Origin of the sequence: Bacteroides sp. AM07-18 (assembly GCF_003602695.1) — a bacterium.
GTDB classification, from domain to species: domain Bacteria; phylum Bacteroidota; class Bacteroidia; order Bacteroidales; family Bacteroidaceae; genus Bacteroides; species Bacteroides uniformis.
Genome location: NZ_QTLM01000002.1, coordinates 477,250 through 532,981 on the forward strand (window position 1 = coordinate 477,250; position 55,732 = coordinate 532,981).

Below are 55,732 nucleotides of genomic sequence, written 5' to 3' on the forward strand. Positions count from 1 at the left end.
TCATCCGCAGTTAAGGATGATAGCGGAATATGACTCCAAGGACTTTGCCTTGGGAGCCACTTATCTGTTGTTCAAGCATCTGCATGTGCAGGTGGAAATGCAGAGGATGAAATATTTCAGTGGAGGGTTGACATACAAAATTCATTTGAAATAATTAGTGAAAAAATCAGAGGAGGGGATGTTTGATACTATCAGACATCCCTTTTTCTGTATTATATATGTAAGATTAACGGCGGAATTCAAATTTTAATCGTAATTTTGTAGCCCATTATGAGTAGAATAATAGCCATAGACTACGGTCGGAAACGCACGGGAATAGCCGTGAGTGATACATTGCAGATGATTGCGAATGGACTGACAACTGTGCCTACACACCAATTGTTGCAGTTTCTTCTTGATTATGTGGCTAAGGAGCCGGTAGAGCGTATCTTGGTAGGCTTTCCTAAGCAGATGAACAATGAGGCTTCGGAAAATATGAAGAATATCGAACCTTTTGTCCGTTCGCTGAAGAAGAAACTGCCTGACATGCCGGTTGAATATGTAGACGAGCGTTTTACTTCTGTTCTGGCTCATCGGACGATGCTTGAGGCCGGATTGAAAAAGAAGGACCGCCAAAACAAAGCGCTGGTGGATGAAATCAGTGCAACTATTATTCTGCAAACTTATTTAGAGAACAAACGTTTCTCTTTTTTATAATGTATAGAAAGTAATTTGTAATTAGTAATTTGTAGTAAAGGAAATGATTTTACCCATTTATGTGTACGGCCAGCCCGTATTGAGAAAGGTAGCAGAGGATATTGCCCCGGACTATCCGAATTTGAAAGAACTTATTGAGAATATGTTTGAAACGATGGACAATGCTGAAGGTGTGGGACTTGCTGCACCGCAAATAGGTTTGCCTATCCGCGTAGTAACCATTAATCTGGATGTCTTGTCTGATGATTTGCCAGAATATAAAGATTTCCGCAAGGCGTATATCAATGCCCATATTCTGGAAGTGTCCGGTGAGGAAGTTTCTATGGACGAGGGTTGCTTGAGCCTTCCAGGAATTCATGAATCAGTGAAGCGTGGCAACAAAATACGCGTGCAATACCTGGACGAGAACTTGGAACCGCACGATGAGATTATCGAAGGTTACCTGGCACGCGTGATGCAGCACGAGTTCGACCATCTGGAAGGAAAGATGTTCATCGACCATTTGTCTCCGTTACGCAAGCAGATGATTAAAGGAAAACTGAATGCCATGTTGAAAGGCAAGGCACACTGCACTTATAAGGTGAAAACCGTAAAGAAATAAGTTTAACCATATAATATGGTATAAAAGGCTCAAAAAATATAAAAAGTGTTCCGCTAATCCCGACAAGTAAACGAAAAACGTTACTTTTGTTTCGTTTACAAGCATTTATAAAACAAGATGATAAAAAAAATACTGACGGCTATTTTGCTGTTACCCACATTGTTGTATGCACAAATCAATACGGAACGGGTGATGACCATTGCTCGGAATGCATTGTATTTTGAGGATTACGTGCTTTCTATCCAATATTTTAATCAGGTAATCAACGCGAAACCTTATTTATATGAGCCTTATTTCTTCCGTGGACTGGCAAAAATCAATTTGGATGACTATCAGGGAGCGGAGAGTGATTGTGATGCTGCGATTCAGCGGAACCCTTTTGTGGTAGGTGCTTACCAAATCAGAGGATTGGCACGTATCCGTCAGAACAAGTTTGACGAGGCGATTGAAGATTATAAAACTGCCATCAAATACGACCCGGAGAATGTGGTGCTTTGGCATAATCTTTCCCTTTGCCATATTCAGAAAGAAGATTATGAGGCGGCTAAGGAAGATTTGGGTACGCTTCTGACAATTGCCCCCAGATATACACGTGCCTATCTGATGCGCGGGGAAGTCTCCCTGAAACAGAATGATACGATACAAGCTTTGCGTGATTTTGACAAAGCCATCGATATGGACCGTTATGACCCGGATGGATGGGGGGCAAGAGCCATTGTACGCCTCCAACAGGGGAAGTATAAAGAGGCTGAAGCTGATTTGGACCAGTCTATCCATCTGAGTGCAAAGAATGCCGGTAACTATATCAACCGTGCCTTGGCGCGTTTCCATCAGAATAATTTGAGAGGCGCCATGAGTGACTATGATTTGGCTTTGGATATTGATCCGAATAATTTTCTCGGGCACTACAACCGCGGTTTGCTGCGTGCCCAGGTGGGCGATGACAACCGGGCAATAGAGGATTTTGATTTTGTGTTGAAGATGGAACCGGATAACATGATGGCCACCTTCAATCGTGGTTTGTTACGTGCGCAGACGGGGGATTACCGGGGAGCTATCAGTGACTATTCCAAAGTGATTGCAGAATATCCTAACTTTATGGCCGGCTATTATCAGCGTGCCGAAGCCCGTAAAAAGATTGGCGACCATAAGGGAGCCGAGCAGGATGAGTTCAAAATCATGAAGATGCAGATAGACAAGCGTAACGGTGTTTCTTCTGGTGACAAAAAGGAAGGTGACGACAGTAAGGATGTTGCGGATAATTCCTCGGAAAACTCCAATGGAGATGGTGGGAAGACCCGTAAGAAATCCGACAAGAACATGGAAAATTATCGGAAAATTGTAATAGCGGACGATTCGGAAGCTGACCAGCGTTATAAGAGCGATTATCGCGGACGTGTACAAGACCGGAATGTGACCATCAAGCTCGAGCCGATGTATGCTTTGACTTATTATGAGAAACTGAGCGATGTGAAGCGTATCGTACATTATCATAAGTATATTGAGGAACTGAACCATTCGAAACTGTTCCCGAAGCCACTGCGCATCACCAATATGGAAGCTCCGTTGACGGAGGAACAAGTACGCTTCCACTTTGCTTTGATAGACGCTCATACGTCTGATGTGGTGGCTGACGAGAAGAACGCCAAGAAACGTTTCATGAGAGGTCTGGATTTCTATCTGGTTCAGGATTTTGCCAGTTCCATAGATGACTTTACAAAGAGTATCTTGTTGGACGACACTTTCTTCCCGGCATACTTTATGCGTGCTTTGGTGCGTTATAAGCAACTGGAATATAAAAAGGCCGAAGCCACAATGAGTGAAGGCGCCACTTCGGGTACAACGGAAATGAAGAAGCCAGAAGTGACGGCCATCGATTATGAAGTTGTGAAGAATGACCTGGACCACGTTATTCTATTGGCTCCTGATTTTGTCTATGGCTATTATAACCGTGGCAATGTGTCTTCGTTACTGAAGGATTACCGTGCCGCCTTGGCGGATTATGACAAGGCGATTGAGCTGAGTCCCGATTTTGCTGAAGCATACTTTAACCGTGGGTTGACGCACATCTTCCTGGGGAATAACAAACAAGGTATTGCCGATTTGAGTAAAGCCGGAGAGTTGGGCATTGTCTCGGCCTATAATATCATAAAGAGGTTTACAGATACACGGGAATAACATTTTTTTGCTAAAAAATAGAATATCAAAAAGAATTAGCTATTTTTGCGTTCTGAAAAATGAAATATACATATAAACTATGATAAAGATAACATTTCCAGACGGCTCTGTTCGTGAATATAACGAAGGAGTAACGGGACTGCAGATTGCAGAAAGCATCAGTTCGCGATTGGCACAAGACGTGCTGGCTTGTGGCGTGAACGGAGAAATTTATGATTTGGGGCGTCCTATCATGCAAGACGCTGAAGTGGTTCTTTATAAATGGGAGGATGAGCAGGGTAAGCATGCCTTTTGGCATACCAGTGCCCACTTGCTGGCCGAAGCTTTGCAGGAACTCTATCCGGGCATCCAGTTCGGTATAGGTCCTGCTATCGAAAACGGTTTCTACTATGATGTGGACCCGGGTGAAACGACTATCAAGGAAGCTGACCTGCCAGCCATTGAGAAAAAGATGGCTGAACTGGTGGCTAAGAAAGAAGCGGTTGTCAGACAAGACATTGCCAAGGCGGATGCTTTGAAGATGTTCGGTGACCGTGGAGAAACTTATAAATGCGAGCTGATTTCCGAATTGGAAGACGGCCACATCACAACTTATACGCAGGGTGCATTTACCGACTTGTGCCGTGGCCCTCACTTGATGACCACAGCGCCTATCAAAGCTATCAAGCTGACTTCCGTTGCCGGTGCTTATTGGCGTGGACAGGAGGACCGTAAGATGATGACCCGTATCTATGGTATCACCTTCCCGAAGAAGAAGATGCTGGATGAGTATCTTGTTCTGCTGGAAGAAGCCAAGAAGCGTGACCACCGCAAAATCGGTAAGGAGATGGACTTGTTCATGTTTTCTGACACCGTAGGTAAGGGGCTCCCGATGTGGCTACCCAAAGGTACTGCACTGCGTATCCGCTTGCAGGACTTCTTGCGCCGCATTCAGGCCCGTTACGATTATCAGGAAGTAATGTGTCCGCCCATCGGCAACAAATTGCTTTACATCACTTCCGGACACTATGCAAAATATGGTAAGGACTCCTTCCAGCCCATCCACACACCGGAAGAAGGAGAGGAATACTTCTTGAAACCGATGAACTGTCCTCACCACTGTATGATTTACAAGAACTCACCCCGTTCTTACAAAGACCTGCCTTTACGTTTGGCAGAGTTCGGTACGGTTTGCCGTTACGAGCAGAGTGGCGAGTTGCACGGTTTGACACGTGTACGTAGCTTTACGCAGGATGATGCGCATATCTTCTGCCGTCCGGACCAGGTGAAGGATGAGTTCCTCCGTGTAATGGACATTATCTCCATCGTGTTCGAATCTATGGACTTCGAGAACTTCGAGGCACAGATTTCCTTGCGCGACAAGGTGAACCGCGAAAAATATATCGGTAGCGACGAGAACTGGGAAAAAGCAGAACGAGCCATCATCGAAGCTTGTGAAGAAAAGGGTCTGAAGGCAAAAATAGAATATGGAGAAGCCGCTTTCTATGGTCCTAAATTGGACTTCATGGTGAAGGATGCCATCGGTCGCCGTTGGCAGCTGGGTACCATCCAGGTGGACTACAACCTGCCGGAACGTTTCCAGCTGGAATATACCGGTGCCGACAATCAGAAGCACCGTCCCGTAATGGTTCACCGTGCTCCGTTCGGCTCCATGGAACGCTTCGTGGCTGTGCTTATTGAGCATACGGCCGGTAAGTTCCCGTTGTGGCTGACTCCCGACCAGGTTGCCATCCTGCCTATCAGCGAGAAGTTCAACGACTATGCGCATGAAGTGAAACAATACTTGAAGCGATATGACATCCGTGCCATTGTGGATGAGCGCAATGAAAAGATTGGTCGTAAGATTCGTGACAATGAGATGAAGCGTATTCCGTACATGCTGGTTGTAGGTGAAAAGGAGGCTGAAAACAAGGAAGTTGCTGTCCGCAAGCAGGGAGAAGGTGATAAAGGAACCATGAAATTTGAAGAATTTGCCAAAAAAATGAACGAAGAAGTTCAGAATATGATAAATAAATGGTAACTTTGCGCCCAATTGTAGAAGCATAGCATATATTAGATGTTCTAAAGTTCGCTTTTACTTAACAAAAACATTAATTTGGGAATAGTAAATAAGAAACAAACTGGAAGTAAACGTTATTTAATGAAGAATGACAGCTTAAAAGGGCAACATCGGATTAACGAACAAATCCGGGCCAAAGAAGTCCGCATAGTGGGCGATGAAGTAGAACCAAAAGTGTATCCGATAGCGCAGGCTTTAAGACTTGCTGAAGAACATGAAGCGGATCTCGTGGAGATTTCTCCAAATGCACAACCCCCTGTTTGTCGTATTATTGATTATTCTAAATTTCTTTATCAGTTAAAGAAGCGTCAGAAAGAGCAAAAGGCAAAGCAGGTAAAAGTGAACGTGAAGGAAATACGTTTTGGACCTCAGACAGATGACCATGACTATAACTTCAAGTTGAAGCATGCTAAAGGCTTTTTGGAAGATGGTGACAAGGTGAAGGCCTACGTATTCTTTAAAGGACGTTCCATCTTGTTCAAAGAGCAAGGTGAAGTGTTGCTGCTCCGTTTTGCCAATGATTTGGAAGACTATGCGAAGGTAGACCAAATGCCGGTTTTGGAAGGAAAGAGAATGACAATCCAGCTCTCTCCGAAGAAAGTGGCGGCACCTAAGAAGAGCGCGGCTCCCAAGCCTGCAGAAGATGCGCCAAAGGCTGCGTCGGCTGAAACCGAAGAAGAATAAAGAAGTGAGTAACGCCATAGGTATAGTGCGTTGCCATATAATTTAATAATTAAAAAGTTTAAAAAAGATGCCAAAGATGAAGACTAACTCCGGTTCTAAAAAGAGATTTACTCTTACCGGAACAGGTAAAATCAAAAGAAAGCACGCTTTTCATAGTCACATCCTGACTAAGAAAACTAAGAAGCAGAAAAGAAACTTGTGCTACTCTACACTTGTTAGTACAACAGATGTAAGCCAGGTGAAAGAGCTCTTAGCAATGAAGTAATTGAAAAGCGTACAAAAGTATTAAAGTTATTAACCGAATGCATTAGCTTTAAGTCCGCTGCGTGAAGTAACGGCGCTAACATTCAAAAACAAGTAAAACTATGCCAAGATCAGTAAATCATGTTGCTTCTAAAGCAAGAAGAAAGAAAATTTTGAAATTGACCAGAGGTTACTTTGGTGCAAGAAAGAACGTTTGGACCGTTGCCAAGAATACTTGGGAAAAAGGTTTGACCTATGCGTTCCGTGACCGTAAGAACAAGAAAAGAAACTTCCGTGCTTTGTGGATTCAGCGTATCAACGCTGCTGCTCGTCTGGAAGGTATGTCTTACTCTAAGCTGATGGGCGCTTTGCATAAAGCTGGTATCGAAATCAACCGCAAAGTGTTGGCTGATTTAGCGATGAACCATCCGGAAGCTTTCAAGGCTATCGTTGCTAAAGCAAAGGCTGCATAAAAACAGTTAGCAGATAAATTACGAGGTGCTGATTACTCTTTTGGTAGTCAGCACTTTTTGTTTTCTGATACTCCGGGGAGGGGTTAAAACTTGAAAAGGACTTGAAACAATTTACTGCTTTTACTTGTTTCTTTCATAGAAACTCATTACCTTTGTTATAGAAAAAATAGCCGCATTGATTGGATCGGGAAACTCATCAATTTTTATGAAATACCGAGACAAGCTTCGCTTCTCAATGGCGGGCCACGCCCTTCGGGGTAACTCTTGAGTCGGTGGATTACAAAGAGGAGGAGCACTCAAATCATGTCATACGGAGTTTCATCACATCATCGGTGCGGCTTTCTATAAAAGAGGAACGGTAATCTGTTTGGATAACCGTTCCTCTTTCGTTTTATGCGGATGTGGGTGATTGTGAAACGATGATACGTGATGCTGAAACAGATGATGTGTCAAGGGAAGATAGATGATGTGTTTATACAAGACAGACCATCTGTATCGGGTGAACAGATGGTCTGTTTTGAAAAGAGTTTTTTTAAGTTTATTTGTTGTCCCGTAAGTCTTTTACCCTGACGGCTTTTCCTTCGCTCTGCGGCAAGGAACCTTTCTTTACCAACCGTAACTTCGGAGTTACCAGAATCTCGTCTTTCAGCTGGCGGGTAATGGCTTTGCTAATCTTTTGCAGCTCGATGTAATTGTCGGTAGAGAGGTCGCTAAGTTCAACTTCCACAATCATCTCATCCTGGTTATTGACCGTTTCGAGCGTGATGAGGTAATTGCTGCCCAATTCGGGGAATTGTACCAGCACCTTTTCCACCTGCATGGGGAAGATATTGACTCCCTTGATGATGAACATATCGTCGCTACGGCCTTTGATGCGGTCTATACGGATGTGGGTACGTCCGCAAGGGCACTTGCCGGGCAGGATGCGGGTAAGGTCGCGTGTACGGTAGCGGATGAGGGGCATCATCTCTCTGTCCAGCGTTGTCAGTACCAGTTCGCCGATTTCACCTTCCGGTACGGGTTCGCCGGTTTCCGGGTTAATGATTTCGACCAGGTAGCAATCTTCCCAGAAGTGCATGCCGTCTTGTTCGGTGCACTCGAAGGCTACGCCGGGACCGTTCATTTCAGTCATACCAAAGCTGTTGTAGGCTTTGACGCCAAGCATGCGTTCAATCTTTCTGCGTTGCTCGTCTGTGTGGGGTTCGGCACCGATAACAAGCGTTTTCAGACTTGTGCCGGCGGGGTCCATCCCTTCTTCCTGGAATACCTCTGCCAAGCGGATGGCATAGCTGGGAATGGCATGCAGGGCAGTGGTCTTGAAGTCGGTGATGAACTTTATCTGACGCTTGCTGTTTCCGGCAGCGGCAGGAACAGTCAGCGCACCCAGACGTTCGGCTCCATACTGAAAGCCCAGTCCTCCGGTGAACATGCCGTAACCGGAGCTGTTTTGGAAAACATCCGTCTTACGGATACCTACCATATAGAGGCAGCGTGCCACTAAGTTAGCCCAAGAGTCCAAATCGTGTTGGGAGTGTACGATGACCGTCGGCGTGCCCGTAGTACCACTGGAAGAATGGATACGTACTCCGTCCTCACGCATATCGCCTGCTACTAATCCAAAAGGATAATTGGCGCGCATATCGGCCTTGGTGGTAAACGGTATCTTACGTATGTCTTCTACAGACCGGATGCTGTCGGCAGTGATGCCATGCTCTTGGAATACCTTTTTATAATAAGGAGAGTTGGCGGCAATGCTGACAGTCTTTTTTAACCGTTGCAGTTGCAGTTCGCGCAACTGCTCACGGGGCATCGTTTCAATCTCTTCTTCCCAGTATTTGTTATTCATGGTATGTTGAAATTTAGAGTCAATTATAGTTTACATCAGTTTTTCAGCAATCTCTTTGCCGGCAGCCAACGCTTTGAGGTTCAGCTCTACAATGGCGTCGCCCTTGCGTTGGAAGATTTCGCGGATGCTGTCTTGCACCTTTGCGTAGTCGATGCCGAGGAAGGGGATGGTGGCGCCCAGCAGTACGATGTTCGCTACGCGGGGAGAGCCGACTTCTTTTGCCACTTCGTTTACGTTCAGCATGATTTTATGCGGCAGCTTGTTGATTTCGGCCTTGATGTCTTCTTCTGCCGGATAGTTGGGAATGTTGATGAAGGGGGCTTCATTGGTCACCAGCCAACCTTCGGGGCTGAGGTAGGGGAGGTAGCGCAGTGCTTCCATCGGTTCCAGGGAGATGATGAGGTCGCATTTTCCTGTGGGAATGAGGTCCGAAGCGATGGGTTGGTCGCTGATGCGCAGGTTGGACTGCACGTCGCCGCCTCGCTGGCTCATGCCGTGTACTTCTGCCTGCTTCATGTAGAGTCCGTCCTTGAGGGCTGCTTTGCCGATTACAGTGGCGATGGAGAGGATACCTTGTCCTCCTACGCCGGAAAGTATGATGTCTTTTTTCATGGCTTTACTTGTTTCTTTTTTTGCGTGCTAATGTTTGGATACATTCTCTGCGGGGGATGATGACGGATACGCCGTGGTGCTCGATTTCTTCCCGGATGATTTGCTTCATCTCTTCGTAGTTTTTCTTCAAGGGCACTACGACGCGGATGTGTTCGGGAGCTACACCGATGCCGGCGCAGATGGCTTCCAGACGTCCGGTGCCGGCAGAATCTTGTCCTCCGGTCATGGCGGTGGTTTCGTTGTCGGAGATGACGATGGTGACGTCGGCGTTTTCGTTGACGCAATCCAGCAGTCCCGTCATGCCCGAGTGGGTGAAGGTGGAGTCGCCGATGACGGCTACGGCAGGATGCAGGCCGGCATCCGAAGCACCCTTCGCCATGGTGATGGAGGCGCCCATATCCACGCAAGAGTTAATGGCGTTGAATGGGGCATTGGCTCCCAGCGTGTAGCAACCAATGTCGCTGAACACCTTATAAGTGGGATATTCTTCTTTCAATACTTGGGTCAGCACCGTGTACATGTCGCGATGGCCGCAACCCTCGCACAAAGCGGGCGGGCGCATCTCTACCAGAGAAGGAACGCTGAATTCAGCCTTGTTCTCCTTGCCTACGGCACGTGCCACGCTGTCCGGGTTCAGCTCTCCGTCTTGTGAAAGAGTGCCGTCCAAACGGCCTTTTACTTTGATGCCGATGCCCAGATAGCCTTTCAGCTGTTTTTCTACGAACGGTTGTCCGTCTTCCAGTACCAGAATCTCGTCACATGCTTCTACCAGCTGCATCAGCTGTTTCTTGGGCAACGGGTATTGTCCGATTTTCAGTACCGGATATTCGCAACCTTCGGGATAGTTCTCCATCAGGTAGTTGTAGCCGATGCCGCATGCCACGATACCCAGCTTTTTGTTGGGGCCGTCGGTATATTTGTTGTAAGCGGAGTTTTCAGAAGCTTTGATAAATTCGTCCTGGCGTTGCAGCAATGCTTTGTAACGTTTGCGTGCATTACCCGGCAGGAGGATGAACTGACGCGGGTCTTCGCTGAAGGAAATCTCATTCTGCGGTTGTTGCTCCTTGCGCTCTACGCCGGAACGGGAGTGTGCCAGGCGCGTAACCATGCGCATCAGGATGGGTTCGCCGGTCTGTTCGGAGAAGTTGAATCCGTTGTACACCATGTCGTATGCTTCCTGCTGGTTGCTTGGTTCGTACATCGGGATGAGAGAGAAGTCGCCATAGAAACGGCTGTCCTGCTCGTTCTGAGAGGAATGCATGCTGGGGTCGTCGGCAGCAATGATTATAAGACCACCTTTTACGCCGGTAATGGCAGAGTTGATGAAACAGTCGGCAGCCACGTTCATACCCACGTGCTTCATGCACACCAGTGAACGCTTGCCTGCAAAGGACATGCCCAGGGCAGCCTCCATTGCAGTTTTCTCGTTGGAGCACCAGCGGTTATGGATGTTCTTTTCGGCAGTAATCGGTGCCATCTGAATATATTCGGTGATTTCCGTAGAAGGAGTGCCGGGATAGGCATATACACCCGAAAGTCCGGCGTCTAATGCAGCTTGTGCAATGGCTTCATCGCCAAGTAAGAGTTGCTTGCTCATATCTGAATATTTAAGTGTTAGTCATGGATTAATATTTGACGCAAATATAGGATTTTGCTTTTATTTTATCAGCAGATTACTTGAAAATCTTTCTTTCGTTTAATGCATTCCAATATTTTCTTGCATTTTTCATGTGCTCGGCATAATTGGATGCAAAGTTATGGGTGCCCGAGAAGTCCTCTTTGGCACACATGTAGAGGTAGTTGTGTTTCGTATGGTTCAGCACAGCATCCAGCCCGATGGGTGAGGGGATGCGTATGGGACCGGGAGGTAGTCCGGTGTTGAGATAGGTATTGTAGGGGGATTCTACTGCCAGATGGGCATTCGTAATTCTCCGCAAGCCGAAGTCCTGCAAGGCAAATTTGATGGTAGGGTCGGCTTGCAGAGGCATGCCGGTGTGCAGGCGGTTGATGTAGAGCCCTGCCACCATTGGTTTTTCGGGATTGTTGTTTGTCTCTTCCTCGACGATGGAGGCGAGGGTGCAGACTTCCGTCGGGGTCATTCCGATGGCGGTGGCTTTGTCTAAGCGTTCCTGGTTCCAGAACTTCTGGTGCTCTTTTTGCATTCTTTCGAAGAACTCTTCTGCACTCATGTCCCAATAGACTTGGTAGGTTTCGGGGATGAAGAGGCAGGGCAGGGTCTCTTTGTTGTATCCCAGTTTTTGTTGGAATGCGGAGTCGTTCATCAATCCGGCTATTTCGGTGGAGTCTATCATGAGCTGTTTGCCTACGCTGCGTGCCAGCCGGTCCAGTGTGCGTACGCTGCCGACGGTGAGGTTCGTAGGTTCTTGATATCCGCGGTACAGACGGCTGAATACGTGATATACGTTTTCCCCCGGCCGGATGGCGTAGCGTCCGGTGTGTATATTTTCGGAATATTTCTTGTATTGGGCCATCCAGCGGAAGCCGGTGAAGCTTCGAGGATGGCCTTGTTGTTCCACCTTATTATATATGGAGTCGGCGGTGTCGTCGCGGTCTATATAGATATAGACTGTCTTTTTCGGATGGAATTGCGGGGCAAACAGATAGTAGTATACTGTTCCTGCACAAGCTGCTCCAATAAGAATCAGTGCGACGAATGTTCCGATAATGATTTTCTTCTTTTCCATTTTGTTTTACTGCATCTTTAGTCGGGCAAAGTTAGTAAAAAATGGAGTGAAAACCATCAAGTCATATCAGTTAATTCGATAGCTGACAAAGGCTATGCGTTTGCTGTCCGGTGCCCATGAGTTGACATTGATGGTGCCTTGTCCACCGAAAAGCTTTAACAATGTCTTGGGTTCTCCACCGTTTGCGGGCATTAGGCGCAGCTCTACGTTCTTGTTTGCCAGGTGCTCTCCCGGTTCCAGGTCACCTTTGTAGTAGGTGATGAATACAACGGATTTTCCGTCAGGGGAGATGTGGGGGAACCAGGAGTTACGGGTTTCGTCAAAGGTCATCTGGGTCTGTTCGGAGCCGTCTGCCTTCATGCGCCAGACTTGCATGAGTCCGGTGCGTACGGAATTGAACCAGATGTATTGTCCGCAGGGGGAATATTCCGGTCCGTCATCCAGACCTTCGGCAGTGGTCAGGCGGGTTTCTTCACCTCCTTCCGCTGGGATGGTATAGACGTCATAGTTGCCGTTTCGTTCGGCGCAATAGGCAAGCTCTTTGCCGTCGGGGCTCCAGCCGTGGAGGTAGCTGGGAGCCATAGGTGTTATTAAACGGGGAGTGCCGCCCGTGATGGGAAGTGTATAAATGCGCGATTTATAGTCTTCTTTCGTCCCGTGGCTGATGGCTATCTGCTGTCCGTCGGCCGAGAGGACGTGGTCGTTGTTGCAGTTTTGGGCAAATCCGGTGTTTATCAGTTCCGGTTCGGCAGGCGAGGTGGGGGAAAGGCGGTAAAGCTTTCCGTCGCTGTTGTATAGCAGCCATTGCCCGTCGGGCGTCCAATTGGGAGCTTCAATCCGGTAGGGAAATTCTTTTACGACAGTCCGGTTACCGTTGGTTACATCCAGTATTTCGAGGACGCTGGTAATCTCGTTTTTTTGTTGAGCGGTTGCGGTCAGTGCAACAGTTGCAAAGAAGGGGATTAGATAGGGTTTCATGTTCATATCGTATTTAATAAATCTCCGCAAGATACATTTTTTATTGGAAACTACATAGTCGGAGCATGCTTTTTTCAGAGAGAATCTGTAGTGATGGTCGAATGCGTAGTGCTTATCATATGAATAGTTTCCGGTATTGCGCTGAATACCTTTGAGGGCTACGATAGATTATGTTTTTCCTTGCAGAGAATTATTCGTCCGACGGTTGTTGCTTATTCGTCCGACATCTGTTGCATTATCGTCCGACAGCTGTCGGACGATAATGCAACAGATGTCGGACGAATAATTCTTAGTAAATGTGGAAATAAAGCGTAGTAAGGCTAGCTCAAAATCTCTCAAACATCCATTCATCTACCTTCAGCTCCTTGCCTTTAAACACGAAATAAAGGTCGTGAATGCCGTCTTTGTCTGTGTCTATCTTTGTAGAGACAGTCTGCAAAGAGTCTGAATTGAAGGAGGTGGAAGCAGCGGGTTGGCGTTTCCACTGAAGAATTGGGGTGATTTTACCGGACGCGTGTCTTTCTTTCTTGAATCGGAAAGCGCCCACACATCGTTTCCTGCGGATATAGCCGCCAGCAGCAAAGCCGCTGTAAATAATTTGATTCTTTTCATTTGTTTATAGTATGTTATAGAAACCTATGGTAGCCTTTTGATTTTGGCTTGTGTTCTTCAATCACCTCAATCCTTTATTTAAGATTGAAAAATCGGGTTATTGAAAAGTTGCCGCAAATATTGGGAATTACTATGTATAATATAAGGTGTATTATGTTTTTAATAATGTGCCTATATGTTTCAAGTTATCATTGTAATCAGATGGTGCTGTTTTAAACTTGCTTTACTTGCTTTGGGATAATTATGCGGCTATGGATTAAACTGTTTGGAAGGGCATTATGTTTTATGCAAATATATTGGTAGAAGAGCGTTTTTTTATTCTAACGATTCTTGAAAAGAAAAAGCACTGATTATTCCAGATAATCAGTGCTTGAATATCGAGCCGCTAGCCAGACTTGAACTGGCGACCTACGCGTTACGAATGCGTTGCTCTACCAACTGAGCTATAGCGGCAATAAGCTTTTGTTTACGGGGTGCAAAGGTACATCTTTATTTGAAAAGGCAAAAAGAATCTCTGTTTTTTTTAGAAATATTTTAGTGGGATAATTTTCTATTTGAATGTCTTGAACTTTATTGCCATAAAAATTGGATAATAAAACGAAAAGAAGCATCTTTGTCGTAGGTCCTATAGCAAATAAGTCTGATACTGATTATGAATTTAAGAATCTATTATAAATATCTTTCTTCACGCATAGCGTCCAAATGGACGGTGCTGTTGGTAGATGTAATTATCGTTGTGATTTCCATGCTTTCTGCATGTTTTTTGCAATATAGGCTTTCGTCCGTATCTTATGAAATTTCTTTATATGTATGGCTGACCATTTGGGCTGTCTTGTGTAATATCTGTTTCTTTCATATTCTCCGTACTTATGTGGGTGTTATCCGTTTTTCCTCTTTTGTAGATATTTATCGTGTGTTTTGGAGTCTTACGATAAGCTATGTTGTACTGTTTTTAGGGAATTGCTGTTGGTCTGTTTCGGGGCTTGGAGAAACTTTGCCGAACAGCATTCTGTTTATGGCATATATGTTCACCTTCTCTCTGATGGCTTGTATGCGCATTGCTGTGAAGATGCTTTATGAAGCTATTGCTTTTGATGCACGTCATTGCGTGAATGTTTTTATTTATGGATTCCATGGGACTGGAGTCAATGTTGCAAAATCCTTGAGAGTTAGTCGTAATAATCATTATCGCCTGCGTGGCTTTATTTCGGACGAACCTGATATGATAGGTAAACATACGATGGGATGCAGGGTATATCCCAATGATGAGCAGCTGTTTGACCGTCTAAAGAAAAAGAAAGTGGATACAATCATTATCTCTCCAAGCAAGGTGTCGGATTTGGAAAATTCCGGAATGCTGGATAAACTGTTCTCTCATGATATTCATGTAATGACCGTTCCTCCCTTAAGCGATTGTATGGACGATGGACTGATAAAGGACATTCAAATAGAAGATTGGCTCCGTAGAGAACCGGTGCAAGTTGACATGCGTAAAATTACGGCCCATATCGAGGGGCGTAGAGTAATGGTTACGGGAGCGGCGGGAGCTGTAGGAAGGGAAATCGTTCGCCAGTTGGCTACACTGAATCCTTATCAGTTGATTCTGGTAGATCAGGCAGAATCCCCATTGTATGATGTACAGTTGGAATTGTCTGATCATTGGAAGAATCTGGAGGTCCGTGTATTGGTTGCAGATGTTGCTAACCGTACGCGTATGGAGGCTATATTTGAAGAAACACGTCCTCAACTTGTTTTTCATTCTGCTGCGTATAAGCATGTACAACTGATGGATGATTTTGTATCGGAGGCAATTCAAACGAATATATCGGGGACAGTGAATATTGCGGACCTGGCGGCAAAGTATAGAGTGTCCCGTATGGTTATGATATCTGCTGCTAATGCACGTCATCCGGAGAATGCTATGGAATATAGTAAGCGTGTGGCGGAAATATATGTGCAATCATCTGATTGCAGGTTGAAACGCGACACAAGGGAAACTGATATGTTCATAGTACGTTTGGGTGAGGTGTATCCGACGAATACTCATTGTTTGATTACCTTGTCTGAAGCTTGTATGCTCACCCTGGAAGTGGGAGTCATGGGGGATGGGGGAGAAGTGTACATTGTGGGAGGGCCTGGGGATGGACTTTTGGATTCTGTAATCGGTGAAAAGATAAAGCGTGAAAAGGCATCTGTTGATGATTATGAACATGTGCGGGAAGAAGTGCTGGCCTTGGTGCAACATAGTTATACTGAAAAAAAGGCTATTTTGATTGGACTAATGAAAAAAATAGTGCCAATTTTTCCGCTTTCTTCTACCCGATGAAAAGACGTGAAAGTGACAGCTTTTTAATGCTTTTTCTGAAACTTAGAGGTGGAATAAATGTATATTATAAAAATAATATATTACCTTTGTGCCCGATTTATATTTATTACAAGAACTCAAAAGATTAATCAGAATATCTTATGCGTAGATTAATAACACTATTCTTTTTGGTATTTACTTTGTCAGGGGTAGCTTTTGCTCAGCAGATGTCAGATGATCAGGTTGTTCAGTATGTAAAAAGCGCTCAGCAGATGGGCAAAAATCAAAAGCAGATTACTACTGAATTAATGCGGCGGGGAGTGACAAAGGAACAAGTTGAAAGAATTCAGAAAAAGTATGAAAACTCTAAATCTGGAAGTCCGCAGAGCAATACCCAAGATGAGAAGCGTTCTCGTCAACGTGGTGAAATGAGTGGCGTAGTCAAAGGGCTGCGTACAACTTCGGAAACTTATTCTGCCAGACAAACGGATGTTGCAGGGGATTCTTTACAAATGATGGATAATCGTTCCTTGTCTCAAGAGAAGGAAACAGAGGATCCGACTTCGCAAATTTATGGTCATAATATTTTTACTAACGATAATTTGACTTTCGAACCCAATGTGAATGTTGCTACTCCCGAGAATTATCGTCTGGGACCTGGTGACGAGGTGATTATTGATGTGTGGGGAGCTTCTGAAACAACGATTCGACAAACAATCTCTCCGGAAGGAAGTATTCTTGTGAATAATTTAGGACCGGTTTATCTGAGTGGCAAAACTGTAAAGGAAGCCAATAATTATTTGAAACAAGAATTTGCCAGAATATATTCTGGAGTAACCGGAAATGTTCCGTCTACCCAAGTTAAACTGACATTAGGAGAAATACGTTCTATTCAAGTAAACGTTATGGGTGAAGTTGTGGTGCCCGGAACTTATACCCTCTCATCATTTGCTTCCGTATTTCATGCTTTATATCGTGCAGGTGGTGTGAATCCGATTGGTAGTTTGCGCAGTATTAAAGTGATTCGCAATGGAAATACAATAGCGGATTTGGATGTTTACGATTTACTTATGAAAGGAAAAATGAAGGATGACATCCGTCTGCAGGATGGTGATGTAATTCTTGTGGATCCTTACCAGTCACTGGTACAGATATTAGGTAAGGTAAAACGTCCGATGTTTTATGAAATGAAACCCACTGAAACCGTAGGTACATTATTGAAGTATTCAGGTGGTTTTACGGGTGATGCTTATAAGAAAGCATTACGTATAATCCGTAAAAGTGGACGTGAGCATCAAATTTATAATGTGGATGAGATGGATTATTCCGTATTCCGCGTAGATGACGGTGATAAGATAACGGTTGATTCCGTTTTACAGCGTTTTGAGAATCGTGTGGAAATCCGCGGTGCTGTATATCGTGAAGGTTTGTATCAGTTGGACGGTACGATGAATACAGTGAAGCAGCTGATTAAGAAAGCGGAAGGACTTCGCGGAGATGCATTCTTAAACCGTGCTATAATCGATCGTGAACTTGAAGACTTGTCGCATGAGGTTATACAAGTAGATGTGAAAGGTTTGCTGAACGGGACGGCTGCAGATATTCCTTTGCAGAAGAATGACATTTTATATATTCCAAGTATTCATGACTTGAAGGAAGAAGCTACACTTACCATTCATGGTGAAGTTGCCAATCCGGGTACATATCTTTATTCTGATAAAATGACAGTAGAGGATTTGGTGTTGCAGGCTGGTGGCTTGTTGGAGGCGGCGGCTACAACAAAGGTTGAAGTTGCACGGCGCATGAAAGATCCGAAGAGTACATCTTTCAGTACTACAGTAGGCCAGAATTTCTCTTTTGATTTGAAAGATGGCTTATTGGTGGGAGAAGGAAGCCAGGATTTCCATCTTGAGCCTTTTGATGAAATTTATGTTCGTAAGAGTCCGTCCTATTTTAAACAACAGAATGTTATGGTGGGCGGAGAAGTCCTTTTTAGCGGTAATTATGCACTATCGAAAAAGAATGAACGTTTGAGTGACTTGATAGCTAAGGCTGGTGGAGTAACTCCCGATGCTTATATAAAAGGAGCGCGTCTTATACGTAGGATGACCGAAGAAGAATTCCGCCGTAAGGAAGATGCTCTGCGTATGGCGCAAGCGGGAGGCGGAGATTCCATATCTGTAAAAAGATTGGATTTGTCCGATACCTATTCTGTAGGTATAAATCTGGGAGAGGCCTTGAAAAATCCTGGTTCAGATGCTGATATGGTGCTTCGCGAGGGAGATGTATTATTTGTTCCGGAGTACGTAAGTACAGTGAAAATCAACGGTGCTGTAATGTATCCGAATACAGTTTTATATAAAAAGGGTGAAAGCTTGAAATATTACATCAACCAGGCTGGTGGCTTTGGTAATGACGCCAAGAAACGCAAGGTCTATGTAATATACATGAATGGTACAGTTTCTCGTTTAAGAGCAGGAAACAAGAAAGCCATTGAACCAGGTTGTGAAATAATTGTTCCAAGTAAAGAACAGAAAAGGAAGATGACTACTACTGAAATTCTGGGAATGGGAAGTACGACAGCTTCTATTGCAGCGATGATTGCGACTATGGTTAATCTCTTTAAGTAATTTGAATTATGAGCGAAGAAAGAATACAAAACATAACTTCTCCACAACCAGAGGAACAAGAAATAGATTTGATAGAACTGGCCCAGAAAGTATGGGCTAGTCGCAAATTGGTTTTTAAGGCGTGTGGTATCGCTGCCCTTGTTGGACTGGTTGTTGCATTTAGTATTCCTAAGGAGTATTCTACAAGTGTGACGTTGGCTCCGGAGAGTGGTGGTAAATCTGGTGGCGGAAGTATGGGAGCCCTTGCAGCCATGGCGGGTATCAATTTGGGTACTTCTTCTGGTGAAGATGCTTTGTCACCCGAACTTTATCCTGATATTGTAAGTTCTACTCCTTTTCTGATTGAACTGTTCGATGTTAAAGTCAAGGATCAGAAAGCAAAAGTAGACACGACTTTATATGCTTATTTGAAAGAAGAACAGCGTTCTCCTTGGTGGAGTGCAATTTTCTCCGCTCCTTTTAAGGTGTTAGGATGGACATTGTCTTTGTTTAAGGATGAACCGGAAGAGGGGGATGCAAAGCTGGATCCTTTTCGTCTTACTAGAGATGAGTCTGCCATTGCAGATGCTTTAAGTAAACGTATCTCTGTTTCCGTAGACAAAAAGACAGGTGTGACAACCTTGTCTGTTACTATGCAGGATCCTTTGATATCTGCTTCGCTGACGGATACCGTGATGCATTGCCTGCAGAACTACATCACAGATTATCGAACTAATAAAGCTCGTCATGATTTGGCATTTACCGAAAAACTTTATGGAGAAGCAAAGGCCAGTTATGAGTCTGCCCAGAAGAAATACGCAAATTTTGTAGATGCAAACCAGAATATAATATTGCTGAGTTATCGCGCAGAGCAAGAGCGTTTACAGAATGAAATGAATTTAGCCTATCAAGTATATACACAAGTGTCTCAACAATTGCAGATGGCAAGAGCTAAGGTGCAGGAGATTACACCGGTATATACGGTTGTCCAGCCGGCTACGGTACCTTTGAAGCCTGCAAAGCCCAATAAATTGATGATTTTGATCGGCTTCATGTTCTTGGCAGGTGTCGGCAGTGTGGGATGGATATTATTTGTAAAAGATTTATTAAAGGGATGGAAAAAGCAAACAATATGATGACGGATAATGATATGATGTGCTGGCATGCATTGTACACAGCACCCAAGTCTGAACATAAGTTGATGCAGCGTTTGAATGCTGCGGGATATACTACATATTGCCCGATGCAGGCTGTGTTTGTAAAATGGAAAGGGCATATCCGGAAGGTGATTACTCCTCTTTTTTCCGGATGTTTGTTTGTTGCCGGTAATGTGTCGGAAGTTACCTCATTGGCTTCCTCGCAGAAGGCTGCTATATTAGTAGATAATGAAGGAAAAAGTTTATCTATTGAGGCGGGCAAAGCAGAACTTCCTGCCAAGTTTGCCCAATTGCTGAAGTTATGATGAAGCTGATAACAGAAGAGCTGCTGGATACCGTTACTTCACGAGCTAAGGAGAACTCCCGTTTACGTATGAATTATAATTTTCATGCGTCTATGGATGCTCCTATTCATCGGTTGCTGAATGCTTTGGAACCGGGAACTTATCTTCCTCCTCACCGTCATACAGATAAGGAAGAAACTTATCTGGTTTTGCGTGGAAGTCTGCTGGCATTTTTTTATGATGATGCCGGTAATGTAACAGATAAGGTATGCCTCAATCCTTCGGAAGGTAAATATGGTCTGGAGATTCCTTCTAATACATGGCATAGTATTATTGCCTTGGAGTCAGGTACTGTTATTTTTGAAATTAAAAAAGGCCCATATCAGCCTCTACCCTCAGAGGATTTGGCTTCGTGGGCTCCTCAGGCTTCTGATGTGGAGGGAATAAAGGCTTTTATGAAGCGGATGTTGGAGCTTTAACATTTTCCCCGATAAACCCATAAGAAAGCCTCCCGATATATTTTATTGTATACCGGGAGGCTTCTTTATGTACCATGTTATTAGTCAAACAGGCTCTTGAACTTTTTGAATATTTTCTCTTTAATCGAAGTGTTCGGCTTGAAGTTATCCGATTCTTCCATCTCCTCCAATGCTCTCTTCTCATCCTTGCTCAGCGTTTCGGGTACATATACGCTGACATTTACCAGCAAATCTCCCGTGCCGTACCCGTTCACGTTGGGTAAACCTTTGCCGCGCAGGCGGAGTACTTTTCCCGGTTGCGTACCTGAGTCAATTTTTACTTTCACCTTTCCATCAATCGTGGGAATTTCTACCGCACCACCCAAGGCTGCTGTCGGGAAGCTGAGGAGCAGGTTGTAAATCAAGTCATTTTCATCGCGTATCAGGTTCGGGTCTTGCTCTTCCTCTACAAGAATCAGCAGGTCTCCCGGCACGCCGTTGTGCTTGCCTGCGTTTCCTTTTCCTCCCATAGAGAGTTGCATACCTTCTGCAACGCCTTTCGGAATTTTTACGGTTACTACTTCTTCACCGTATACAATGCCTTCACCGGCACACTCCTTACACTTGTTCTTGATGATTTTGCCCTCACCGCCACATGTCGGGCAGGTGGTTCTTGTCTGCATGGTGCCGAGTATGGTTTGCTGGTTACGGATTACCGTGCCGCTGCCGTTACAAGTCGGGCAGGTCTCTGAACCACCGTCACCTTCGGCTCCCGTACCATGACAGTGGGTACAAGGCACGTATTTCTTCAGTTTGAATTTCTTTTCCACGCCGGTAGAGATTTCCTTGAGGTTCAGTTTCACCTTGACACGCAGGTCCGAACCACGGTAACGGCGTTGTTGTTGTGCTCCACCGCCTCCGCCGAAACCTCCAAAACCGCCGAAACCTCCTCCACTGTGTCCGCCAAAGATGTCACCGAACATGGAGAAGATGTCGTCCATGGACATGCCTCCACTGAAGCCGCCGAACGGACCACCATTACCGGCGGCACCACCCAGTCCGGCATGACCGAACTGATCGTAGCGGGCACGCTTGTCCGGATTGCTTAGTACGTCGTATGCCTCTGCCGCTTCCTTGAATTTCTCTTCGGCTGTTTTGTCGCCCGGATTCTTGTCCGGATGATATTGGATGGCTTTCTTGCGATAGGCTTTCTTTATTTCTTCTACCGTTGCTGTCTTTTCGACTTCCAATACTTCGTAGTAATCTCTTTTTTCCATACAGTTTTATGTTATTCTCCGACTACCACTTTGGCATGACGGATCACTTTGTCGTTTAGGATGTAACCGGTTTGTACACAGTCCAGAATTTTGCCTTTCAATGCTTCATTGGGTGCCGGAATCACGGCGATGGCTTCGTGATAGTCTGTATCGAGCGGTTGTTCCTTTGTCTCTATTACCTTAACGCCGTTTTGTCCCAATACAGACATGAATTTGTTGTAGATAAGTTCAACGCCTTCTTTTACGGCAGCTACGTCGGTGGCTGTCTCCATGTTTTTGAGGGCGCGTTCAAAGTCATCCACAATGGGTAGGATACTGCTGATACTCTTTTCACCACCGTTCAGGATGAGTTCTGCTTTCTCCTTCATGGTACGTTTGCGGTAATTGTCAAACTCGGCAGACAAGCGCAGGTATTTGTCCTTCTGCTCTTCAATCTGTTCATTGGCCTTTTCCAGTTCCTGGGCGAGCTTTTCTTCTTCTGTCAGGGGAGCTTCGTTTTCTTGTGAAGTTTCTTGTCCGACAGTTTCTTCGTCACATTCGTTAGGAGTAGCTTGAGTTTTCAGCTCCTCTTCCTGGTTGTTTTCTTTTTCTTTCGGATTCATATTGTTATGCTTATTATTCTTGTAAAATGATTTAGCTTTCATTGCTGTTAAGGGTTTAAGTTAATACGATATTAGTGCTCCAGCAAAAACTTTGCCAAAACGGATATTTTTGCCGAAAACGCTGCAAAGGTAATACTTTTATGTCAGATTGACAGCGCTTCTCTGTGTCTATTCATGGAAAAATAACTATCTTTGCACTCGCAATTCGCAGACTAATAGGTATTAAATAGTAAATTGTAAATAAATAAATCGTAAATATAAAGATGATTACAGTCTCTAATGTCTCAGTACAGTTTGGTAAAAGAGTGTTGTTCAATGACGTAAACCTGAAGTTTACAAGTGGTAACTGTTATGGTATCATCGGTGCCAACGGCGCCGGAAAATCTACTTTCCTGAAAACGATTTCCGGGGAGCTGGACCCTACGACGGGCTCCATCATGCTGGCTCCGGGAGAGCGTCTTTCCGTTTTGAGCCAGGACCACTTTAAGTGGGATGCTTTTACGGTGATGGACACGGTGATGATGGGACACACGGTGTTGTGGGATATCATGAAGCAGCGTGAAGTGCTGTATGCCAAAGAGGATTTCACAGACGAGGATGGGCTGAAGGTTTCCGAATTGGAAGAGAAATTTGCCGAGTTGGACGGCTGGAATGCCGAAAGCGATGCTGCCGCCTTGTTGAGTGGTTTGGGTATCAAGGAAGACAAGCATTATCTGTTGATGGGTGAGTTGAACAACAAAGAAAAGGTGCGTGTCATGCTGGCGCAAGCTCTCTATGGAAATCCTGATAACTTGCTGCTGGACGAGCCTACCAATGACTTGGATATGGAGACCGTGACTTGGCTGGAAGAGTACCTCTCCAACTTTGAGCATACGGTGCTGGTGGTAAGCCACGACCGTCACTTCCTCGACTCCGTTTGTACGCATACGGTGGACATCGACTACGGAAAGATTAACCTCTTTGCCGGTAACTATAGCTTCTGGTACGAGTCCAGCCAGCTGGCGCTCCGTCAGCAGCAGAACCAGAAGGCAAAGGCCGAGGAGAAGAAGAAAGAGCTGGAAGAGTTTATCCGCCGATTCAGTGCCAATGTGGCAAAGAGCAAGCAGACTACCAGCCGCAAGAAGATGTTGGAGAAACTGAATGTAGAAGAAATCAAGCCGTCATCACGTAAGTATCCGGGCATCATCTTTACGCCCGAACGCGAACCGGGTAATCAGATTCTGGAAGTTTCCGGTTTGACGAAAACGCTGGAAGATGGTACGGTGCTGTTCCGCGACGTCAACTTCAACGTAGAGAAGGGAGACAAGATTGTATTCCTTTCGCACGACCCGCGTGCCATGACCGCCCTGTTCGAGATTATCAACGAGAATATGAAACCGGATGCAGGTACTTTCAACTGGGGTGTGACTATCACCACCGCTTACCTGCCGCTGGACAATACTGCATTCTTTAATACAGACCTGAATCTGGTGGACTGGTTGAGCCAGTTCGGTGAAGGCAATGAAGTCTATATGAAGAGCTTCCTGGGACGTATGCTGTTCTCCGGCGAGGAGGTGCTGAAGAAAGCAAGCGTATTGTCGGGAGGTGAGAAGATGCGTTGCATGATTGCACGTATGCAGCTGCGCAATGCCAATTGCTTGATTCTGGATACACCTACCAATCACCTCGACTTGGAGTCTATCCAGGCATTCAACAATAATCTAAAGACCTATAAAGGCAATATCCTTTTCTCATCCCACGACCACGAGTTCATTCAGACGGTTGCCAACCGTATCATCGAATTGACTCCGAACGGTATTATCGACAAGATGATGGAGTATGACGAATACATCACTTCAGACCACATCAAGGAGTTGCGTGCACGTATGTACGCAACAAAGTGATAACGGAAGCTAAGGACTAAATAAGCATATTTTAAATTGTTCCATCATGATGGAACGATTCTTCTTTCATATCTTTTTGGTTTAATAAAGGCTTGTGCGATATTGAAAAAAAGAAGAAGGTGTGTCAGAATGATTTTTAGCTATCATTCTGACACACCTTCTTTTGCTATTAAAAGAGTCTCTTTGTTCTTATTAAGGCGGGGAATAGTCTGAGTTATTGTTTCTCCTTATATATAATTTTGCCTTGGCTTTCTCCGAAAAGGTTGTCGCCCAGCGTGGTAATCTTATTCCCCGTGGCAAGCACATAGCGCAGGTTGTCGCATCCCATAAATGCTCCGTACTCAATGGCGGTTACACTGGCAGGAAGCACCAGCGTGCCGCACAAACGGCCGCAGCCACTGAATGCACGCTGTCCAATGCTTCTAAGCTCTTGCGGGAGCCGTACGTTCAGCAGATACTTCTTTTGGGTGAAAGTATAGTCGGGAATTGCAGTGGCATTACTGTTGGTCATGTCGATGGAAACCAGATTGGGCATATAGTCGCGTATCAATGTGAAGTCGGCTTCGTCCATTTTTCCTTCAACGGTCAGAAAGTTAACGTCTTTGGGCTGAAATCCGGCTCTTAACAGTTCGCTGGCAAGGCTGCCCATTTTACCAATCTGCACATTTACTGTCAGTGGTTCTCCTTCAATGAATGCAAAGGTTTCCCATTTCTTTTTGGTACGATAGGAGTCACTGCATCCCAATGGAACAAATATGGCTGTAACGCTATCGGCCAATGCTTCGGACAACAGATTGGGAGCCGTTTTCTTCCGTATCTGGCATATCTTGAGATTTTTGCATCCCTTAAAGGCAGCATCTTCGATGTTCTTGGTCTTGTCGGAAAGGATAATCCTGGTCAGCGTCTCCTTACCTACAAATGTACTGTCGTCCATTTGCTTGCAGAAGGCATATGCCGGAATGCAATTGGCAGGATATACATAAAAACGGTTTGGATAAGTCCCGTTCTTGCCTGCATACATGCTGATGGAGGCATTGGAAATGTCCAGCAGTTGCAGGTTTTTGAATTCATCCCGTAGATGCCTGAAATCTACGGCATTCAGCTTGCCCTGCAGGGTCAGTTGGGTGATTTCATTGGCTTCCGCTTCTGTCATCAGTTCCACCAGGGTACCAGGTTTGGCCACGTAGTATCTTTTGGATTTTTGTGCCGAGGCATTCAGCATTAACGCCAGTCCGGCAACGGCTAAAAGTATTTTTCTTAGTTTCATGTTTGTCGATTCCAGATTGATTTTTCAAATATAAGAAGAAACCGGCAGGAATACATGAAGTTTTTTCTTTTTATTATTATTTTTGTCGGATATTAATCAAAATGAGATACAAATGGAGACGGAAGAAACGGTGAAGGAAGAGTGTGTTGCTATGAGTAAAACAAAACGTATTTGGCTGGCATTCGTTGATATAGTACTGTTTACTGTACTTTTTATGATTTTTCTGTTTTTGTTTGCCATACCTTTTGCGATTGCTTTCCCTGAGTTGAAGACACAAGCTGGTGGGATGAGCGTCTATTTAATGATGTTGAATGAAGTCTTGATGTTGGCCAGTGGGCTTATTGCCGCTTGTATGGTGCTGGGTTTCAGGAAGCTTCCTTTTTCGGGCTTGGGCTTGTCTTTGAAGGGATGGGGCAGAAGCCTGCTGAACGGAGCTTTGTTTGTCGTGTTCTTGTATGTAGTTGGTTTTGGCTTGTCTTTATTGTTGGGGGCTGTGGAAGTGGCAGGGGTCTTGTTTTCTCCCATTTCGTTGTTGTCGAGTCTTTTGCTTTATTTTTTAGTGGCAGTTACGGAAGAAGTTATTGGACGCGGTTTCATTTTAGGGCGTATGCTGGATGGAGGCGTCAATAAGTTTGTGGCATTGCTTATCTCTGCGGTGTTATTTTCGTTGATGCATCTTTTCAATCCCAGCTTTGCCTTCGTCCCGTTTTTGAATATCATGCTGGCGGGTTGTTTCTTGGGAGCTTCCTATATATACACGCGCAACCTCTGTTTCCCCATTGCCTTGCATTGGTTCTGGAACTGGATTCAAGGTTCTGTTTTGGGATATAAAGTCAGTGGAAATGAATTTAGCAATGAGAATCTGCTGATTCTTCACTTTCCGGAAGAAAATCTGATAAATGGAGGAACTTTCGGGTTCGAAGGCTCTATTCTGTGTTCACTACTTTTAGTGCTTGGTACAGTAATTATCTTAAGACACTATTATAAGGGATTAGTGATTAGGGATTAATGATTAATACGGAAACCATTAACCACTAACCATTAATCACTAATCCCTAATCACTAATTCTGTTCCACTCCTTTCATTGTCAGCTGTATGCGTTTCCGGTCCATATCTATGCTGAGTACCTTTACGCGTATATGCTGGTGAATGGACACTACTTCATTAGGGTCTGATATGAATCTGTCGGCGAGTTGGGAGAGGTGTACCAGTCCGTTTTCCTTGATGCCTATGTCGACAAATGCGCCGAAGTTGGTGATGTTTCCTACGATGCCGGGCAATTCCATGCCTTCGCGCAGGTCGCTGATGGTGCGCACGTTCTTGTCAAATTCAAATATCTTTATCGGTCCGCGTGGGTCACGTCCGGGCTTGTCCAGCTCTTGCAGGATGTCTTTCAGTGTCGGCATGCCCACGGTGGGGGAGAGGTAGCGTTCGGGATTAATCTTCAGACGCAGCTCCCGGCTGGCTATCAGCTCGGCTACGCTGCAACCCAAGTCCTTTGCCATTTGTTCTACGATACAATAGCTTTCCGGGTGTACGGCAGTATTGTCCAGCGGATTCTTTGCCTGCGGAATGCGTAGGAAGCCGGCACATTGCTCAAACGCCTTGGCACCCATACGAGGTACTTTCATCAGTTCCTTGCGCGAGGTGAAGGCACCGTTTTCGGCACGATAGTTCACAATGTTCTGTGCCAGTTGCGGCCCCAATCCCGAGATGTAGGTCAGCAGATGGCTGCTTGCGGTGTTCAGGTTGACACCTACCAAGTTTACACAGTTTTCTACGGTCTGGTCCAATGATTTTTTCAGCTTGGTTTGGTCCACATCATGCTGGTATTGCCCCACACCAATAGATTTCGGGTCAATCTTTACCAACTCTGCCAGCGGGTCCATCAGTCGTCTGCCTATGGACACAGCACCGCGTACGGTGACGTCGTAGTCGGGAAACTCGTCCCGTGCAATTTTAGAGGCCGAATAGATGGAAGCTCCCTGCTCGCTGACGATGAATATCTGTATGTCGCGGTTGAAGCGCTGATGTTTCAAGAACTCCTCCGTTTCGCGGCTGGCAGTTCCGTTACCTATGGCTACGGCATCTATCTTATAAGACTCTATCATCATTTGCAGCTTGGCAAATGCCTCTTTCTGCTTGCTGACCGGAGGGTGGGGGTAGATGTTCTCATTGTGGAGCAGATTTCCTTGTGCATCGAGGCACACGACTTTACAACCCGTACGAAATCCGGGGTCTATACCCATCACACGCTTTTGCCCCAGTGGTGAAGCCAGCAACAACTGACGGAGGTTTTCGGCAAATACCTTGATGGCTTCCTCATCAGCACGCTCTTTGCTTTGCGTGGCAAATTCCGTCTCTATGGATGGCTTCAATAGGCGTTTGTAGGAATCCTGCACGGCTTCCGCCACTTGCTGTCCGCAGGGGTTGTTGCTCCGCACGAATTGGCGTTCCAGCCGTTCCACGCACTCCTCATCGTCTGGGCTGATGCTGACTTTCAGCAGGCCTTCCGCTTCGGCACGCCGGATGGCGAGCAGGCGGTGGGAGCTGCATCGCTTCAACGATTCGGAGCAATCGAAGTAGTCGCGGTATTTGGTCGCTTCCTCTTCTTTGCCTTTCACCACCTTGGCGGTCAGTGTGCCTTGGCGGGCAAATGCGTTGCGCACGCTGTTTCGGGCACGTTCGTCTTCGCTAACATGCTCGGCTATGATGTCACGGGCACCTTTCAGTGCATCTTCCACGTTCTTCACGTCTCCTTTCACGTAATTGGCGGCGCGTTCCTCCGGATGAGGCTCACGTTGCAGCATCAGCAGGGTGGCGAGGGGTTCCAGTCCTTTTTGACGGGCTGCTTCGGCACGTGTTTTCCGTTTGGGCTTGTAGGGGAGGTAGATGTCCTCCAGTAGGGTATTGTCCCAAGTCTCCTCGATACGTTTCTGAAGTTCGGTGGTCAGTTTACCTTGTTCCTGTATGGTGTTCAGGATGGTTTCTTTACGTTTGGCGATTTCGTTCAGCTTTTCGTAGTGGGTCTTTATGGATTCAATCTGCACTTCGTCCAGTCCTCCCGTCACTTCCTTTCGGTAGCGGCTGATGAAGGGGATGGTGGCACCATCGTTCAGCAATCCGAGGGTCTGTACTATTTGTTTCTCTGATATGCCGAGGGCGGCAGATATCATGCGGTGGAAATGTTGTATCATCGGTTCTCTCTTTTTATAATGGATGCCAAAAGTACGAAAAACAATCGTCGTACGAAAATAAACCCCATATTCTTGGAAAAATCATTTATTATTGCGAAGTTTGTCAACTATAACGAACTAATAAACAATAATATGGAAGAAGCTAAAGGTCAATCGATTTTAGATAAAATGCTCACTACATTTATCAATACGTTAGTGAAAGCAGCCGAAAATGAGGCTCAAACACATTTCGGCAAAAACCTTGAGGAGGTATTGAAGCATTTCATGGCAAAAGTGAATAGCGATTTTGAAAAACAATGCCTGCTTTGGTATTTTACAAAAAAAGGTCAAACTATGACCGTGTCGTCAGAAGTCTTTGAGCGGATTGCGAAAGCGGCTGTTGCCTCGCGTGCGGCAAGCGAGAAGCTGTTTCATGGCCCACAGAAGGTAATCATTAAAGGAAAGGTCTATTATTCCCAAACCATTTCTTTCTATGAGAATGATGAATTTGATTATGCCTTGGGCTGTGCGACAATCTTCTTTGATGAGGAGGGCGTTCCCGTAGGCCTGAAGGATATTTATGACTTTAACGAAGCAAAACATCGTGATACCAATGCCGAGAGTGACACCACATTTATGGCTAAATTTGAAAAAGCAAATTTAGCAAAGTCCTACGCCATACTTTATGGCATTAACGACTACAAATTTAATGACTGATGTGTCTCGTGCCATATCGTCATGTATCATAGCATTATTCTGCTGTCTGTTACCGGTGTTCTCTATCACAGGAGAACATCCGGTACTGATTATCAGCTCCTATAATCCGGATGCCGGCCGTACTTCCGGCAACATCTCAGACTTTATGGAGGAGTTCCAACGCCTGGGCGGGACAAACACCATCGCATTGGAAAACATGAACTGCAAAAGCTTCTCCGAATCTCCCCTTTGGGAACGGAGGATGGTGGAGCTATTGTCCAAATACCAGGGCGATAACAGTCCGGCGCTGACCGTCCTTATTGGGCAGGAGGCTTGGGCTGCCTATCTTTCTCTGCCCGACTCTATACGCGGCAATACTCCGGTCGTAAGTGCATTGTCCAGCCGTAACGCCATATTGTTGCCGGGCGATACGGTCGACTTAAAGACCTGGATGCCCGAATCCGTCGACTTCTTCACGGATTTCCCCAGTTCGCCTATCAAGGCTGGCTTCGTTTATGAGTATGATGTGGAGGCCAACATCAATATGATAAAGCAGATGTATCCCGGCACCAAGAATATCGCTTTTGTCTCAGACAACAGTTATGGCGGCGTTGCCATGCAAGCCTATGTAGTGAAGGAGATGCAGAAGTTTCCGGAACTCAACCTGATTCTGCTGGACGGACGCGTCCATACCATATATACCATTTGTGACAGATTGCATGAGTTACCGGAAAATACAGCTATATTGATGGGGACATGGCGTGTGGACATGAACGATGGTTACTTCATGCGGAATGCAACCTACGCCATGATGGAAGCAGCTCCCACTTTGCCCACTTTCTCGCTCAGTTCCGTAGGCTTGGGATATTGGGCTGTGGCAGGTGTTGTTCCTGCCTACCGTGCTTTGGGCAAGGAGATGGCAAGACAGTCCTACCGCCTGCTGACCACCCCTCAGGATAGTGAGACCCATATGGAAATCATTCCGAATGAGACCATACTGGACGGCAAGCTCGTGAAGGAAAAGAAACTGAATATCGCCGGCCTTCCGCAGCCGGTAAAGATGCTGAACGTAACCCCTTCTTTCTACGAACAGTACAAGTATCATATCTGGTCTGTCGGTGCTGTTCTGTTGGTGCTGTTGGGCGGTTTGTTCGTTTCCCTTTACTTTTATTATCATACAAAGAAGTTGAAGGATGAACTGGAGGTATCCGAGGGGGCCTTGCGTGAAGCAAAGGACCGTGCCGAAGAATCCAGCCGCCTGAAGAGTGCTTTCCTTGCCAATATGAGCCACGAAATCCGTACTCCATTGAATGCGATTGTGGGCTTCTCGGACGTGCTGTCTGCCGGAGGAGCCTCGGAAGAAGAACAGCGTGGCTATTTCGAGATTATTAGGACCAACTCTGATTTGCTGCTTCGGTTGATTAATGACATATTGGATGTGTCCCGTTTGGAGGCCGACCGCGTCATCCTTTCTTTGGAGAGCTGCAATGTAGTGCAGATATGCCAGCAGGTAGTAGCTTCCGTGGCCCAGGCACGTAGGTCGACCAATCAATTCTTATTTGAGTGTGAACGTGAGGTAGTGGAGATGCGGACGGATGTGCAGCGTTTACAGCAGGTTGTGATAAATCTGCTTTCCAATGCGGACAAGTTTACAAAGGAAGGTACGATAACCTTGAAGCTGGAGCCGGATACGGCGAGGAATGTTGCAGTATTCTCGGTGACTGACTCTGGTTGCGGCATTCCATTGGACAAACAGAAACGGGTGTTCGAACGTTTCGAGAAGCTGAACGAATATGTGCAGGGAACCGGCTTGGGCTTGTCCATCTGTAAGCTGACCGTTGAGAAGTGGGGCGGCGAGATTTGGATAGATCCTGCCTATACGAATGGAGCGCGGTTTATGTTTACTCATCCTATGAACTTATAAGAACCGACAAGAAATAAGGAAATATAATGAAAAGATTTAGTTGTTTTTTTATCTGGATTTTTGTCCTGACAAGCATACTGCCTGCGCAGGAAAGAGAGGTGAAACTGAAAGTCGTACAGACCAGTGATATACACGGAAACTACTATCCCTACGACTTTATACGCCGCCGGGAGGCAACCGGCAGTCTGGCACGTGTGCATGCTTTGGTGCAAAAAGAACGTGAGGCTTATGGCAAAAATCTGATTCTCTTGGACAATGGTGACATTCTGCAGGGACAGCCCACAGCCTATTATTATAATTACATAGATACCGTTGCCCCTCATCTGGCAGCGGAGATGATGAATTTCATGGGGTATAATGCCGGTAATATGGGTAACCATGACGTAGAGACCGGCCGTACCGTTTTCGACCGTTGGGCAGGTGACTGCCGTTTTCCGATATTGGGTGCCAATATTGTGGATACTGCTACCGGAGAAACCCATTTCAAACCCTATGAGGTGCTGGAACGTGACGGAGTGAAAATTGTGGTTCTCGGTATGATAACTCCTGCCATCCCCGTGTGGCTTTCAGAGAATCTGTGGAAAGGGCTGCGTTTCGACGATATGGAGGAGACTGCCCGCAAATGGATGAAGATTATCCGTGAGCAGGAAAAGCCTGATTTGGTTATCGGTATGTTCCATGCCGGCCAGGATGCCCAGCTGATGGGAGGCAAGTATCGCGAAAACGCTTCGGTGGAAGTGGCGTGCAACGTGCCGGGATTCGATATTGTCCTGATGGGGCACGACCATGCGCGCGAATGCAAGAGGGTGTGCAACATAGCCGGTGACTCGGTACTGGTGATGGACCCTGCCAGCAACGGTGTCGTTGTGAGTAATGTGGATATAACCTTGAAACTGCGTGATGGTAAAGTTATAGACAAGAAGATAGACGGCATACTGTCCGATACGCAAGACTACGGCGTCAGCGAAGAGTTCATGCAACGCTTTGCCCCCGAAAATGAAGCTGTGCAGAATTTTGTTTCCAAGAAAATTGGTTCTTTTACCGAGACTATCTCCACACGTCCTGCTTATTTCGGTTCTTCCGCTTTTATAGACCTTATCCACGAATTGCAGTTGGCAATCAGCGGAGCGGATATTTCTTTTGCGGCTCCTTTGTCCTATGATACGGAAATCCGTAAAGGAGACATTTTTGTGAACGATATGTTCAATCTGTATAAGTACGAAAATATGCTTTACACCATGCGTCTGACGGGGAAGGAGATACGCGATGCCTTGGAGATGTCGTATGATTTGTGGACCAATCGGATGAAGTCTCCGGACGACCATATCCTTCTCTTCCGTGAGAAGCGCCGCGAAGGTGTTACGGATAGGGCCTCATTCAAGAATTTCAGCTTCAACTTCGATTCTGCGGCGGGTATTATCTACACGGTGGATGTGACCAAGCCGGATGGCGAGAAGGTAACCATTCTCAGCATGGCAGACGGTACCCCGTTCGATATGGATAAAATGTATAAGGTAGCGGTGAATTCTTATCGTGGAAACGGTGGTGGCGAATTGCTGACAAAGGGTTCCGGCATCTCGCAGGATGAATTGAAGGAGCGCATCATCCACTCTACGGATAAGGACTTACGCTATTATCTGATGCAGTACATCGAGCGAAAGAAGGTGATTGAACCGCGTGCGCTGAATCAGTGGAAGTTCATTCCCGAAGAATGGGCGGCTCCGGCTTCCAAGCGTGATTATGAGTTCTTGTTTGGCAAAGTTAAAGAATAATTCACTATCTTTGCGGCTCAAAATCTATAGTATAAGTTTTTGGGCGTGAAGCAGAAGAAAAAAATTATAGGTGCATTGAGCTTGCTGGTACTGTTTATCATGTACCAGGCAAGTATCACTGCGTTCACTCACGTCCATTATGTGAATGGGGTGATGATAACGCACTCGCACCCTTTTCATGGCACACACTCTCACTCTCAGACTTCCCTTCTGGTTATCGGGCATCTGTCGGTATTCCACTCTTCCGGGGTGGATGTGTATGAGGTTCAGCACCCGATGCGTCCTTTGCTGTCCATGCTCAGAGCCAAACCGGCAACGCCTACTGTAAAGGGGGAAGTTATACGTACTCTTTCCCTTCGCGCTCCTCCCGCTCTTTTTTCATAGTCATTAGGTTTAAAAACGCCTGGATTTTTTGCATGTAGATACCAGGTGTTTTAGTCTCGAATGTCCGGTATTTCAGTGAAAGAAGTGCGGCATTGCGGATTATTATCTTTTTTCAGACTTGAATTATTTTTTTATTTAGAGCGCTAATTTGATGAAACAATACATTTTGGCGTTGGTACTTGCAGTGGTAAGTGCCAGCGTAGCTTTTGCCGTAAATCCTATAAAGGAAGGCAATATGATTTCCGGCCATGTGATAGTGAAAGGTACGGAGGAAAATATACCGTATGCTACGGTTTTGATTATCGGCAGCGGTCAGGGAACGGTTTCTAATGAAGAAGGACAATTTGAGTTCCGCAAGCTTCCGGCGGGAAAATACAAGCTCCGTGTGTCGGCAGTGGGCTACAAGACCCAAGAGAAGGAAGTGACGGTGAGCAAGGACTTTACTGCCGTCATACATTTCCCGATGGAAGAGGAGAGTTTCATGACCGATGAAGTGGTGGTATCTGCCAACCGCAACGAGGTAAGCCGCAAGGCAGCTCCGGTAGTTGTAAATGTGATGAGTACCAAATTGTTCGAGATGGTCAACTCCACCGACCTTGCCAAGACACTGAACTACCAGTCGGGCCTGCGCGTGGAGAACAACTGCCAGAACTGCGGCTTCCCCCAGGTGCGCATCAATGGCTTGGAAGGTCCGTATTCGCAGATATTGATAAACAGCCGTCCCATCATCAGTGCATTGAGCGGTGTGTACGGATTGGAGCAAATCCCCGTGAACATGATTGAACGGGTAGAAGTGGTGCGTGGCGGAGGCTCTGCCCTGTTTGGCGCCAATGCTGTGGGAGGAACTATCAATATTATAACCAAAGACCCCATCAACAATTCCTTCCAGGTATCGAGCATGTTCTCCAATATGGACGGCAAGTCCTGGGAGCAATATATGGGTGGCAATGTGTCGCTGGTTGCCAAAGATAACTCTTACGGCATTGCCTTTTATGAGAGTTACCGCAACCGTAACCCCTACGACCGCGATGGCGATGGCTTTTCCGAGCTGGGCAAGCTGAACATGAATACCTTCGGTTTCCGCGCCTATTACCGTCCTACGCATTTCAGCCGCATCAATCTGGAATACCATACCACTAACGAACTTCGTCGCGGAGGCAACAAATTCGATTTGCAGCCGCACGAGACGGACATCACCGAGCAGACCAAGCATATCATCAATAGCGGAGGCGTGAGCTATGATTTGTTCTGGAAAGAGTACAAGCATAAGATTTCGGCTTACACCTCCATCCAGCACACCGACCGCAACAGCTACTATGGTGCCCAAAAGAACATGAATGCCTACGGCAAGACGAAAGACCTGACCTGGGTTGCCGGCGGCATGTACGTGGGCAATATGGACAACTGCTTCTTTGCCCCCGCCACCTTCACCGGCGGACTGGAATATCAGAACAACTCCCTGCACGACATCATGACCGGCTATCATCGTGACATGGAGCAGGATGTCCGCATTGCCAGCGCCTTCGTGCAGAATGAGTGGAAGATGAACGTACTGACCATGCTGGTCGGCGCCCGCCTGGACAAGCACAACCTGATAGACAAGCTTATTTTCAGCCCCCGCGTCAACCTCCTCTACAAGCCGACAGATGATTTTCAGGCACGCTTGACTTATTCTACCGGTTTCCGTGCTCCGCAGGCATACGATGAGGACTTGCACGTGACGGCAGTAGGCGGCAAGGGAGTCCAAATCAAACTCGCCGATAACCTGAGTGAAGAACGCTCCAACAGTTACAGCGGTTCGGTGGACTGGACTGCCCATCTGGGTCACTGGCAGGCAAACATCCTGGTGGAAGGTTTCTATACAGACCTGCGCCACGTCTTTGTGCTCGAAGATATCGGCAAGAACGAAGTAGGGGATGTCATCAAGGAGCGCCGCAACGGAAACGGTGCACGCGTATATGGTGCCAATCTGGATGTAAAGATTGCCCATGGCAAGGAGGCGCAGTTCCAGCTCGGATTTACGGCACAGCGCAGCCGCTATACCCATGAGGAAGCCTGGACGAAGGTGGACGGAGAAGACCTTACCACCAAGCGCATGCCCCGTACACCTGATTATTACGGGTACTTCACTTTCTCCTCCGCACCGGTAAAGAATTTTGATTTCTCTCTTTCCGGTACCTATACGGGAAAGATGATTGTTCCGCACTACGCACCGGAAGATGCTCCCGAGGGTGCCTTCTGTAATATCACTTCAGACCGCATGGAGCATACTCCCCAATTCCTGGACCTGAATGTGAAGCTGAACTACACCTTTGTGCTTCACGACCATATCAAACTCCAGTTGAACACGGGTGTACAGAACATCTTTAACAGTTTCCAGAAAGACCTGGATAAAGGGGAATTCCGCGATGCGGGTTATTTCTACGGACCGACGCAGCCGAGAACCTTCTTTATCGGTTTCAAGATAATGAACTAAAAGTTTCCATTTAAGAATTTTTAGAGCTAAATTCCGCAAAATAGTCCTACATTTGTCGCCAAAGCACAAAAACCATGGATACTAAGAGAATACGGAATGTAGACATTTCCCAGATACATCATTTGCCGATGATTGATTTCATCGGCAATGATTTTGCTATTTTTAATGACATCAAGGACATGCCTTTGAGCTCTTATCCCACCCGTTTGAATGCTGCTTGCCTGACTGTCTGCTTGAAAGGGTGGTGCAAACTGGAACTCAACCTGCAGCAATGTGAAATGCGGGAAGGTATGTTGGGTATTATTCTTCCCGACCAGATTGTTCTGCAACGCGAGCGTTCCGATGATTTTTCCGGTCTTTTCATTGCCGTCTCAAGGGATTTTATGGATATGGTGATACCTACCATGCAACAGCTTTTCCCTATGTTTTTCATGATTAAGGAGCGGCCCTTCGTTCACATCACTCCGGAGGAATCCCAATCGTTTCAGGAGTATCACTCTTTTCTTTGGAGCAAGGTGAAGCTGAAAGACAATCCTTTCCGTAAGGAAATCACTCAGGGGTTGCTGTTGGCCCTTTTTTATGAGATATATAATATCTATCAAGGACATGTCATCCAGGAACGCATTCCCAAAAGCAGGAAGGAAGACTTGTTCGAGCGCTTTATCCGTGCTATTTCCGAGTCCTATAAGGAAGAGCGCAGTGTGTCCTACTATGCTGATAAGATGTTCCTCACTGCCAAGCACCTTTCCACCGTAGTGAAGGAAATCAGCGGAAAGACGGCGGGCGAATGGATTGACAGTCTCGTCGTTTTGGAAGCCAAAGCCTTGTTGAAGTCTTCCGAGCTGAGCATTCAGGAAATTGCAGACGAGCTGCACTTTGCCAACCAGTCGTTCTTTGGCAAGTATTTCAAGCATCACACCGGTATGTCACCTAAAGAATATCGCCGGCAATAGGTTCAATGTGACGGAATAATGTTTATTTTTGCGGTAAAGATTTACCCCCAAAATAAACTATCATGGAAAAAAGAGAAATTGACCTTATTGTTTCCTGCTATGGAAAGGTGAAAGGAGTGAAGTATGACGTTGTCATCCTGCCTTGGGGAGCTACGGAGCCCCATAATCTGCATCTGCCTTATCTCACTGATTGTATTCTGCCGCATGATATTGCCGTAGATGCGGCTGCACTGGCTTTGCAGAATTCCGGTGTACGCTGTATGGTGATGCCTCCCGTACCTTTCGGTGCACACAATCCGGGGCAGCGCGAACTTCCGTTCTGCATCCATACCCGCTATTCCACCCAGCAGGCCATTCTGGAAGACATAGTTGCTTCCCTCTATGCACAAGGCATGCGTAAGCTGATTATTCTCAGCGGTCATGGCGGCAACAACTTCAAGGGAATGATTCGTGACCTGGCGTTTGTGTATCCCGATTTTCTGATTATCGCTGCCGACTGGTTCAGCATCGTCCCTCCCAAAGACTACTTTGAGGCTGTTGTCGACGACCATGCCGGCGAGTCTGAGACTTCCGTCATGATGCATTACCATCCCGAGCTGGTGAATCTGGCTGAGGCCGGTGACGGAGAGTCCCAACCGTTTGCCATTCCTTCCTTGAATGAAAAGGTTGGCTGGGCTCCCCGCCATTGGGATAAGGCTACAGTCGACAGCGGGGTAGGGAACCCCAAAAAAGCTTCTGCCGAGAAAGGAGAACGTTATATGAAACCGGTGGTGGAGAAGTTGTCGAAGCTCTTTACGGAAGTCGGTCAAGGAAGTCTGTATTGATGTACTTGGCTTCCGGCTATATATAAAAATAGGCAATAACCATTGTGGATATTGCCTATTTTTTTAGTGCACCCTAAAAACTAATCTCTTTACTCTTATAAAAACTAATCTTTCTCTATTTCGAGTACAAAATTAGAAGGTTTTTGCGGGTTATGAATTGACATAAGTCAAAAATCTTATTTGGATATTATTTCTTCAAACGTACCCAAAAGCCCTTCTTTTTCTGCCGGACCGGTTCACTGTTTTCGCGAAACAGTTCTTCGTAGGTCAGCCCGTCATGCACCATGCGGTAGATGCTTCCCCAGTCGGGCAGCCCGCCCAGGTTGCGGTCATCGATAAAGAGATCGGCTTTTACTTTGCGTGAAAAACCGGTGTGTGCGATGTCTTCTTCCGGATAGTCCCGGTTGACGGCATAGAATTCCACACCCCGTTTCCTACACCATTCCACAGCTTCCTCCAGGAGCTTCCCTTCACGTACCGACCATAAAATCAGCCGGTGACGCTCGTTTATCAGCATCTTCAGCGTAGCGGTGGCAAAGGGAATTTCTTCTCCTATCTGGGGATAGCGGTGTTCTACAATGGTACCGTCAAAATCAACGGCTATGGTCATAAATGAATAGCTTTTATTGGTTTCAGACTGTGGAGAAAATTATCCTTGACCGCCTGTGGTGCCGCCTGAGTGCTGGCTGACCGGATTGTTTGAATATTCTTCCTGATGTCCCGTGTAGCTTTTCAACTCTACTTTTACGTCTTTGCTCTGGTTGCCTACCACTACTTTAAAGGTATATGTTTTCACGCGTACCATACGCTTGCTGCCATACAACAGTACATGGTTGCCACTGACACTTGCAGTCAGCTTTTGTTCAATTTCATAAGAACCGTTCGTACCTCCCTCTTCAGTTTCAATGTAGTTGTTGATGTATGTGGCCAGTGCATCGGATGCTCCTGCAGCTTTCAGCGCTTCAGCCGGAGAAACGGTATAGTCCCATCCGTTCTTGATTTTAAGGGTCAGGGTGATGTTTTCCAGCGCATCGTAATCTCTGTTCTCAATCTTGATTATCTCGGCTTTTCCATTCACTTCGTTGTAGCCGTTTGCTACACTGGCGGCAGCTTGTTTGGTAAATTTCACTCTAGGTGAATATTTGCCGGCTATCTTCTCGCCTTGCGGAATGGTAATGATGTAATTGTTATTGTTGAATCCTACGGTTTTAGCAGCGGCTCTGGTTGCAGGCGCCTCGCTGGATTCCACTTCCATGTTTTCCGGATCAAAATAGCCCAGGTTGGCATCAGTCGACGGATTGGGAATGGCAATGATGATATCTTCCTTGGCAACAGCGTCAGCCGGCTCTGTCTTGATGGCTACGTTATTTACAGAAGCCTTTGATGCTTCCGGTTGTGTGGAAGTTGCCGGATTGGCCTCACGTGCCTCTTCAAACACGACGGCTGCAATCTTGGTGTTTTCTTCCGTACCTCCGGTGGGTATGTTGATGGTGGCGGCATTCTCCTTTTCCGGATTTTCTATTTTCGGAGCCTCAATGGTGCTTCCGTCAGCCTCCTGCATTTCGCCGAATTCTATGGTTGTTGACATTTTTACATTTACCACCATCAGGCTGTGGTTGGCTGTTCCGTCTGTAAATTCTGCTGTGGCCTCGTAGTCATCATGTCCTTCAGCTGTTACAGTGAGCGTGTAGATGCCGGTTTTGTTCACAGTCAGTGAGTATACGCCTTTTGCATCGGTTGTGGCAGAGTATTCGCCGCTTTTTACGGTGGCTCCTGCCAATGGACCGTTGGCATCGGTAATGGTACCTGCAATGTAGTAGGCTGTTTGACTTCTTAGCGGGTCTTCCACTTCTTCATACTTCTTGTCGTCATCGTGGCAAGATGTAAGGACTGTTGTGCTGAAGGTCATTGCAAACATCAATGCACCTCCTAAAAATAAACTTTTCTTTTTCATAATTTTCGTCATTTGATAAAACTAATCTGTTTAAATTATACTTATTTCGATTTTTCTTTTTGTAGTTCCTTTATAAGGAAATAGCGTATATAGTCCGGCTGGTAGAAGTTGCTGCTTCGGTTTTCGTTAGGGCGTGTACTGTAACTTTTTCCCAGTTGTTTTTCTATGTACTCTCCATCTGCCACCATGCCGTATGCCCATGCAAAGTAGTCAGCCGGTTTTACTCTGAAGAATCCTTTTCTACTCCATTTTTTTCCCGGCAGGGGGATGGCAAAATGAAATCCTCCGTTTATCTCTCCGTCTGTACAAAGGGCATACAAGCCGATGGCATACTCTCCGAAGTGCCGCGTACAGTCTCCTCTCACTCCATAATCACCGTAAATATATCTTCCTGCTTTCAAGTCGAACTGCAAGTTGAGGCGTGGTTCGTAGTACGAAGCATTCAGCGAGGCATTGATACGCTGCTTTCTGCCTATATACCAGCCGTCTTCCCGGGTGATGGCGGAGAAACCGGTGGAGCCTGCCGTTCCGCCCAGTTCCCAGCGTCCGTTGTTGGTGCGGTATTTTATTTCCAGTTGTGCACCATATCTGTTGTTGGTGAAGTTACCCACCGTCATTTTCCCGAAGATGTTGTGCCTGAAGCGTACATCCTGCGATAGGGCTATGATTCCCGGTCTTATCCGTTTCATCTCTCCACTCAGATTGGTGGCTACGGGCAGTATCACTTGTGCGGTCATTTTCCCACCTTTCCATAGAGCCATTTCCACTGCCGGATTCAGGTTGATGGCATATGTATACAGTTCGTCAAACGTATTGTTCTCCAAAAACAAATCGGGGTATATCACCAAATCCACCTTCCAGGCAGACGGCACTTCTTCCTGACCGGCATTTTTCAATGCCTTCATGGCAGGATCTGTATCTACTGTAATCCCCATTTGCTGATATACTTGTGTCAAGTTGATTTCCCCGTTTCTGTATGCTTCCGTCAATGTATCCGGCAGATTGATGCAAAGCCTGGGAATCCGGTTTTCCAGTACTACCAATTGCAGCCCGCCCTTCGTCTTGCTTTCCAAGCAGGCATCTATGGCTTTACCCACTCCGGTGTAGGTACTTCTATATACATTGTTCTCAAAACTTACAGTGGTTACCCCTGGGGTCTGTGCACATCGTATATTTTCCATACCGATGGCTTTCAAGCTCTTTGTCACTTGGGCATCTGCCATTGCAGAAATACCACAGAACCATATTGCCAGTATCCACTTCAAACCGTTTTTTCTCTTGTTTTTCATCCTACTCTCCAATCCCTAATCCTTCATCCCTTATCTCTCTCTTAGTGCAACAACCTGCATTCATACCGTATTCCTCCCGATATGCTGTTGAATTCTCTGGTAAACACATGGATGGAGAGATGCCTCCATAATCTGGCGGCGGCTCCCACATTGAAACCTTCCGAATCATATTCGGCCATGACAGTCATTTCCCGGCAGAAAGCAGGGGAGTAGCTGATGCCTCCGAAAGGACCGTCTTGTATACTGTGTTTGTTCAGTGGCAGGTAATATCCGGCAGTCAGTGCTAGTCGGTCTCCTTTTGCGATGGAGAAGCCTTTGGTCAGTACGCCATATATGGTTGCAAAGTAGTTGGTTCCAGTGTCTTTGAAAGGGTCATTGGTACCTATGACTATTGCCGGATGATATTTTCCTTCCTTTATCGGACGTATACGTGCAGATAAAGAACGGTCTTGCTGGAAATATCCTTTCTTACCGTCATACCGGGTGGTTTTCAATAGCGTACACCGATAACTCAACTCCAGAAAAGATAAGAATGTGATGTTAACGAAATAATTTCCAGTGTTGAAGTTAAACGGTGTCATGCCGTTCGGAAGATAATTGCCGCCTCCCATAAAAGTACCGGCCTCCTGCATATCTGCTGTCGGGATGTTCAGCAGTCCGGTGTTGCCCATGGAATATTGGGCCTGTACTCCCATGCTGCAACCAAGCAGCAGTAGGAGCAGGCACCATTTTCTCATTTTCGTTTTCAGCATGTTTGGGAAGTGTTTTTACCATTCATTTGTGCCCTCATATAGAGTCTCTTCACAAATGCCATGTCATGTGTCACCATGATTTTCACCAGTTCTTCAAAAGAAGTCTTGCGTGGATTCCAACCCAGCAGTGTTCTGGCTTTGGTCGGGTCACCCAGCAGTTGTTCCACTTCGGCAGGACGGAAGTATTTGGGATCCACTTCCACCAGCACTTTACCGGTTTTGGTATCAATGCCCTTTTCATTCACGCCTTCTCCTTCCCAACGTAGTTCCACACCGGTTTCCTTGAAGGCAAGTGTAGTGAAATCACGTACGGTATGATATTCTCCGGTAGCTATGACAAAATCCTCCGGAGTGTCGTGCTGCAGAATCAGCCACATGCACTCCACGTAATCTTTGGCATATCCCCAGTCGCGCAGCGAATTCAAGTTACCCAGATATAACTTGTCTTGATACCCTTGGGCTATACGTGCAGCTGCCAGTGTAATTTTGCGTGTCACGAAGGTTTCTCCGCGCCGTTCGCTTTCGTGGTTGAAGAGAATGCCGTTTACAGCGAACATGCCGTAGCTTTCCCGGTAATTCTTCGTAATCCAGAAGCCGTATTGCTTGGCCACACCATATGGACTGCGTGGGTAGAACGGGGTTGTCTCCTTCTGTGGTACCTCCTGCACCAGACCGAACAGTTCGGAAGTCGAAGCCTGATAGATTTTCGTTTTTTTCTCCAGTCCCAGGATACGTACTGCTTCCAGCATACGCAGGGTGCCTACGGCATCTGCTTCCGCAGTATACTCCGGCACATCGAATGATACTTTCACATGGCTTTGTGCCGCCAGGTTATAGATTTCGTCCGGCTGCACCTGCTGTATGATGCGGATAAGCGAGCTGCTGTCCGTCATGTCCCCGTAGTGCAGGTTTACGAGACGGTTCTTCTTCATGTCACGCACCCATTCATCCAGGTAAAGATGCTCTATGCGTCCGGTGTTGAACGATGACGAACGGCGCAGAATGCCGTGTACTTCATATCCTTTTTCAATTAGGAACTCGGCCAGGAATGAACCATCCTGACCGGTGATGCCTGAAATCAATGCTATTTTCTTATCCATGATTCGGGTTTTAAAATCAGTTTTTATTTATGTTATGATGTAAATTTCTCTTTTGTGATATTCCATAAGAATAAGCAGTTCCCGATGATATATCTTCTCCACATTCTTTTGGGTTCCTTTATCAGCCGGTACAGCCATTCCAACCCGTGTTCCTGCCACCATACGGGAGCACGTTGCACGTTTTCAGCAAAGAAGTCGAACACAGCGCCAATAGTACCGATGGGACCGTTTACCTCCAGTTCTTTTAGGTGTGCATAAGTCCATTTCTCTTGTTTGGGAGCGGTCATGCCCACCCAGAGCAAATCCGGCTGTGCCCGGTTTACGGCGGCTATCATGGCTTGATTGTCTTCTTGGGTGAATTCCGGCTTGTAGGGTGGGGAATAGGTTTCTACCCGGATATTGGGATATAACCGGACAGCTTTTGCCTTTATTTTCCTCAAGGTGTCTTCGCTACTTCCCAGAAAGAAGCAGGTTCCTCCTTTCCGGTTCAGCTTATCCATTTCGTACAGAAACAAGTCCCATCCCGCTGTGCGCTCTATCTTCTCATGTCTCAGGAGTTTGAACGCCAGTACAATGCTTGCTCCGTCCGGAATCAATGCGTCTCCCCTCAGCAAAGCTTCTGCAAAGGCAGGATCTTTCAATGCTGTGTTATACGAGTGCGCATTGATGGTGTTAATCAGCAGTTTGCCTTCGGGCAATGCGTCAAGCTCACTTCTGTGTCCCAGAAGCGAAATTGTCTTTAACTTCAACATGTATAAAAGGAATGATAATTTTCCGCAGAGTACGCTACGCTATCGCCTGTCACATGGAAAGGTATTTTGAACAGAACGATGTAATCATGTATGAAAACTGCGCAAATGTAAAGATTATGTGTGTAATATACAAGAGGAATGTGAAAAATGTAATTTAGTTGGTCTGATGATTGATGCAGATACCTTTCAGATACCATTCGTACAAACGGTGTATTCCTTCGTCTATTTCTATTTTATGATGCCATCCCAGGTTATGCAGTTTGGTCACATCCGTCAGTTTGCGCAGTGTGCCATCCGGTTTCGAGGCGTCCCATCGCAGCTCACCTTTGAATCCTATTTCGGCTATAATCTTTTCAGCCACTTCCTTTATGCTGAGTTCCTTTCCGGTGCCCACATTGATGTGGCAGTTGCGTATTTCTTTACTGTCCGGAGCATATGTGTCTTTAAAGTCCACATTCAGCAGTACATGTACACTGGCATCTGCCATTTCTTCGCTCCATAGGAATTCACGCAACGGTTTGCCGGTTCCCCACAAGGTGACCGCTTCCGGGGTTATTCCGAAGTTGGCAAGCTCTGCCAGAATCTCCTCGTTGCCATAGCTGCCGTTTACCCCTTTCACCGGACGCAGGTTGATATCTTTGCGTACAGCATCCCAATCCCCTTCGTTGAGGCATTTGGCAAGGTAAATCTTGCGGATCATGGCAGGCAGTACATGGCTGTTTTCCAGGTGGAAGTTGTCGTTCGGTCCATATAGGTTGGTAGGCATCACGGCTATGTAATTGGTTCCGTATTGCAGGTTGAAGCTTTCACACATCTTCAGCCCGGCTATTTTGGCTATGGCATACGGCTCGTTGGTGTATTCCAGCGGAGAGGTCAGCAGCACTTCTTCCTTCATGGGCTGCGGAGCTTCACGCGGGTAGATGCAGGTGCTTCCCAAGAAGAGCAGCTTCTTTACTCCGTGACGGAAACTCTCACCGATTACGTTCTGCTGGATTTGCAGATTCTGATAGATAAAGTCCGCCCGGTATTGCAGGTTTGCCATAATGCCACCCACATGGGCAGCAGCCAGTACCACCGCTTCCGGTCGTTCTTCATCGAAAAATTTCTTTACGGCGGTTCCGTCCAGCAAATCCAGTTCTTTGTGTGAGCGTCCTACTAAGTTTGTATAACCTCTTTGTTGCAGGTTGTTCCAGATGGCGGAACCTACTAAACCACGATGCCCCGCTACAAAAATCTTTGCATTTTTTTCTAACATGACTAATACCCTAGTTATAAAATTAATTTTTTCTATTTACTTCTTGTATGAAGCTATACATTCTTTTAAAATATCTTTCATCCGGTTTTCAAACTTTTCCAAAGTGAATTCCCTTTGAAATTTTTCTTTACCGGCTTTACCCATTTCAGCACATATCATGGGATGGCCTATTAAATATTCTATCTTTTCTGCCAGCTGTTGCGGACTATGTTTTTCCACGATAAATCCGGTTTTGCCTTCCTCTATGATACCGGGGATTCCTCCCTCATTTGTGCTGATGCAGGGTAGTCCCTGTTCCATAGCCTCAAGAAGTACTAATGGGAAACATTCATTATGATAATAAGTGGGAAATATAAATAAGTCTGCTTGCTTAAGAAAAAATTCTTTTTCTTCTCCATATTTGGCTCCGTGTGCCTGTATATACTTGTCTAGATTTTTGTGTTTTACCTTTTGGTTGAATTCACTTTCCGCAATGTCACTCCACTTTCCAATGTAATCACAATGAAATGAATAACCATCGTTCTTTACGATATTTAGTGCATCTATCAAATCCCATACCCCCTTTTCCCTTAACATGTTGCTGAGGAATAATAATTTGAAAGGGGTGTTTCTTTTCTTGGAAAAATCATAGGTTACGTTTTGTGGAATGCCATTGGGACAGTATACCACCTGTTCTGGTTTTACAAATTTTTGGATGTCATTGTAGAGTGGGGGAGCCAGCAGTATTATCTGTATATTCTTGAAAAAGGCTTTGTATAACCATTTGTCCGGCCATTGCCCTTCTCTTGATTTCACACCTTTGTTATGAAAATGTATTATGATTTTCTGTCCCAAACATTTTAGCAGGAATAGGGTACAAAAATCTTTGTAGAAAGCCCCACCTTTGGTATTGGGAGTCAAATAGCATAATTGCGACTTTATTCTCTTTACGGTTTTTGCTATTTGTATCTGTTTTTTTAAGTAAACAATAAGTTTCCTTATTCCTCCTTTTCCTATGTCATTGATATCTTTGGCAAGAGTTAAGTTAAGATAGTGGCAGTCAAAAGCTTCGTTTATTACTTTGCTGTCATGAATATATGCCCCCATCATGGATGCACCGTGTACGGGTGGGGGCATGTGCATTATAAAAAGAACTCTTGGTTTCATGTTTCGGTCAATCAAATTTAAAGTATAGACTTCAACCAGTGTGCTATGGCGAGGTTACCATTATCAGTTTGATGTCTTTCTCTTGGCATATATTGATGATGTACCTATTGTTTATGTGAACTTTACTACTTCCGGTGATACTCCCTGTATTGCAGCAACTTCGCCAACATCCACCAAGTAATAGGAGTATGTTTCGTCATATTCATGAGTTTACCAATGGGGTCCTTCACAAAATATCTGCCATATTTCAAAGCCTCTTGACGGCTCAATGTCAAACGACCGGAGAGAAGTTGGCAATAAGTGAGGTTGCGTGAAATACGGCCACGGGCTTTTAAATAACCAGCAGGTAGTTCATTGGGCAGGCGTGTAACAATGCGCTTTTCCCAATCAGCAATACTGGGCGCGTTGCTCCAGCGTATCATCATTTTGTTTAACCAGCCTTGACTACGGGTCACGTCTCCACCATCGCTTACAAAAAGAATTTCCGGGATAAATCCCCATTGTCCATAGGTAGATACCATAGCCCAAAACTCCAAATCTTCAGTGATGCGAAGGTCTTTACGCTGTCCTCCAATTGTATTAATCACTTCTTTGCGGATTAAGACACTTCCTGTACAGACATGCATGTGCTTTGCCCAGAAAGTGAAAAAATCTTCTAAGATGAAAGCTTCTTTATACTCTTGGTAGCAACTGGGGATTTCAAATGAACCGGAGACAGCGAGGTGACGTTGCGCAACATTTACTGCCACACAATCAGGATGGTTGTCCAAAAATGAAACAGTTTTTTCGATAAAACCTTGTTCCCAATAATCGTCTGCATCCAAATAAGCGCAATAGCGACCTTGTGCTGTCTTAATCCCATTGTTACGGGCAGCAGAAGGTCCTTCGTTTTTTTGTCGTAACAATGTGATGTTGGCTTCTTTTCGGGTTTTGATAATCTCTATGGAATTATCTTTGCTCCCATCATCAATGAGAATAACCTCTATAGCGTAAGATGTTTGTTGGTTGAAAATAGAATCTAATGTGCGGTTAATGGATGGGGCGGCATTATAAACCGGTATGATTACAGATAAATCTATCATAGCATTTTATGGATGTGTACATATATTTAACAAATTATCCAAGTAGGCTTTCGACTTAATCAATTCACGTTGCTTGATGTGATTGATCTGTTCGTAATCGAAAGGATAATCATAAGCTTTTTCCCATTTTTCTGGACTGCCCAAGATGCAATTGTTTAATCCGAAAAGAGCCATTAAACTCTCCATACGCGAATTCACTTTATGTCGATGTCTGTTAAACACGAATACAGGTTTGTTAAACATGATGGAGAATGCCGTGCCATGAAAGGAATTGGAAATAAAAACTTTACAATGATAAATCATTGAAATAAACTCACGAGGGCCTGCTTTCATGAAGTTTTTGTTGGCATAAAGCAATGGATAAGTATCTGCTATGGCATAAATCTTCAGATGATGCCGCTGTGCATACTCCTTGGCAAATTGCTTTAATTCTTTGTTCCCCTCAAAGTCGTAAATCAATAGATAATCTTTTTTGGGGATGTTTGTTACCATCAATTTTTTCCATTGCTCTGCCGAAAGTAAAAATACAGGATCAAGTGTCCATGTTCCCTCTATATTCATACTTCTTAAAATATCAAGGCCATGATATTCACGTACCGCCACAGCATCAAAAGTTTCCAATGACTTTTGAATGCGTCTTTTGTTTGTCTCGTCTATGTCCAAATACGAAAAACTTGCAGCATATGATGCTTTATGCCCTTGTTTGACAAACTCCAGGAAGAAAGCCGGATCACGTCCGGCTTCATAAAACACGTTCCATATCTGGTCGCTCCCTACAATGTATAAATCTGCTTTTGGAGGGTTGTTACAAAGTTCTTTATACGAAGTATACCTTAAGGACGTTTCCTTTAGTGTCCGATGATTGAATATGTCGAATGTTTGTTTTCTGCCTAAAGTTGTCTGGCGCTGTAGATACTTCATCACCCGATAGGCAGCACGTGTCAAGGTATATCTGCTCAACTTCGATTCAGGATTCACCCATTTGTAATTATATTTGCGAGTTAGATAGTCTGGTTGGTAATTGATGATTTCCACTTCGTGTCCTAGATTTGTCAAATATTGTTGTAGGGCATAGGCTTGCAGTGATGCGCCATAATTATAAACATCGTATGTGGTAAGTGTGTTTATTTTCATAAATTGTTTTGATAGAACTTATTTTTTGCAATGTTTTTGGGCAATATCAATAGCGGCCATAATACTTTGGGCTGCTCTTTCAGCTGTATGTTTACTTACAATGCGCTTAGACACTTCACCCATTTCCTTTAACCGTTCCTTATTGTTTACAATATTTTGTAAGGTGTCAATGATGGACTGTTCATTGTATGTATCAAACACCCAACCGTTTTCTTTAGTGATTAATTCCGGGTGGCATCCATTGTATATCGTAGTAGCTACGGGTAATCCACAGGCCATTGCTTCTGGTACCACAAGACTCCAGTTGTCTTCTACTGTAGGGAGGATGAAACAATCTGCAGCTTTATAATATTGGGCAATACTATCATAGTCAATGCCTCCTATTAATATCACATCTTGTATCTTTTCGTTTACTATACGGTCACGCAATGGTTGTTCCAAACGTCCATATCCCACATAAACTAAAGTGCAATTTTCTTTGCAATGTGATTTAAATTGTTTCCAAGCAGTCAACAATTGATCAACTCCTTTGATGGGTATTAATTGACCTACAAATAGAATCATGAGCCCCTTGGGGGGGATTTTTAATTCTTTTTTTACTTTGACAATATCTTCATTCGCTATATTTTGTATGGTTCTTGACATACCTGAAATGTCTGCTACCATATGCCCAAATGTTAATCGCTTACTGTCAAACCCTAAAGAGCGAACGTATTCTCCACATAAAATACCGTTACAATCAATAGCGTCTATCCAACGGGAAACTATTTTTCGGTACCATATCCGTAGTCTTCCAGCATTACGTTCTGTATGTGCTGTTCGTTCATAGCACATTACATGAGGAATTCTTTTTAATGCACGTACTGCAAGTGCTGCATATGTCCATTGCATAAATCCATCAGAAATTAATACATCTGGCTTACTGTCAAGAACTTGTTTGATAAGTCCTGGACTAATAGGAATTCTAAAGGTAGTATTACTTTTTGAGGCATTATCAATTTTGGGTTTATTTCCAATACGAAATTCTTTTTCTCGGGCGATTGCTTTATCCCCTAGAACTTCTTTTATTTTTTTTTGTGTCCGCTCTGGTGGAATGTCCTTATAATAAATTACAGTAAGGTTTCTTCCGCAGAGTTTGTTTAGCTCCTGATAAACAGGAATACGATAATCAAGAAAGCTACGTGTTACCCAAGTTATCTTCATACAACGTTTTTATTGTTATTTACATAATCTGAAATTTTTTCAACCAAATCCCAATGCTCTGAACTGAATTTGCGAGCGAACAACATATTTGAATTGATTAATTCATCATAATCTTTTAACTGCCAAATATATGGATTTCCCCTTTGCCAATCTACTTTTCGCAAACACCCCTTATATTCATCTGTTTTTGAATAGAATTTATCTACAAATGGAGAATTGATTAATAAAATCGGTTTGTAAATTTCGTCACAAGCGAATGTATATCGAAACCTTTTGTAGATATAATCTTGTTTGGAAAGAATATAACTTACAGCTTCTTCTGTAAGAGAACTCCAAGTTGTGCCTTTGACTAAAATCGGTATCTCTTTATGCGAGCGCATAATTGGCAGAATCTTTTGCAGTTTTACTAAAATCGAGTTCAAAATACCTTCAATTTGACTTCTCCACCCAAATCCGCGGAGATGCTTGGTGAAAAGATGGTAATACATAATCTTGCTTTTTGTACGCCAAGCATTTTGCATAAGACCATAGAATTCTATTCCATTATGTTCTTCAAAAAAACGGTGAATAAAATTTTGTGATTTGAGAGGTAAATCGATTCCGCTCATTAAGTGGTAGTATCCATACGGACCATGATTATGAGCTAATTTATACAATTCCATTTCTGCCCATGCAATTGTACAATCTGCCCATCTTACATCTATCCGATGTTCATTAGATACAGTGAATAGCTTTGAATACACAGGGTGATATTTTATATCATAAGACACTTTTTTGTCTATGTGAACATAAATATCATTTCCGGGATAATCCAATAGATCCAAAAGTCTTTCCAAAATTTTAAAGTCTGTATGTGCTACAATTAAATATGCATGTTTCATGTAACATAATAGGAATAAGAAAGAATTACCAAGAAACTGTTTAAAATTGATTTTTTAAAAATTGAATCAATGAATCTGTAACTAAAGTCTGACCGTTAACGTTTAAGTGAAGGGGATCAAAAAAAAGTTCATAATTAGATTCATGTTTTGTGAAGTCAATAAAATAGACCATATTATTGTTCGCCAATTTTCGGTAATACTCCATTATGTATTTATAGTTTTCTGGTTGTGTATGGTTTATTGTATCAAGTGTAGGAGTGTTAACTAAATAAACTTTTATGCCGCGTTTTGTCAGCATATGTATTAGTTCATTCAATTTAGACATAAGTTCCTTATTAAAGCTAATGTTACTTTTCCATTTGGAACGCTGTTTCTCAAATTCGTCCATATTTATTTGATTTGTCTTATAGTTTTTGTCATCGTGCATCCAGCCGCGAACAGATGAGTTTATCAAGTCATCGCTATAACGAGACAACCGGATGATTTTGTGCTGCCAATATTCTGTAGGTTTTGCGTGTCTTTTTAAATAGTCGTTCACATTCTTGTCTTCATAGAATGGATAAAATAGCGTATAGCAATTTTTACTAATATTACCTTCTGAAAAAGTAAAAGCATCCACTCCGATTAATGCTGCTTTTAATTTTTTTGAGTATTTTGAGTTTAAATACTGTTGAGTCATTAGATATCGTTCGGGTAAACTTACTCCAGTACGAGTATATTTACTTATTTTGCATTTTAGTCCTTTTTCCAATTTGTCTCTATCCACTCCCATCATCATATGGCTATGACCTACTATTAATATTTCAGACTCTTGTCTTAATCCAAACCCTTTGTTTAATCCTTCTTTTAATAAACTGCTGATAGCAAAATCAAGAAAGAAAAAAACTGCAATGGCAATCAATATTTTATATAATTTCTTCATGTGTCAATTTAAAATTTGAAATAAACAAACTGCGCGCCCGATTGTCCTAATAGAGAAATAGAAAGCAACGTTATCACCAAGAATGCTAAGTTTTTTCCATCATAAGGATTGTTTTCACTTTCTGTTATAGTTATCACTTTCTTATAAGCCAATATTTCAAGTATGATAAATAGTGCTAATGCTGCTAACATTAAAACGAAGCCCATTAGCGATGCGGTGGTGTATTGCCGCCCCCAATCTCTAAATACTCCATTTATCATAGCCGTTGCATCATTGAATGTGTTGGCACGGAAAAAGACCCAAGCCAGTGACACTACTATATATACATAGATGCCTTGTACCCATATACGCCAAAATGACAAAAATTGGTTTTTCAGCCCGCTGATATGTTCTATCAAATACAATACGGCATGTAATGCTCCCCAAAAAATGAAAGTCCAAGCTGCTCCATGCCACAATCCACTAACTAAGAACACTAGTGAAATATTGATATACCATCGCCATTTCGGCACTCTATTTCCTCCACAGGCAATGTAGAGATATTCGGTGAACCAAGACGTAAGTGATATATGCCATTTTTTCCAAAATTGCCTAATTGTAGTGCTGAAATAAGGAAAGCGGAAATTATCATTTAATCTGAATCCCATCATTTTTGCCACACCGATTGCCATGTCTGTATATCCGCTGAAATCGCAATATATCTGTATACTGTATAATGCGATTGCAAGCAGGTTTGAATTTCCTGAATAGAAGTCCGGGTGTTCAAAAACGGAATTTGTATATATGGCTATGCGATCGGCTACTACCACTTTTTTGAAAAGTCCCCAAGCAAATAATTCGCTACCTCTTAATAGATTGTCATTGGTGATAGGGTGTAATTTGTGCAGTTGGGGTAATAGATTGCGCCCCTTTTCAATCGGGCCGGATAGTATATTAGGGAAGAAGGACACAAACAACATAAAGTCAATTAAAGGAGCTTTTTCTTTTATTTTTCCCCGATATATATCAATGGTATAGGTCAATGCCTGAAACGTAAAAAATGAAATTCCGATAGGGAGTACCCATGTGGCAAAATTTTCATTAGCTAGTCCAAGAACGTCCACAATAAAAAAATGAGCATATTTATAGCAAATTAATGGCAGAAGACTTAGTATGACAGTAGTACCACATACCCATTTACGTTTTTGCTGCAACAAACTTTTGCCGCTTATCCAATTAAGTAGTGTAATAGCTCCTAATAGTACAACGTACGTAGGTGATAGTTGAGCGTAGAACCAATAACTGGCTATTAGTAATATTGTATTACGTAAGAATACTCCACCCCATTTTAATTTTTCGTGTATCCATAATGTAGCTAATAGGGGAACTAAGAATAATAAAAAATTAATATCAGAAAATAACATGTTCTTATTTGGTTTTATATTGAATGGTGTGTATTAATGCGAAAAGTCCCAAGATGGGTGGTAAGGTATAATTCCATTCAGAACCCACAGCAGGGAACGATAGATTGTTAACGGTTACAACAGCGAGCATGGGCAAAAGTATGGTCATTTCTGTGCCATATTTGGAAGAAAATGTACCTTGAATATTTATCCATATTGTTTTCAAATAAAACCATCCAAAAATAATAGCTCCTGCAATGCCTGTCCCCAAAAGGACAGATAAAAAGCCGTTGTGGGTGGAATAAGCGGCAGGAAGTCCGGTTAAGTCAACCAAATGCCGTTCACCAACTATATAGCCTAAACCAAACCAAGGATGTTTCCTCCAAGTATCAAACACCACATTCCAAATAATCTGCCTGCCTGTACCAGATTCAACGGCTTCTTGTGATTTGCCGTAAAATACGTACTCGAACACTAAATCTTTAAAAAAATAATAGAATGCCGAGAAAAACAAAAAAGTGACTGCAAGTTTTGGAATGTTTACACCTTTTTTAGTGCATGATAACATTACGAACAAGCCAACTATAAAGGCAATATTAGAAGCAGATGAGGTTCCCATAAGCAACATGAAAAAATTCCAGTATACAAGAGGTGCTAAATGACGTATTTTGTAATGGTTTTTCATTTTCCATGCCATTAAGGCACCCATAGCGGCAATAAGGCTGTGGGTATTGGTGTGGACCAATATGCTTTTAAATGCCAGTACTTTTGCAAAATATCCTATTGTTGCCGATAATGTACATAGATACAATAGATATAGCATGGCTTTTCTCCTGCTTTTTGTTTTCCACATGATTACAGAAACTAACATGTAAGATGAGATTAGTTCTAAACATTTTGAAAAGAGAGCTTTATAATCAGGAAATATAGCCCATAAAAAACTGAGTAATGCAAATATGTAGAACACAAAATAAGATTTAGTTGCTTGAATAGCCGGTGTCAAACTTTTACTTTCTTTAAATGCATAGTAGTAATTGAGTATTGTGCAAAGTAACATCAAGAGAGTGCCTCCGCCTACACTTTCGTTTCCGACATCTTGTTGCACATTAAATATGGTTTTTCTACTCATGTGTAAGAGAATGAGTAAGGTATATATCCAGATTTCTTTGGGATATATCTTTTGGAATAATTTATAATGATATGTTATAAAATTCATCATTAGTTACATTTTAGAGATTTTTTCGTATATCCATAGCAACCAACTATGCTCACGTCTATATTCTTTATAATATAATATTCTACTTTCCGTTTCTATGGCATTGCGTTTGTCTGTTTTCACAGTGGTACTTCCTCCTTCATAATGTATTACAGAAACCGATGGCTCAAATGCGAAACTCCAGCCATGAAGTATAAAACGCTCTGCTAATATCGCTTCTTCATAATAAAGGAATGTGCGTGAATCAAATCCCTCAACAACATGGAATCTATCTGCTCTTACTAGCATAAAAGCGCCACTCACCCAATAGCACTTCCCTTTTGGGGGCTTTGGGGTAGTAGTAGGGATCATAGCTTGTTTGGTTGTAGTATTCTGTCTTCTTAGTTGGGTTGATTCGGATATTGTAAATGTCGCTTTTTGATTTTTCATGGTTTCTCTTTTTCTCTTTTTTCTTAAGAAAGGGAAAAGTTGCCATCCTATAAGTCTTTTAGGTGAAATATATTTCATATGGGGACTTTGGTCGTTTCCATCTAAGCCTATCACTCTTGGTCCTACTCCAGCACATTGCTCATCTTGATAGAAAGTAGTGGCAAGCACATTTAAAATATTAGGATTCATTATCTCAATATCATCATTAGAAAATAGGTAATTGTCAAATGATATCCCGCTCTTTTTCAAAATATTTACGCCCCAATTGTTTCCCTTGGCATACCCCAAATTTTCAGTAGTAGATATGCACCATCCTTTGGGATGGTCGGCTACTTGTTGCGATTGGTTTATATATAATAATTCACAATCATAAGCAAGATTGCGTCCATATTCTTCGGTTGCATCCACAGCAACAACTATAACACGATATGCATCAGAGAGCTTCGAAAGCTGTTTTACTACATATTTACGAGTGCCTTCTGCATTGTGATAAGACACAACTATGATACCTGTCATCATTTTACTTGTTTCTTTTAAAGATATTGAAAACATGAAGCAATATCATTTCATAGAGTTTTGATAAGGCAATAGGCAAGGTACATCCTGCTAATATATAAAGCCCCATCCACTCCATGGAGAGGTAATTTATACACGGAAATTCAGCGATGCGCTCTAACGGATAATCATACATCAAGCATTGCAAGAGATTTACCGCCTTAAAGGCAAGAAAGTGCAATAACATAATGGAAAAACTGTAATCTCCACAAATGGCAATCCAATTTCCAATCTTGCTGTTGGAAATCAAGTGCGATAAGCAATATACCATTAAAGCCCCCATTGCCGCTATAAGCAAGATTGTTATAGGATTTTCAACATTCACGTTGGCTGGCTGCAAACGCCCGTAGATACCGATGGAAGTCAGCCAAAGAAGCAGTATCAAAAGTACGGTAAATAGGATTGCATATAAGAGTTGCATATTTCGCCCCCCCCCCCTATTTATCTTTTTTTTACATTTTGAAAAAAGGAAACCTTCATAGAATATCCCACATATTATCATATATTGCCAGATGCAATAAGGACTTTCCAAATGTACGGCATAAAGGCAGATAGAAGCTATACCAATCAGAACCGAGAATACTAAAATTTGGTTTACCTGTTTCGATAGGTTGTTCTTTAGTAGTGAAGCCGTTTTAAAAGCTCCCCAACTTATCAAAGAAACAATTAGCATAGCCGGACAAAACCACATGGCGCCCATTAAAGTTTCGTGTGAAACCATCCGTACTGTGACATGAAACAGTTCTTTCAATATATCTGTAGCAGTTAAAACATTAGAATAGATGTACATATTGTGTAGTGCATTATGCAATAACGCGCACCCAATGCCTGCGCACACAAACGGTATATACAAACGCTTTATTTTTTTTATTAGGTAATTCTTGGGAGCAGCCAGATACTTTTCTTTAACCTCAAATCCGCAACTAAGCTCTTCAGCGTCCTTCT

Annotated in this window: 48 protein-coding genes and 1 tRNA gene; 21 read left to right on the plus strand and 28 right to left on the minus strand. The window is 44.3% G+C overall.

Going from position 1 to position 55,732, the window contains the following annotated elements; translation table 11 throughout:
* The first annotated feature begins 270 nt into the window (after positions 1-270).
* The 7 genes from ruvX to rplT all read left to right on the plus strand — a co-directional run bounded on the left by ruvX (position 271) and on the right by rplT (position 6,934).
* Positions 271-696, plus strand: a complete 426-nt coding sequence (gene ruvX, locus DW096_RS05585) for a Holliday junction resolvase RuvX (protein ID WP_005836066.1) — start codon at positions 271-273, stop codon at positions 694-696.
* A 43-nt stretch (positions 697-739) separates the two neighbouring features.
* Entirely contained in the window at positions 740-1,297 is a 558-nt protein-coding gene (def, locus tag DW096_RS05590; RefSeq protein WP_005827872.1) for a peptide deformylase, read from the plus strand.
* Between the two features lie 117 nt (positions 1,298-1,414).
* On the plus strand, positions 1,415-3,475 hold the full coding sequence (locus DW096_RS05595; protein ID WP_005827873.1) for a tetratricopeptide repeat protein: 2,061 nt from the start codon (positions 1,415-1,417) through the stop codon (positions 3,473-3,475).
* Between the two features lie 79 nt (positions 3,476-3,554).
* Entirely contained in the window at positions 3,555-5,495 is a 1,941-nt protein-coding gene (gene thrS, locus DW096_RS05600; RefSeq protein ID WP_005836068.1) for a threonine--tRNA ligase, read from the plus strand.
* A gap of 120 nt (positions 5,496-5,615) precedes the next feature.
* Positions 5,616-6,218 carry a translation initiation factor IF-3 gene (gene infC / locus DW096_RS05605; protein ID WP_005827878.1) on the plus strand — a complete coding sequence of 201 codons (603 nt, stop codon included), beginning with the start codon at positions 5,616-5,618 and terminating at the stop codon, positions 6,216-6,218.
* Positions 6,219-6,285: 67 nt separating this feature from the next.
* The gene (gene rpmI / locus DW096_RS05610; protein ID WP_005827880.1) at positions 6,286-6,483 is read left to right on the plus strand and encodes a 50S ribosomal protein L35; all 198 of its coding nucleotides are present in this window, start codon (positions 6,286-6,288) and stop codon (positions 6,481-6,483) included.
* A gap of 100 nt (positions 6,484-6,583) precedes the next feature.
* The gene (gene rplT, locus DW096_RS05615) at positions 6,584-6,934 is read left to right on the plus strand and encodes a 50S ribosomal protein L20 (protein ID WP_004289896.1); all 351 of its coding nucleotides are present in this window, start codon (positions 6,584-6,586) and stop codon (positions 6,932-6,934) included.
* Between the two features lie 538 nt (positions 6,935-7,472).
* Here the strand turns inward: rplT and DW096_RS05620 are convergent.
* The 7 genes from DW096_RS05620 to DW096_RS05650 all read right to left on the minus strand — a co-directional run bounded on the left by DW096_RS05620 (position 7,473) and on the right by DW096_RS05650 (position 14,140).
* Positions 7,473-8,780 (minus strand): phenylacetate--CoA ligase, encoded by a 1,308-nt coding sequence (locus DW096_RS05620; protein ID WP_057088188.1) that lies wholly within the window; start codon positions 8,778-8,780, stop codon positions 7,473-7,475.
* A 30-nt stretch (positions 8,781-8,810) separates the two neighbouring features.
* Positions 8,811-9,392: an indolepyruvate oxidoreductase subunit beta gene (locus tag DW096_RS05625; RefSeq protein WP_009036846.1), complete on the minus strand. Its 582-nt coding sequence runs from the start codon at positions 9,390-9,392 to the stop codon at positions 8,811-8,813.
* A 4-nt stretch (positions 9,393-9,396) separates the two neighbouring features.
* Positions 9,397-10,989: a thiamine pyrophosphate-dependent enzyme gene (locus DW096_RS05630; RefSeq protein ID WP_016273438.1), complete on the minus strand. Its 1,593-nt coding sequence runs from the start codon at positions 10,987-10,989 to the stop codon at positions 9,397-9,399.
* Between the two features lie 76 nt (positions 10,990-11,065).
* Positions 11,066-12,097, minus strand: a complete 1,032-nt coding sequence (gene mltG / locus DW096_RS05635) for an endolytic transglycosylase MltG (protein ID WP_044467511.1) — start codon at positions 12,095-12,097, stop codon at positions 11,066-11,068.
* 66 nt (positions 12,098-12,163) lie between these two features.
* On the minus strand, positions 12,164-13,075 hold the full coding sequence (locus DW096_RS05640) for a TolB family protein (protein WP_005836075.1): 912 nt from the start codon (positions 13,073-13,075) through the stop codon (positions 12,164-12,166).
* A gap of 325 nt (positions 13,076-13,400) precedes the next feature.
* Entirely contained in the window at positions 13,401-13,622 is a 222-nt protein-coding gene (locus DW096_RS19385) for a hypothetical protein (RefSeq protein WP_034523134.1), read from the minus strand.
* A gap of 445 nt (positions 13,623-14,067) precedes the next feature.
* A tRNA-Thr gene (locus DW096_RS05650) sits at positions 14,068-14,140 on the minus strand.
* Positions 14,141-14,339: 199 nt separating this feature from the next.
* Between DW096_RS05650 and DW096_RS05655 the strand changes: the two genes are divergently transcribed.
* The 5 genes from DW096_RS05655 (at position 14,340) to DW096_RS05675 (ending at position 20,521) form a co-directional block, all read left to right on the plus strand.
* Positions 14,340-16,013, plus strand: a complete 1,674-nt coding sequence (locus DW096_RS05655) for an SDR family NAD(P)-dependent oxidoreductase (RefSeq protein ID WP_057097971.1) — start codon at positions 14,340-14,342, stop codon at positions 16,011-16,013.
* A gap of 140 nt (positions 16,014-16,153) precedes the next feature.
* Complete coding sequence (locus DW096_RS05660; protein WP_117962626.1) at positions 16,154-18,622, plus strand: SLBB domain-containing protein; 2,469 nt, start codon at positions 16,154-16,156, stop codon at positions 18,620-18,622.
* 8 nt (positions 18,623-18,630) lie between these two features.
* On the plus strand, positions 18,631-19,737 hold the full coding sequence (locus DW096_RS05665) for a Wzz/FepE/Etk N-terminal domain-containing protein (protein WP_016273442.1): 1,107 nt from the start codon (positions 18,631-18,633) through the stop codon (positions 19,735-19,737).
* Positions 19,716-20,063, plus strand: a complete 348-nt coding sequence (locus tag DW096_RS05670) for a UpxY family transcription antiterminator (RefSeq protein ID WP_117962628.1) — start codon at positions 19,716-19,718, stop codon at positions 20,061-20,063. The genes DW096_RS05665 and DW096_RS05670 overlap by 22 nt, the downstream gene beginning before the upstream one ends.
* Positions 20,063-20,521 carry a WbuC family cupin fold metalloprotein gene (locus DW096_RS05675; protein ID WP_044468723.1) on the plus strand — a complete coding sequence of 153 codons (459 nt, stop codon included), beginning with the start codon at positions 20,063-20,065 and terminating at the stop codon, positions 20,519-20,521. The genes DW096_RS05670 and DW096_RS05675 overlap by 1 nt, the downstream gene beginning before the upstream one ends.
* An 80-nt stretch (positions 20,522-20,601) precedes the next feature.
* On the opposite strand, the gene dnaJ is transcribed toward DW096_RS05675, so the two are convergent.
* Positions 20,602-21,777 carry a molecular chaperone DnaJ gene (gene dnaJ / locus DW096_RS05680; protein ID WP_117959207.1) on the minus strand — a complete coding sequence of 392 codons (1,176 nt, stop codon included), beginning with the start codon at positions 21,775-21,777 and terminating at the stop codon, positions 20,602-20,604.
* A gap of 11 nt (positions 21,778-21,788) precedes the next feature.
* Positions 21,789-22,421 (minus strand): nucleotide exchange factor GrpE, encoded by a 633-nt coding sequence (locus DW096_RS05685; protein WP_005827933.1) that lies wholly within the window; start codon positions 22,419-22,421, stop codon positions 21,789-21,791.
* A 221-nt stretch (positions 22,422-22,642) separates the two neighbouring features.
* Here DW096_RS05685 and DW096_RS05690 point away from each other — a divergent pair, with 221 nt between their 5' ends.
* Positions 22,643-24,262 carry an ABC-F family ATP-binding cassette domain-containing protein gene (locus DW096_RS05690; RefSeq protein WP_005827934.1) on the plus strand — a complete coding sequence of 540 codons (1,620 nt, stop codon included), beginning with the start codon at positions 22,643-22,645 and terminating at the stop codon, positions 24,260-24,262.
* 214 nt (positions 24,263-24,476) lie between these two features.
* On the opposite strand, the gene DW096_RS05695 is transcribed toward DW096_RS05690, so the two are convergent.
* On the minus strand, positions 24,477-25,529 hold the full coding sequence (locus DW096_RS05695) for a leucine-rich repeat domain-containing protein (RefSeq protein WP_005827936.1): 1,053 nt from the start codon (positions 25,527-25,529) through the stop codon (positions 24,477-24,479).
* Between the two features lie 112 nt (positions 25,530-25,641).
* On the opposite strand from DW096_RS05695, the gene DW096_RS05700 reads away from it, so the two are divergent.
* Entirely contained in the window at positions 25,642-26,538 is an 897-nt protein-coding gene (locus DW096_RS05700; RefSeq protein ID WP_057258980.1) for a CPBP family intramembrane glutamic endopeptidase, read from the plus strand.
* Between the two features lie 53 nt (positions 26,539-26,591).
* Here DW096_RS05700 and DW096_RS05705 read toward each other — a convergent pair whose 3' ends face one another.
* Positions 26,592-28,727, minus strand: a complete 2,136-nt coding sequence (locus tag DW096_RS05705; RefSeq protein WP_117866188.1) for a Tex family protein — start codon at positions 28,725-28,727, stop codon at positions 26,592-26,594.
* Between the two features lie 132 nt (positions 28,728-28,859).
* Here DW096_RS05705 and DW096_RS05710 point away from each other — a divergent pair, with 132 nt between their 5' ends.
* From DW096_RS05710 to DW096_RS05740, 7 genes are all read left to right on the plus strand, one after another.
* On the plus strand, positions 28,860-29,423 hold the full coding sequence (locus DW096_RS05710; RefSeq protein WP_117866187.1) for a hypothetical protein: 564 nt from the start codon (positions 28,860-28,862) through the stop codon (positions 29,421-29,423).
* Positions 29,416-31,326 (plus strand): HAMP domain-containing sensor histidine kinase, encoded by a 1,911-nt coding sequence (locus DW096_RS05715; protein ID WP_117866186.1) that lies wholly within the window; start codon positions 29,416-29,418, stop codon positions 31,324-31,326. Before DW096_RS05710 ends, DW096_RS05715 begins: the two co-directional genes overlap by 8 nt.
* A gap of 26 nt (positions 31,327-31,352) precedes the next feature.
* Positions 31,353-33,098 carry a bifunctional UDP-sugar hydrolase/5'-nucleotidase gene (locus DW096_RS05720; RefSeq protein WP_117962756.1) on the plus strand — a complete coding sequence of 582 codons (1,746 nt, stop codon included), beginning with the start codon at positions 31,353-31,355 and terminating at the stop codon, positions 33,096-33,098.
* A 45-nt stretch (positions 33,099-33,143) separates the two neighbouring features.
* On the plus strand, positions 33,144-33,482 hold the full coding sequence (locus DW096_RS05725; RefSeq protein WP_034525598.1) for a hypothetical protein: 339 nt from the start codon (positions 33,144-33,146) through the stop codon (positions 33,480-33,482).
* A 151-nt stretch (positions 33,483-33,633) separates the two neighbouring features.
* A complete protein-coding gene (locus DW096_RS05730) occupies positions 33,634-35,958 on the plus strand; it encodes a TonB-dependent receptor (RefSeq protein ID WP_016273450.1) in 2,325 nt (774 codons plus the stop codon).
* Positions 35,959-36,032: 74 nt separating this feature from the next.
* Complete coding sequence (locus tag DW096_RS05735; protein WP_005836102.1) at positions 36,033-36,911, plus strand: AraC family transcriptional regulator; 879 nt, start codon at positions 36,033-36,035, stop codon at positions 36,909-36,911.
* Between the two features lie 62 nt (positions 36,912-36,973).
* Entirely contained in the window at positions 36,974-37,735 is a 762-nt protein-coding gene (locus DW096_RS05740; RefSeq protein ID WP_120028717.1) for a creatininase family protein, read from the plus strand.
* 187 nt (positions 37,736-37,922) lie between these two features.
* Here DW096_RS05740 and DW096_RS05745 read toward each other — a convergent pair whose 3' ends face one another.
* From DW096_RS05745 to DW096_RS05825, 17 genes are all read right to left on the minus strand, one after another.
* Positions 37,923-38,345 (minus strand): BT0820 family HAD-type phosphatase, encoded by a 423-nt coding sequence (locus DW096_RS05745; protein WP_117866182.1) that lies wholly within the window; start codon positions 38,343-38,345, stop codon positions 37,923-37,925.
* A gap of 39 nt (positions 38,346-38,384) precedes the next feature.
* Entirely contained in the window at positions 38,385-39,689 is a 1,305-nt protein-coding gene (locus DW096_RS05750) for a carboxypeptidase-like regulatory domain-containing protein (protein WP_182012951.1), read from the minus strand.
* Between the two features lie 41 nt (positions 39,690-39,730).
* The gene (locus tag DW096_RS05755) at positions 39,731-40,978 is read right to left on the minus strand and encodes a YjbH domain-containing protein (protein WP_117866180.1); all 1,248 of its coding nucleotides are present in this window, start codon (positions 40,976-40,978) and stop codon (positions 39,731-39,733) included.
* A gap of 41 nt (positions 40,979-41,019) precedes the next feature.
* Entirely contained in the window at positions 41,020-41,730 is a 711-nt protein-coding gene (locus DW096_RS05760; protein ID WP_117866179.1) for a YjbH domain-containing protein, read from the minus strand.
* Positions 41,724-42,830, minus strand: coding sequence for a GDP-mannose 4,6-dehydratase (gene gmd / locus DW096_RS05765; protein WP_117866178.1), 1,107 nt, complete (start codon positions 42,828-42,830; stop codon positions 41,724-41,726). The genes DW096_RS05760 and gmd overlap by 7 nt, the downstream gene beginning before the upstream one ends.
* A gap of 32 nt (positions 42,831-42,862) precedes the next feature.
* Positions 42,863-43,582, minus strand: a complete 720-nt coding sequence (locus DW096_RS05770; protein WP_117866177.1) for a WecB/TagA/CpsF family glycosyltransferase — start codon at positions 43,580-43,582, stop codon at positions 42,863-42,865.
* A 154-nt stretch (positions 43,583-43,736) separates the two neighbouring features.
* A complete protein-coding gene (locus tag DW096_RS05775) occupies positions 43,737-44,837 on the minus strand; it encodes a GDP-L-fucose synthase (protein WP_117866176.1) in 1,101 nt (366 codons plus the stop codon).
* A 36-nt stretch (positions 44,838-44,873) separates the two neighbouring features.
* Positions 44,874-45,983: a glycosyltransferase family 4 protein gene (locus DW096_RS05780; RefSeq protein WP_227212666.1), complete on the minus strand. Its 1,110-nt coding sequence runs from the start codon at positions 45,981-45,983 to the stop codon at positions 44,874-44,876.
* Positions 45,984-46,108: 125 nt separating this feature from the next.
* Complete coding sequence (locus DW096_RS05785) at positions 46,109-47,065, minus strand: glycosyltransferase family 2 protein (RefSeq protein WP_117866174.1); 957 nt, start codon at positions 47,063-47,065, stop codon at positions 46,109-46,111.
* 6 nt (positions 47,066-47,071) lie between these two features.
* Complete coding sequence (locus DW096_RS05790) at positions 47,072-48,199, minus strand: polysaccharide pyruvyl transferase family protein (RefSeq protein WP_117866173.1); 1,128 nt, start codon at positions 48,197-48,199, stop codon at positions 47,072-47,074.
* 18 nt (positions 48,200-48,217) lie between these two features.
* Positions 48,218-49,402 carry a glycosyltransferase family 4 protein gene (locus tag DW096_RS05795; protein WP_117866172.1) on the minus strand — a complete coding sequence of 395 codons (1,185 nt, stop codon included), beginning with the start codon at positions 49,400-49,402 and terminating at the stop codon, positions 48,218-48,220.
* Complete coding sequence (locus tag DW096_RS05800; RefSeq protein ID WP_117866171.1) at positions 49,399-50,283, minus strand: beta-1,6-N-acetylglucosaminyltransferase; 885 nt, start codon at positions 50,281-50,283, stop codon at positions 49,399-49,401. The genes DW096_RS05795 and DW096_RS05800 overlap by 4 nt, the downstream gene beginning before the upstream one ends.
* Before the next feature lie 40 nt (positions 50,284-50,323).
* Positions 50,324-51,205 carry an SGNH/GDSL hydrolase family protein gene (locus DW096_RS05805; protein WP_117866170.1) on the minus strand — a complete coding sequence of 294 codons (882 nt, stop codon included), beginning with the start codon at positions 51,203-51,205 and terminating at the stop codon, positions 50,324-50,326.
* 8 nt (positions 51,206-51,213) lie between these two features.
* Positions 51,214-52,608 (minus strand): MBOAT family protein, encoded by a 1,395-nt coding sequence (locus tag DW096_RS05810; RefSeq protein WP_117962770.1) that lies wholly within the window; start codon positions 52,606-52,608, stop codon positions 51,214-51,216.
* 4 nt (positions 52,609-52,612) lie between these two features.
* The gene (locus DW096_RS05815) at positions 52,613-53,806 is read right to left on the minus strand and encodes an O-antigen ligase (RefSeq protein ID WP_117866168.1); all 1,194 of its coding nucleotides are present in this window, start codon (positions 53,804-53,806) and stop codon (positions 52,613-52,615) included.
* A 3-nt stretch (positions 53,807-53,809) separates the two neighbouring features.
* The gene (locus tag DW096_RS05820; RefSeq protein ID WP_158589294.1) at positions 53,810-54,751 is read right to left on the minus strand and encodes a glycosyltransferase family 2 protein; all 942 of its coding nucleotides are present in this window, start codon (positions 54,749-54,751) and stop codon (positions 53,810-53,812) included.
* 1 nt (position 54,752) lies between these two features.
* A partial coding sequence (locus DW096_RS05825) for an acyltransferase family protein (RefSeq protein WP_147401830.1) occupies positions 54,753-55,732 on the minus strand: 980 nt, incomplete at its 5' end.

Coding starts and splice junctions, on each gene's coding strand:
- ruvX (WP_005836066.1), top strand. CDS start 271: ATGAGTAGAATAATAGCCATAGACTACGGTCGGAAACGCACGGGAATA.
- def (WP_005827872.1), top strand. CDS start 740: ATGATTTTACCCATTTATGTGTACGGCCAGCCCGTATTGAGAAAGGTA.
- DW096_RS05595 (WP_005827873.1), top strand. CDS start 1,415: ATGATAAAAAAAATACTGACGGCTATTTTGCTGTTACCCACATTGTTG.
- thrS (WP_005836068.1), top strand. CDS start 3,555: ATGATAAAGATAACATTTCCAGACGGCTCTGTTCGTGAATATAACGAA.
- infC (WP_005827878.1), top strand. CDS start 5,616: ATGAAGAATGACAGCTTAAAAGGGCAACATCGGATTAACGAACAAATC.
- rpmI (WP_005827880.1), top strand. CDS start 6,286: ATGCCAAAGATGAAGACTAACTCCGGTTCTAAAAAGAGATTTACTCTT.
- rplT (WP_004289896.1), top strand. CDS start 6,584: ATGCCAAGATCAGTAAATCATGTTGCTTCTAAAGCAAGAAGAAAGAAA.
- DW096_RS05620 (WP_057088188.1), bottom strand. CDS start 8,780: ATGAATAACAAATACTGGGAAGAAGAGATTGAAACGATGCCCCGTGAG.
- DW096_RS05625 (WP_009036846.1), bottom strand. CDS start 9,392: ATGAAAAAAGACATCATACTTTCCGGCGTAGGAGGACAAGGTATCCTC.
- DW096_RS05630 (WP_016273438.1), bottom strand. CDS start 10,989: ATGAGCAAGCAACTCTTACTTGGCGATGAAGCCATTGCACAAGCTGCA.
- mltG (WP_044467511.1), bottom strand. CDS start 12,097: ATGGAAAAGAAGAAAATCATTATCGGAACATTCGTCGCACTGATTCTT.
- DW096_RS05640 (WP_005836075.1), bottom strand. CDS start 13,075: ATGAAACCCTATCTAATCCCCTTCTTTGCAACTGTTGCACTGACCGCA.
- DW096_RS05655 (WP_057097971.1), top strand. CDS start 14,340: ATGAATTTAAGAATCTATTATAAATATCTTTCTTCACGCATAGCGTCC.
- DW096_RS05660 (WP_117962626.1), top strand. CDS start 16,154: ATGCGTAGATTAATAACACTATTCTTTTTGGTATTTACTTTGTCAGGG.
- DW096_RS05665 (WP_016273442.1), top strand. CDS start 18,631: ATGAGCGAAGAAAGAATACAAAACATAACTTCTCCACAACCAGAGGAA.
- DW096_RS05670 (WP_117962628.1), top strand. CDS start 19,716: ATGGAAAAAGCAAACAATATGATGACGGATAATGATATGATGTGCTGG.
- DW096_RS05675 (WP_044468723.1), top strand. CDS start 20,063: ATGAAGCTGATAACAGAAGAGCTGCTGGATACCGTTACTTCACGAGCT.
- dnaJ (WP_117959207.1), bottom strand. CDS start 21,777: ATGGAAAAAAGAGATTACTACGAAGTATTGGAAGTCGAAAAGACAGCA.
- DW096_RS05685 (WP_005827933.1), bottom strand. CDS start 22,421: ATGAAAGCTAAATCATTTTACAAGAATAATAAGCATAACAATATGAAT.
- DW096_RS05690 (WP_005827934.1), top strand. CDS start 22,643: ATGATTACAGTCTCTAATGTCTCAGTACAGTTTGGTAAAAGAGTGTTG.
- DW096_RS05695 (WP_005827936.1), bottom strand. CDS start 25,529: ATGAAACTAAGAAAAATACTTTTAGCCGTTGCCGGACTGGCGTTAATG.
- DW096_RS05700 (WP_057258980.1), top strand. CDS start 25,642: ATGGAGACGGAAGAAACGGTGAAGGAAGAGTGTGTTGCTATGAGTAAA.
- DW096_RS05705 (WP_117866188.1), bottom strand. CDS start 28,727: ATGATACAACATTTCCACCGCATGATATCTGCCGCCCTCGGCATATCA.
- DW096_RS05710 (WP_117866187.1), top strand. CDS start 28,860: ATGGAAGAAGCTAAAGGTCAATCGATTTTAGATAAAATGCTCACTACA.
- DW096_RS05715 (WP_117866186.1), top strand. CDS start 29,416: ATGACTGATGTGTCTCGTGCCATATCGTCATGTATCATAGCATTATTC.
- DW096_RS05720 (WP_117962756.1), top strand. CDS start 31,353: ATGAAAAGATTTAGTTGTTTTTTTATCTGGATTTTTGTCCTGACAAGC.
- DW096_RS05730 (WP_016273450.1), top strand. CDS start 33,634: ATGAAACAATACATTTTGGCGTTGGTACTTGCAGTGGTAAGTGCCAGC.
- DW096_RS05735 (WP_005836102.1), top strand. CDS start 36,033: ATGGATACTAAGAGAATACGGAATGTAGACATTTCCCAGATACATCAT.
- DW096_RS05740 (WP_120028717.1), top strand. CDS start 36,974: ATGGAAAAAAGAGAAATTGACCTTATTGTTTCCTGCTATGGAAAGGTG.
- DW096_RS05745 (WP_117866182.1), bottom strand. CDS start 38,345: ATGACCATAGCCGTTGATTTTGACGGTACCATTGTAGAACACCGCTAT.
- DW096_RS05750 (WP_182012951.1), bottom strand. CDS start 39,689: ATGAAAAAGAAAAGTTTATTTTTAGGAGGTGCATTGATGTTTGCAATG.
- DW096_RS05755 (WP_117866180.1), bottom strand. CDS start 40,978: ATGAAAAACAAGAGAAAAAACGGTTTGAAGTGGATACTGGCAATATGG.
- DW096_RS05760 (WP_117866179.1), bottom strand. CDS start 41,730: ATGCTGAAAACGAAAATGAGAAAATGGTGCCTGCTCCTACTGCTGCTT.
- gmd (WP_117866178.1), bottom strand. CDS start 42,830: ATGGATAAGAAAATAGCATTGATTTCAGGCATCACCGGTCAGGATGGT.
- DW096_RS05770 (WP_117866177.1), bottom strand. CDS start 43,582: ATGTTGAAGTTAAAGACAATTTCGCTTCTGGGACACAGAAGTGAGCTT.
- DW096_RS05775 (WP_117866176.1), bottom strand. CDS start 44,837: ATGTTAGAAAAAAATGCAAAGATTTTTGTAGCGGGGCATCGTGGTTTA.
- DW096_RS05780 (WP_227212666.1), bottom strand. CDS start 45,983: ATGAAACCAAGAGTTCTTTTTATAATGCACATGCCCCCACCCGTACAC.
- DW096_RS05785 (WP_117866174.1), bottom strand. CDS start 47,065: ATGATAGATTTATCTGTAATCATACCGGTTTATAATGCCGCCCCATCC.
- DW096_RS05790 (WP_117866173.1), bottom strand. CDS start 48,199: ATGAAAATAAACACACTTACCACATACGATGTTTATAATTATGGCGCA.
- DW096_RS05795 (WP_117866172.1), bottom strand. CDS start 49,402: ATGAAGATAACTTGGGTAACACGTAGCTTTCTTGATTATCGTATTCCT.
- DW096_RS05800 (WP_117866171.1), bottom strand. CDS start 50,283: ATGAAACATGCATATTTAATTGTAGCACATACAGACTTTAAAATTTTG.
- DW096_RS05805 (WP_117866170.1), bottom strand. CDS start 51,205: ATGAAGAAATTATATAAAATATTGATTGCCATTGCAGTTTTTTTCTTT.
- DW096_RS05810 (WP_117962770.1), bottom strand. CDS start 52,608: ATGTTATTTTCTGATATTAATTTTTTATTATTCTTAGTTCCCCTATTA.
- DW096_RS05815 (WP_117866168.1), bottom strand. CDS start 53,806: ATGATGAATTTTATAACATATCATTATAAATTATTCCAAAAGATATAT.
- DW096_RS05820 (WP_158589294.1), bottom strand. CDS start 54,751: ATGATGACAGGTATCATAGTTGTGTCTTATCACAATGCAGAAGGCACT.